38 protein-coding genes are annotated in these 41194 nt (G+C 61.2%); 30 read left to right on the plus strand and 8 right to left on the minus strand.

What is annotated here, in order from left to right:
• Positions 1-132: 132 nt before the first annotated feature.
• Together D109_RS0113830 and D109_RS0113835 are read right to left on the minus strand one after the other, a co-directional pair.
• Positions 133-516, minus strand: a complete 384-nt coding sequence (locus D109_RS0113830) for a YbaN family protein (protein ID WP_017477429.1) — start codon at positions 514-516, stop codon at positions 133-135.
• A gap of 20 nt (positions 517-536) precedes the next feature.
• Positions 537-1124, minus strand: coding sequence for a YecA family protein (locus D109_RS0113835; protein ID WP_017477430.1), 588 nt, complete (start codon positions 1122-1124; stop codon positions 537-539).
• Positions 1125-1454: 330 nt separating this feature from the next.
• Here D109_RS0113835 and recQ point away from each other — a divergent pair, with 330 nt between their 5' ends.
• Complete coding sequence (gene recQ, locus D109_RS0113840) at positions 1455-3581, plus strand: DNA helicase RecQ (protein WP_017477431.1); 2127 nt, start codon at positions 1455-1457, stop codon at positions 3579-3581.
• Between the two features lie 121 nt (positions 3582-3702).
• Complete coding sequence (locus D109_RS0113845) at positions 3703-4137, plus strand: MarR family transcriptional regulator (protein ID WP_017477432.1); 435 nt, start codon at positions 3703-3705, stop codon at positions 4135-4137.
• Positions 4138-4269: 132 nt separating this feature from the next.
• Here the strand turns inward: D109_RS0113845 and D109_RS0113850 are convergent, their stop codons facing one another.
• Positions 4270-6459, minus strand: coding sequence for a patatin-like phospholipase family protein (locus D109_RS0113850; RefSeq protein ID WP_017477433.1), 2190 nt, complete (start codon positions 6457-6459; stop codon positions 4270-4272).
• A gap of 83 nt (positions 6460-6542) precedes the next feature.
• Between D109_RS0113850 and D109_RS0113855 the strand changes: the two genes are divergently transcribed.
• The gene (locus tag D109_RS0113855; protein WP_017477434.1) at positions 6543-6830 is read left to right on the plus strand and encodes a SelT/SelW/SelH family protein; all 288 of its coding nucleotides are present in this window, start codon (positions 6543-6545) and stop codon (positions 6828-6830) included.
• Here the strand turns inward: D109_RS0113855 and D109_RS0113860 are convergent.
• Positions 6824-7714 (minus strand): DMT family transporter, encoded by an 891-nt coding sequence (locus tag D109_RS0113860; RefSeq protein WP_017477435.1) that lies wholly within the window; start codon positions 7712-7714, stop codon positions 6824-6826. The genes D109_RS0113855 and D109_RS0113860 overlap by 7 nt on opposite strands.
• A gap of 95 nt (positions 7715-7809) precedes the next feature.
• Positions 7810-8574, minus strand: a complete 765-nt coding sequence (locus D109_RS0113865; RefSeq protein WP_017477436.1) for an AraC family transcriptional regulator — start codon at positions 8572-8574, stop codon at positions 7810-7812.
• Between the two features lie 133 nt (positions 8575-8707).
• On the opposite strand from D109_RS0113865, the gene D109_RS0113870 reads away from it, so the two are divergent.
• Complete coding sequence (locus D109_RS0113870) at positions 8708-9517, plus strand: UDP-2,3-diacylglucosamine diphosphatase (protein ID WP_003214618.1); 810 nt, start codon at positions 8708-8710, stop codon at positions 9515-9517.
• A 141-nt stretch (positions 9518-9658) separates the two neighbouring features.
• Here the strand turns inward: D109_RS0113870 and D109_RS0113875 are convergent, their stop codons facing one another.
• From D109_RS0113875 to phhA, 3 genes are all read right to left on the minus strand, one after another.
• Entirely contained in the window at positions 9659-10855 is a 1197-nt protein-coding gene (locus D109_RS0113875) for an amino acid aminotransferase (RefSeq protein ID WP_017477437.1), read from the minus strand.
• The gene (locus D109_RS0113880) at positions 10855-11211 is read right to left on the minus strand and encodes a 4a-hydroxytetrahydrobiopterin dehydratase (RefSeq protein WP_003214616.1); all 357 of its coding nucleotides are present in this window, start codon (positions 11209-11211) and stop codon (positions 10855-10857) included. The genes D109_RS0113875 and D109_RS0113880 overlap by 1 nt, the downstream gene beginning before the upstream one ends.
• 105 nt (positions 11212-11316) lie before the next feature.
• Positions 11317-12108: a phenylalanine 4-monooxygenase gene (gene phhA / locus D109_RS0113885; protein WP_017477438.1), complete on the minus strand. Its 792-nt coding sequence runs from the start codon at positions 12106-12108 to the stop codon at positions 11317-11319.
• 266 nt (positions 12109-12374) lie between these two features.
• Here phhA and D109_RS0113890 point away from each other — a divergent pair, with 266 nt between their 5' ends.
• From D109_RS0113890 to D109_RS0114015, 26 genes are all read left to right on the plus strand, one after another.
• Positions 12375-13940, plus strand: coding sequence for a sigma-54-dependent phenylalanine hydroxylase transcriptional regulator PhhR (locus tag D109_RS0113890; RefSeq protein WP_017477439.1), 1566 nt, complete (start codon positions 12375-12377; stop codon positions 13938-13940).
• A gap of 307 nt (positions 13941-14247) precedes the next feature.
• Complete coding sequence (locus D109_RS0113895; RefSeq protein ID WP_026077951.1) at positions 14248-14988, plus strand: flagellar basal body rod protein FlgF; 741 nt, start codon at positions 14248-14250, stop codon at positions 14986-14988.
• Between the two features lie 63 nt (positions 14989-15051).
• Complete coding sequence (gene flgG / locus D109_RS0113900; protein ID WP_017477441.1) at positions 15052-15837, plus strand: flagellar basal-body rod protein FlgG; 786 nt, start codon at positions 15052-15054, stop codon at positions 15835-15837.
• 53 nt (positions 15838-15890) lie between these two features.
• Positions 15891-16586 (plus strand): flagellar basal body L-ring protein FlgH, encoded by a 696-nt coding sequence (flgH, locus tag D109_RS0113905; RefSeq protein WP_017477442.1) that lies wholly within the window; start codon positions 15891-15893, stop codon positions 16584-16586.
• A 27-nt stretch (positions 16587-16613) separates the two neighbouring features.
• Complete coding sequence (locus D109_RS0113910) at positions 16614-17702, plus strand: flagellar basal body P-ring protein FlgI (protein ID WP_032868578.1); 1089 nt, start codon at positions 16614-16616, stop codon at positions 17700-17702.
• Positions 17703-17706: 4 nt separating this feature from the next.
• Positions 17707-18969, plus strand: a complete 1263-nt coding sequence (gene flgJ / locus D109_RS0113915; protein ID WP_017477444.1) for a flagellar assembly peptidoglycan hydrolase FlgJ — start codon at positions 17707-17709, stop codon at positions 18967-18969.
• 10 nt (positions 18970-18979) lie between these two features.
• Positions 18980-21013 carry a flagellar hook-associated protein FlgK gene (gene flgK / locus D109_RS0113920; RefSeq protein ID WP_026077953.1) on the plus strand — a complete coding sequence of 678 codons (2034 nt, stop codon included), beginning with the start codon at positions 18980-18982 and terminating at the stop codon, positions 21011-21013.
• Positions 21014-21027: 14 nt separating this feature from the next.
• A complete protein-coding gene (locus D109_RS0113925; RefSeq protein WP_017477446.1) occupies positions 21028-22611 on the plus strand; it encodes a flagellar hook-associated protein 3 in 1584 nt (527 codons plus the stop codon).
• 303 nt (positions 22612-22914) lie between these two features.
• Positions 22915-23844, plus strand: coding sequence for a ketoacyl-ACP synthase III (locus tag D109_RS0113930; RefSeq protein WP_017477447.1), 930 nt, complete (start codon positions 22915-22917; stop codon positions 23842-23844).
• Positions 23845-24110: 266 nt separating this feature from the next.
• On the plus strand, positions 24111-25556 hold the full coding sequence (locus tag D109_RS0113935) for a flagellin (protein ID WP_026077954.1): 1446 nt from the start codon (positions 24111-24113) through the stop codon (positions 25554-25556).
• 75 nt (positions 25557-25631) lie between these two features.
• Positions 25632-25994 carry a flagellar protein FlaG gene (locus tag D109_RS0113940; protein ID WP_017477449.1) on the plus strand — a complete coding sequence of 121 codons (363 nt, stop codon included), beginning with the start codon at positions 25632-25634 and terminating at the stop codon, positions 25992-25994.
• Between the two features lie 79 nt (positions 25995-26073).
• Positions 26074-27474, plus strand: a complete 1401-nt coding sequence (gene fliD / locus D109_RS0113945) for a flagellar filament capping protein FliD (RefSeq protein WP_017477450.1) — start codon at positions 26074-26076, stop codon at positions 27472-27474.
• A 144-nt stretch (positions 27475-27618) separates the two neighbouring features.
• On the plus strand, positions 27619-28008 hold the full coding sequence (gene fliS / locus D109_RS0113950) for a flagellar export chaperone FliS (RefSeq protein WP_026077955.1): 390 nt from the start codon (positions 27619-27621) through the stop codon (positions 28006-28008).
• Positions 28009-28032: 24 nt separating this feature from the next.
• Entirely contained in the window at positions 28033-28329 is a 297-nt protein-coding gene (locus tag D109_RS0113955; RefSeq protein WP_017477452.1) for a hypothetical protein, read from the plus strand.
• 171 nt (positions 28330-28500) lie between these two features.
• Complete coding sequence (locus D109_RS0113960) at positions 28501-29976, plus strand: sigma-54 dependent transcriptional regulator (RefSeq protein WP_017477453.1); 1476 nt, start codon at positions 28501-28503, stop codon at positions 29974-29976.
• A gap of 110 nt (positions 29977-30086) precedes the next feature.
• On the plus strand, positions 30087-31298 hold the full coding sequence (locus D109_RS0113965; protein ID WP_032868580.1) for a PAS domain-containing sensor histidine kinase: 1212 nt from the start codon (positions 30087-30089) through the stop codon (positions 31296-31298).
• 6 nt (positions 31299-31304) lie between these two features.
• Positions 31305-32687, plus strand: coding sequence for a sigma-54 dependent transcriptional regulator (locus D109_RS0113970; protein ID WP_017477455.1), 1383 nt, complete (start codon positions 31305-31307; stop codon positions 32685-32687).
• Between the two features lie 130 nt (positions 32688-32817).
• Positions 32818-33150, plus strand: coding sequence for a flagellar hook-basal body complex protein FliE (fliE, locus tag D109_RS0113975; protein ID WP_003214581.1), 333 nt, complete (start codon positions 32818-32820; stop codon positions 33148-33150).
• A gap of 14 nt (positions 33151-33164) precedes the next feature.
• Positions 33165-34940: a flagellar basal-body MS-ring/collar protein FliF gene (gene fliF, locus D109_RS0113980; protein WP_017477456.1), complete on the plus strand. Its 1776-nt coding sequence runs from the start codon at positions 33165-33167 to the stop codon at positions 34938-34940.
• Entirely contained in the window at positions 34933-35952 is a 1020-nt protein-coding gene (gene fliG, locus D109_RS0113985; RefSeq protein ID WP_017477457.1) for a flagellar motor switch protein FliG, read from the plus strand. The genes fliF and fliG overlap by 8 nt, the downstream gene beginning before the upstream one ends.
• Positions 35953-35962: 10 nt before the next feature.
• Positions 35963-36727: a flagellar assembly protein FliH gene (gene fliH, locus D109_RS0113990; RefSeq protein WP_017477458.1), complete on the plus strand. Its 765-nt coding sequence runs from the start codon at positions 35963-35965 to the stop codon at positions 36725-36727.
• Entirely contained in the window at positions 36717-38075 is a 1359-nt protein-coding gene (gene fliI / locus D109_RS0113995) for a flagellar protein export ATPase FliI (protein WP_017477459.1), read from the plus strand. Before fliH ends, fliI begins: the two co-directional genes overlap by 11 nt.
• Before the next feature lie 3 nt (positions 38076-38078).
• The gene (fliJ, locus tag D109_RS0114000; protein ID WP_008434833.1) at positions 38079-38528 is read left to right on the plus strand and encodes a flagellar export protein FliJ; all 450 of its coding nucleotides are present in this window, start codon (positions 38079-38081) and stop codon (positions 38526-38528) included.
• Between the two features lie 88 nt (positions 38529-38616).
• Positions 38617-38922, plus strand: coding sequence for an STAS domain-containing protein (locus D109_RS0114005; protein ID WP_017477460.1), 306 nt, complete (start codon positions 38617-38619; stop codon positions 38920-38922).
• Positions 38919-40637 carry a fused response regulator/phosphatase gene (locus D109_RS0114010; RefSeq protein ID WP_017477461.1) on the plus strand — a complete coding sequence of 573 codons (1719 nt, stop codon included), beginning with the start codon at positions 38919-38921 and terminating at the stop codon, positions 40635-40637. Before D109_RS0114005 ends, D109_RS0114010 begins: the two co-directional genes overlap by 4 nt.
• A 30-nt stretch (positions 40638-40667) precedes the next feature.
• Positions 40668-41015, plus strand: coding sequence for an Hpt domain-containing protein (locus D109_RS0114015; RefSeq protein WP_020480190.1), 348 nt, complete (start codon positions 40668-40670; stop codon positions 41013-41015).
• Positions 41016-41194: the final 179 nt, after the last annotated feature.

The raw sequence follows: 41194 nt of genomic DNA on the forward strand, positions 1-41194 counted from the left end.
GAGGGAGCTTGCTCCCGCTGGGCTGCGCAGCGGCCCCAAAAAAAGCGGGAGCGCTGCGCACTCCAGCGGGAGCAAGCTCCCTCGCCACAGCAAGCCCCCTCTCTACAGGTCATTGCTCGTCTTGAGCGTGCTTCAGCGCTTGGCCAACGTCTTCTGCCGCAAAATATAAACCGTCACCAACACCGCACTGGTCAGCATGAACCCTCGCGCCCAGATCAGCGGCACCAGGTAGCAGGAAAACCCGATACTCACCCACATCAACCCAATGGCATACACCTTGCCCTTGAGCGGAATCCCGTTGCCATCCAGATAGTCACGGATCCACGGCCCCAGGCGCGGGTGTTCCACCAGCCATTGGTAGAAGCGCGGGGAGCTACGGGCGAAGCAGGCGGCAGCCAGCAGAAGGAAGGGAGTCGTGGGCAGCACCGGCAGGAAGATGCCGATCACCCCAAGCGCTACGCTCAACCAGCCGATGGCCAGCAGAACGTAACGCGTGATCACAGAGCGATTGCCCATGGGCGCCACGGGCAAGGGTCTTAGTGGTGGCGAGGCTTGAGGATCGCCGGCTTTTCGTCAGGGGCGTTGCACAGCAGGTACAGGGCGGTCAGCGCTTCCGGGATCTGAACGATCATGTCGTCCATCAGGTTGGCGTCGGAGGCGATGTCTGAGAACTCAGGTTGCTCGTCGAACAGGCCGGAACCGACCATGATCGGCAGCAGCATTTCGCTGACTTCTTCTTCAGCCGTTTCGAACCAGGCCTCTTCACGCAGGAACACGCCTTCCATGAAACCGATGCACCAGCCGCGCAGCTCGGAATCGTCCGGGTCTTCGCCGAGGTCCAGGTCGCAAGGCAGTTCGAACTCTTCATCGGAAGCCAGTTGGCGGCCAATGTGAGCCTTGAGGGCCAGCAGGGTGGATTCGATTTCTTCGCGCTGGGCGGCATCACTGTAGTGAGGCTCTTCAGAGAACAGTGCGTCGATCCATTCACGATCAGGCACGACATCGGAGCAGATCGACAGCGCGGTCAGATAGCCGTGGGCGGCCACGTAGTCCAGCGCCTCGTCGTGCAGCTCATCGGCATCGAGGAAGGCTTGCAGGCGGGTTAGTTGCTCAGCGAAGGACATTGACGGACTACCTTGGGAATAAACGATGGGCAATTCTAGGCTTTCTTGAGCGCCCAGGCCAGCTTGTGGGAGCGGGCTTGCTCGCGAAGGGGACAATTGGGTCTACCTGACGGAATGAATTCCCAGCATTTCGGGCCATTTAATGGGCCTGTGCAATTCACCAACGGCACCCTGTGCCGGGTGACCCTCGGGTATACTGCCGCGTTTTGTGATGCCCCTACAGGCTAGGCGCCAGTCGCGGGAAAAGTTCGCTTACGGATTATTTCCCGCTCAAGCGTGCTTTTTCGACCAGCCTGTACAGAGGGATTTCGGCGATATTTGGAGTTTTTCATGCTCGAGCAGGCTCAACGCGTCCTCAAGGACATCTTCGGCTACGACAGTTTTCGTGGCCGCCAGGGTGCGATCATTGAGCGCGTGGCCAACGGCGGTGACGCCCTGGTACTGATGCCTACCGGCGGCGGCAAGTCGCTGTGTTTCCAGGTGCCGGCACTCCTGCGTGAAGGGCTTGCAGTGGTGGTGTCGCCGTTGATCGCCTTGATGGACGATCAGGTAGCCACTCTGGAAGAGCTCGGCGTGGCGGCTGCCGCGTTGAACTCCACCCTCAGCGCCGAACAGCAGCGCGACCTCGCCGCCCGCATCAAGCGCGGCGAAGTGAAGATGCTTTACCTCGCTCCCGAGCGTTTGGTGCAGCCGCGCATGCTGGCGTTCCTGCAGAGCCTGGAAATTTCCCTGTTCGCCATCGATGAAGCCCACTGCGTGTCCCAATGGGGCCACGATTTCCGTCGTGAATACTTGCAACTGGGCCAACTGGCGGAGCTGTTCCCCAACGTCCCGCGCATCGCCCTGACCGCCACCGCCGACAAGCGCACCCGCGAAGAAATCGTCGAGCGTCTGCACCTGCAAAACGCCGAGCGATTCCTCTCGAGCTTCGACCGGCCGAATATTTTTTACCGCATCGTGCCCAAGGAACAGCCGCGCAAGCAGTTGCTGGCGTTCCTTTCCGATCGGCGCAGTGACGCCGGCATCGTCTACTGCCTGTCGCGCAAGAAAGTGGATGAGGTCGCCGCATTCCTCAGTGAGCAGGGCTACCCGGCGCTGCCGTATCACGCCGGCCTGCCCAACGAACTGCGGGCGTACCACCAGAAGCGCTTCCTCAACGAGGAAGGCTTGATCATGGTCGCCACCATCGCGTTCGGCATGGGCATCGACAAATCCAACGTGCGCTTCGTGGCCCACATGGACCTGCCCAAATCCCTTGAGGCGTACTACCAGGAAACCGGACGTGCCGGCCGTGATGGCCTGCCGGCGGATGCCTGGATGGTCTACGGCCTGCAAGACGTGGTGATGCTCAAGCAGATGCTGCAGAACTCCGAAGGCGACGAGCGCCATAAGCGACTGGAACAGCACAAGCTCGACGCCATGCTCTCGCTGTGTGAAGAAACCCGCTGCCGTCGCCAGACCTTGCTCGCCTACTTCGACGAAGACATGCCCCAGCCCTGTGGCCACTGCGATAACTGCGTGGATGGCGTGCAGACCTGGGATGCCACCGAACCGGCGCGTCAGGCGTTGTCGGCGATCTACCGTACCGGCCAGCGTTATGGTGTCGGCCATCTGGTGGACGTGCTGCTGGGCAAGGACAACGAGAAGATTCGCAGCTTCGGCCACGAAAAACTCTCGGTCTACGGCGTCGGCAAAGACCGCGCTGAAGGCGAATGGCGCTCGCTGTTCCGGCAGATGGTCGCCCGTGGCCTGGTGGACATCGACCTGGAAGGCTACGGCGGCCTGCGCCTGAACGACAGTTGCCGGCCGCTGCTCAAGGGCGAAGTCAGCCTGGAGCTGCGCCGCGACCTCAAGCCGCAAACCACCCCCAAAACCAGCACCAGCCAAGCCAGCCAACTGGTGCGCTTCGAAGAGCGCGAACAGTGGGAAGCCTTGCGTGCATTGCGCAAGAAGCTGGCGCAGGAACACAGCGTGCCGCCTTACGTCATCTTCCCCGACTCCACGTTGCTGGAAATGCTCCGCGAGCATCCCACCACCCTGGGCGAAATGGCCAGGGTCAGCGGTGTGGGTGCGCGCAAGCTGGAGCGTTACGGCCAGGCGTTCCTCGAAGTGCTCGGCGGCCAGGTCGAGGCGCCGAAAGAGGTGGCCGATATCCGCCACGAGTTGATCAGCCTGGCCCGCGCCGGCATGACCCCGATCCAGATCGCCGGGCAGTTGCAGTGCTCGGAAAAGAACGTCTACACCTTGCTCGCCGAGTCCATCGGCAAGCAGCAGTTGTCGTTGGAGCAGGCCCTTGATTTGCCGGAAGATTTGCTCGGCGAAATCCAGGATGCATTCCTGGATGGAGAAGGCGAATTGCCACCTGTTTCCGAGATTGCGCCGCTGTTTACCGGGCGTGTGCCTGAAGGCGTTTTGTACTGCGTCAGGGCCGCTTTGCAGTCGGAATTCGAGATTTGATGTGCCAATTACGACAATGTAACGAATCAGTACATACCGGGTCTTGCCTACTGGCATGGGTCATGCTTAGCTGACTAATAATTAGCCACACTTTATTTTCAGTCTAATCCATGAGTTTTTTATGCCGTTAACCGATCAACACCGTTTTGGCATGCAGTTGGCGCAGATGTCCCGAGGTTGGCGTGCCGAGCTGGATCGTCGTTTGGCCGGTCTGGGCTTGTCCCAGGCACGCTGGCTGGTGCTGCTGCACCTGGCTCGTTTTACCGAACCGCCTACCCAGCGTGAGCTGGCGCAAAGTGTTGGGGTAGAAGGGCCCACATTGGCGCGTTTGCTCGACAGCCTGGAAAGCCAGGGCCTGGTGCAACGCCAGGCCGTGGTGGAAGATCGCCGTGCCAAGCGCATCGTGCTGTGCGACACCGCGAAGCCGTTGATCGAACAGATTGAAACCATCGCCACGGCCTTGCGCCATGAGCTGTTTGTGGGCGTCGATGAAGAGGATCTGCGGGTGTGCATGCGGGTGCATGAGCACATCCTCGGAAATCTCGAGAAGTCCTGATCCCAAGGACACAGAAGATCAGAAATGTGGGAGCGGGCTTGCTCGCGAAAGCGGAGTGTCAGTGAATACATGTGCTGACTGACACAGCGCCTTCGCGAGCAAGCCCGCTCCCACATGGGTTTTGCGGCGTAGTCAGAACGTCTGCCCCAGGTTCAGGTACACCGCCTGCTGATTGTCATCGTTAAACCCATAACTGAAATTCAACGGCCCCAGCGGCGTGTCAAACCCCAGGAAAATACTGGCGGCGTTGATGTACCCGCTGTCGTATTCATTGTCGTTGTTCCACGCGCGCCCGCGTTCCAGTGACGCGCCCAGGTACAACGGGAAATCCAGCGGCAAGTAAGACCGCGGCGTCAGCCGGCGATAGTAAACCGCACGCATCAGGCTGATGTTTTGCCCGGCAATCGCATCCTCGCGAAAGCCCGACAACTGCCGCGCGCCCCCCAGCAGGAAGCTGGAAATCACCACATCCGACTTATCCAGAGTGCGCCCATAACGACCGCCGAGGATCAGCGTGTCCGGCCCGCTGCTCATGGCTTTGTCCAGCTTGAACTCCCACTGGCGATAGCGCTGGTCCGAACCCAGCCCCGGTTCGAACTCCCGGAAGGCCAAGCCAATGTCTTCCCCGGTGTGGGGGAAGTACACGTTGTCGAACGAGTCGAAGGAGTACTTCAGCTCATAGAAGCCCTCGCTGAAGTTGATGCTCGGTGAATCCCGGTCACCGATGCGCACATCCGCCTTGCCCCAGGCCTCGCCGACGCCGAAACGAATCTCGCCGCTGTTGCCGATCTGCCGGCCCACGTTCAAGCCGAAGCCGTAGCGTTCCAGGCGGTACTCGGAGATCGGGTTGTTGTCTTCGATCAGTTCAACGTTTTGCGCCTGGGCACTGATATAGGGCGCGACGAAGTACCGCGAGCCGGTGTCCATCGGCTGATAGAACTCGCTGTAAAGCTCCTGCTTGTCACCGATCTGCACCCGCGTCAGCCATTCGGCACCGAGGCGGTTGATGCCATTCATGCGGTAGCTGGCGCCGAGGTTGAAGGCGCTGTCGCCGCGCATGTCATCCGACAGGTTGAGGCCCAGGCGCAGGTAGTCGGTGCCGCTGCGTTTGCCCCGGGCGCTGATGACCAGGGTGTTGTCCTTGCCCTTTTTCACCACGCGGTATTGCACCTGCTCGAAGTAATCCAGGCCATACAGGGTGCCCATGTCGGTTTGCAGGCGGGCCAGGTCCAGGGGTTCGCCGAGGTTCTGGCGGATGTAGTAGCGGATCACCTCGTCACCCACCTTGGAGTCGTTTTCCACTTTGATCGCGGTAATCACGGGATTGCGCTCGCCGGGCGTGCGGGCGGCCACCAGGGACGGGTCTACCGGCTCGGCCGGGCGCAAGTGGGCCAGGCGTACGTCGAGGGCGCGGGTGGCGCGGTAGCCCGCGTCGATCATGTCCTTGGCGCGACCGAAATCCGTCACGCCGTAAGCGGCCAATGGCGGCTGGATCAGTACGTCGCGTGGGGCCAGGGCCTTGAGTTGTTCTTCGGAGTTACGCCGGGTCATCAGCGTAATGGACTGGTTGAGCACGTCCACCACGGTGTTGAGTTGCTTGCGTGAACGCAGCGGGGTGCCGATGTCGACGACGATGGCGATGTCGACCCCCATTTCCCGCGCCACATCCAGCGGGATGTTATCGGTCATGCCGCCGTCCACCAGCAGCCGGCCATCCAGCTCCACCGGGGCAAATACCGCCGGGATCGACATGCTGGCGCGGATCACCTGGGGCAGGTGGCCTTTGCGGAACACCACCTTTTCACCACTGGTGATGTCGGTGGCCACGGCGCGGAAGGGGATGGGCAGCTTGTCGAAATCCCGTACGTTACTGGTGTGGGCAAACATGCTTTCCAGCAGCAAATCCAGGTTCTGGCCCTGGATCACCCCCAGTGGCAGGCCCAGGCTGCCGTCGTCGCGGAAACTGAGTTTTTGTTTGACCAGGAAATCCCGGTCATCCTGCTTGCGCCGGAACGGCACGTCTTCCCGTGGCGGCGCGTCGGACAGGGCGAGCTTCCAGTCGATGTTCAGTGCGAGCTTTTCCAGCTCATCGATCTTGTAACCCGAGGCATACAGCCCGCCGATCACGGCGCCCATGCTGGTGCCGGCAATCGCATCAATGTGAATGCCTTGTTCTTCCAGGGCCTTGAGCACGCCAATGTGCGCCAGGCCACGGGCGGCGCCGCCGGAGAGCACCAGGCCGACCTTTGGGCGCGGGTTTTCGACGGCTTGGACGAGGACAGGGAGCAGGCACAGCAACAGGCAGGACAACAGGCGGCGCATCATCAATCTCAAGGCAGGACGATAAAGGCCGGTATTATAGCCACTCGATCCTTTCAACCCGCCAAGCAGGAGCCAGTCAATTCATGTCAGCGGCCAAACCCGAGATTGTCATCACGTATTGCACCCAATGTCAGTGGTTGCTGCGCGCCGCCTGGCTGGCCCAGGAGCTGTTGAGCACCTTCGCCGATGACCTTGGCAAAGTGGCCCTGGAACCGGCCACTGGCGGTGCGTTTCGGATTACCTGCGACGGCGTGCAAATCTGGGAACGCAAAGCCGACGGTGGCTTCCCGGAAGCCAAGGTGCTCAAGCAACGGGTACGCGACCAGATCGATCCGCAACGGGACCTGGGGCATAACGACCGTATTCAGTGAACCTCGGCTGTGGCGGCCGGCTGCTTGGCCGGTTTGGCGCTGCCCATCAGGCCGGACACCACGATGGCGACGATGATCAGCGCGCCGCCCATCAGCATACGCAGGGTCGGGGTTTCGGCAAACAGCAGCCAGGCCATGGTGATGCCGTACACCGGCTCCATGGCGAACACCACCGCGGCGGTGCGCGCCTTGAGCACTGCGAGGCTGGCGACAAACAGGCTGTGGGCGAGGCCCGTGCAAAACACACCCAGCAGGCCGATCCATAGCCAGTCCAATGCGCGCACCTCCGCGAGCCCAGGCGCAGCCACCGGCAACAGGCACAGCGCGACCACCACGTTCTGGCACAAGGCCGCCTGCACCGGCGGGATGCGCCCACTGGCGCGGTTGTTCAGCGACAGCAGCGAGAACAGCAAGCCGGAACCGACGGCCCACAACAGGCCGCTGGTGGCCTGGCTGGCGAGGTTGAAGTCCGGCGTGACCAGCACCAGGCCGATGCTCACCAGCACCACCAGCAGGATTTCATTGGCGCGAATCCGCTCGCGGAAAATCAGGCCTTCGAGAATCACCGTGAACGCCGGGAAGGTAGCGAAGCCCAAGGTGGCGATGGCCACGCCGGCGACCTTCACCGCAATAAAGAAACTCACCCAATGCCCGGCCAGCAACAGGCCGCTGACCAGCAGGCGGCGCCAGTCGCGGGCTTGCAGCTTCTGCCAGGTGGTGTTGCTGGCGAAACGCGCAAAGATCGCCAGGGCAAGCACCGCGAACGCGGCGCGACCGAACACGATAATCGCCGGCGAAGCGGCCGCCAGCTTGCCGAACACGCCAGTGAGGCCAAACATCAATGCGCCGATATGCAGGGCGCCGAGGGCTGTGCGGGGAGTCATTGGGATCCTTAGACAACGGGTTTACAGGATCGCAGTCTAGAGGGTGGCAGGCGTTTGCGTCTGTCGTTGGGCTCGCGGTTTTTGTCGCAGGGCTCTTACCAGGCACCTCCCACACTGGATGGTGCCCGTCTGAAAGCGCGGGGCGAGAGCCCAAACTCCCGCAACATCGCCGCAGCAAACGCACTTTGCGAAGCATAGCCAACCCGCGCGGCAATCTCGCCGATGGGCAATTGGCTGTTGCGCAACAGGTCGCGCGCCATCTGCAAGCGTCGGGTGCGCAGGTAGTCCATCGGCGTCTGTCCGCATTCCGCGATAAACCGTGCATGCAGGCGGGCGACGGACAGGTCGGCGATCTTCGCCAGGTCTGCCACTTGCAATGGGTGCGCGGCGTGCTTCTGGATATGCGCATCGAACGCGGCATACGGAAGGCGCTTGCCCGTCGGCGGCTGTACGAGATTGAGGCTGGCCAGCAGTAATACGGCGCCTTGCTGGGCGATCAGCGGGTCGTCCACCGGGCTGCTCGCCAGCCACTGCACCAGTTGGCTTTGGCGATTGTCGAGGGTCAGGTGGGCGGACTGGTCGAGCAAGCGCCGGCTGGCGTCGGCATGCTCCCCCAGGGACTGTGCCAACCAGTGCTCATCGGGCACGTCCAGCACCAGGCAGCGGCTGCCATCACGGCTGATACACGCGTGATGAGCGGCGTAGGGCAGCACCATCACGCTGCTGTGTTGCACCTGGCTAGCCCGGCCATCCACCTCGAAGTCCAGATGCCCGGACAGGCCAAACACCAGCTGCGCGTGGTCATGGCTGTGGGCGATAGGCTCTTCGACGTAGTGGCGTAGCGTGAGGTTGGGTCTCATCGCAGTCTCCTGGGCAGGCCCGCAGTTTACATCGCTTCACCGGCCTTGGGCGCTGTCATCAGACTGACGCAACACTGTCATGGGCTATTAACCCCATGGGCGCAAGCTCGCGAAAACACCGTGAGGCATGCCCATGACCAGCGCCGAACTCGCCAAGCCCAGCCGTAAGCAACGCGTGCGTACCCTGTGGATTTCCGACGTGCATTTGGGCACCCGGGATTGCCAGGCCGAACACCTCTCGCATTTTCTCAAGGGCTACCACGCCGACAAGGTCTACCTGGTGGGCGATATCATCGACGGCTGGAAGCTGCGCAGCGGCATGTATTGGCCCCAGGCCCACACCAACGTGATCCGCCGATTGCTGACCATGAGCAAACGCGGCACCGAGGTGATCTACGTCACCGGCAACCACGATGAGTTTCTGCGGCGTTATTCGAAACTGATCCTCGGCAATATCCAGTTGGTGGATGAGGCGGTGCACGTGACTGCCGATGGCCGGCATCTGCTGGTGATCCATGGCGACCAGTTCGATGTGATCACCCGGTATCACCGCTGGCTGGCGTTCCTTGGCGATTCGGCCTACGAATTCACCCTCACGCTCAACCGCTGGCTGAACCACTGGCGGGCGCGTTATGGCTACGGCTACTGGTCGTTGTCGGCGTACCTCAAGCACAAGGTCAAGACGGCGGTCAGCTTTATCAGTGATTTTGAAGAAGCGATTGCCCATGAAGTGACCAAGCGCGAATTGCACGGCGTGGTGTGCGGGCATATCCACCATGCGGAGATTCGCAAGGTGGGCGAGGTGGATTACCTCAATTGCGGGGATTGGGTGGAGTCGTGCACGGCGTTGATCGAGCACTGGGATGGGCATATCGAGTTGTATCGGTTGGCGGATGCCCAGGCGAAAGAGGCGCAGCTCAAGGCCGAAATGGTCGCGGGCTAAGCCTCAAACCCACAGACTCACTCGGTCTAAATGTGGGAGCGGGCTTGCTCGCGAAGGCGGAGTGTCAGTCACCCGATAACTCGACTGACCCACCGCATTCGCGAGCAAGCCCGCTCCCACATTTGGATCCGGTTTGTTCAGTTAGATATGACACACATCCGCGATGGCTTCCGCGAGAAGCGTCAACCGCGTCGCATCAATCCCCGCCACGTTCGCACGCCCGGAACTGACCATATACACGCTGTGCTGCTCACGCAGTTGCTTCACCTGTTCCGCACTCAAGCCGGTATAGGAAAACATCCCGCGTTGCGCCGCGATATGCGCAAACCGCTCCGACAACCCATGGGGCGCCAGCGCCTCCACCAGCCCGGAACGCAACTGTGCAATCCGCGCGCGCATGGCTTCAACTTCCTCGGCCCACTGCTTTTTCAGCCCGGCATCACCGAGAATCGTCGCCACCACTGCAGCCCCGTGATCCGGCGGCGTCGACCACAAATTACGCGCAATAAACGCCAACTGGCTGCGCACATCCGTCAGCTTCTCGGCATTCGTCGCGCACACAAGCAGCGCGCCTACACGGTCGCTGTACAGGCCAAAGTTCTTCGAGCAGGAGCTGGTGATCAGCACTTCAGGCAGCTCAGCCGCAAACAGCCGCACCGCCCATGCATCCTGATCCAGGCCATCGCCAAAACCTTGATACGCAAAGTCGATCAGCGGCAGCAGCTCGCGCTCTTTGACAATCTTCAGCACCTGGCGCCAGTCATCCTGGGACAGGTCGAAGCCGGTGGGGTTGTGACAGCAGGCGTGCAGCAGCACCACATCGCCCTTGGGCACCGTGGACAGAGTGGCCAGCATCGCCGCTACATCCAGGCGATTGTCGCTGCCCACATACGGGTAATGGCTGACCTTGAGTCCGGCCTTGGCGAAGATGGTTTCGTGAATCGGCCAGGTCGGGTTGCTCAGCCATACGCCACGGCCAGGCAGGCTGTGGGCGATAAAGTCGGCGCTCAGGCGCAACGCGCCGGTGCCGCCAGGCGTCTGGGTGGCGCCGGCGCGGCGTTCACTCAGCAGCGGCGAACCAGCGCCCAGCACCAACTCACTGATCAGCGTGCCGAACGCGGCATTGCCATGGCCGCCGATGTAGGTCTTGGTGGTTTGTTGCTCCACCAGGCGCTGCTCGGCCAGTTTCACTGAATACGGGATCGGCGTCAGGCCCTGGTCGTCCTTGTACACGCCCACGCCGAGGTCGAACTTGTTCGGGTTGGGGTCCTGGGCATACAACTCCATCAGCCCGAGGATCGGGTCCCCGGGCACCCGGCCAATCGCGTCAAAATGCATTACTTGCGGCCCTCGGCATCCTTGGCCACTTCGTCGGTGCGCGCAGCCATGATGAAGTCGTTGCGGTGCAGGCCCTTGATGGAGTGGCTCCACCAGGTCACGGTGACCTTGCCCCATTCGGTGAGCAGGCCCGGGTGATGGCCTTCAGCTTCGGAGATCACACCCACGGCGTTGGTGAAGGCCAGGGCAAATTTGAAATTCTTGAACAGGAAGACCTTTTCCAGCTGCATCACGCCGTCGCGTACTTCGATGTTCCAGTCGGGGATCTGCTTGATCAGCACCGGCAATTCTTCGTCGCTGACTTGCGGGGCGTCGGCGCGGCAGGCTTCGCAGTGGGCTTGGTTCAACGTGGTCATGTGGGTATTCCTGAAATCGAGTGTTTGGAAAACGGTCGTCAGTGGCGTCACCCTAAAGCAACGCGGGGCCAGGGAACAGACTCACCTGGCCCTAAAAGCCACAGCTCAAGCCGCTTTGGGCTTGGGCGGAAACTTCGGTGCGTGCAGACCCAGCTGCATCCCGCGTTCAACCATGCCCATGATGTCTTCCTGCGCCACTTCGAACAGGCGCTTGAGGTTGGGCAGGGCGAAGTACACGGGTTGCAGGATGTCGATGCGATACGGCGTGCGCATCGCTTCCAGCGGGTCGAAGGCTTGGTGCTCGGGTTCGTCCGAGAGGCAGTACACGGTCTCCTTGGGCGAAGACAGGATGCCGCCGCCGTAGATGCGCCGGCCTTCAGGCGTGTCCACCAGGCCGAACTCGATGGTCATCCAGTACAGGCGCGCCAGGTACACGCGCTGTTCCTTGGTGGCGGCCAGGCCGAGCTTGCCGTAGGTGTGGGTGAATTCCGCGAACCAGGGGTTGGTCAGCAGTGGGCAGTGGCCGAAGATCTCGTGAAAGATGTCCGGTTCCTGCAGGTAATCCAGCTCTTCACGGGTACGAATAAACGTCGCCACCGGAAACTGCTTGTTGGCGAGCAATTCAAAAAAGGTCTGGAAGGGGATCAGCGCCGGCACCCGGGCGACTTGCCAGCCGGTAGTCTCGGCCAACACTTTGTTGACCTCCGCCAGTTGCGGAATGCGGTCATGGGGCAGGCCGAGCTTGTCGATGCCGTCCAGGTATTCCTGGCAGGCGCGGCCCTCGATCACTTTCAGTTGGCGCGTGATCAGGGTGTTCCACACCGCATGTTCTTCGGGCGGGTAGTCGATAAAACCGTTCGCGTCGGGCTCGCGGGCCACGTACTGCGTCTGCTTCATACTGCTCTCCTGCTAGGCATTCGTTCTTGTTATGTCCTGCGATGAGCCTATTGATACGCCGCCTGGGCCAGGAAGCCATCCTCCCGTGTCATGGGTTTGTAGGAAAAGTTACTGGATTTCGTAAAGTTTTCGTTACGGTTGAGGTGGCTCGTTGTGTATGTGGCGCGTTTTGGGTGTGAATCGCCTCGCGACTGTCACATAATCTTGACGACTATCTGCGCCCAGCGGCAAAAAGACGCAGCGCCTCCACCTCTTCGGGCCTTCTCATGCGTATCAAAGTGCATTGCCAGAACCGCATCGGCATCCTGCGGGACATCCTCAACCTGCTGGTGGAGTACGGCGTGAACGTCGCCAAGGGCGAGGTCGGCGGCGAACACGGCAACGCCATTTACCTGTTCTGCCCGAATCTGGTGAACCTGCAATTCCAGGCATTGCGCCCGCAGTTCGAAGCGATCGCGGGGGTGTTTGGCGTCAAGCGGGTAGGGCTGATGCCCAGCGAACGTCGGCACATGGAACTCAACGCGCTGCTGGGGGCGCTGGAGTTTCCAGTGCTGTCCATCGACATGGGCGGCTCCATCGTTGCTGCCAACCGTGCGGCGGCGCAGTTGCTCGGGGTGCGGGTGGATGAGGTGCCGGGCATTCCGTTGTCGCGCTACGCCGAAGATTTCGATTTGCCGGAACTGGTACGGGCCAGCAAATCGCGGATCAATGGCTTGCGGGTCAAGGTCAAGGGCGATGTGTTCCTGGCCGATATCGCCCCGCTGCAATCCTCTGAACATGACGACAGCGAAGCCATGGCCGGTGCGGTGCTGACCCTGCACCGTGCCGACCGCGTGGGTGAGCGTATCTACAATGTGCGCAAGCAAGAGCTGCGCGGCTTCGACAGCATTTTCCAAAGCTCCAAAGTCATGGCCGCCGTGGTGCGCGAAGCCCGGCGCATGGCACCGTTGGATGCGCCTCTATTAATAGAAGGCGAAACCGGCACCGGCAAAGAGTTGCTGGCCCGCGCCTGCCACCTGGCCAGCCCCCGTGGGCAGTCGCCGTTGATGGCGCTCAACTGCGCCGGTTTGCCGGAGTCCATGGCCGAGACCGAGTTGTTCGGGTATGGCCCCGGTGCTTTTGAAGGGGCGAGGGCGGAGGGCAAGTTGGGGCTGCTGGAGCTGACGGCGGGCGGCACGTTGTTTCTCGACGGAGTCGGGGAAATGAGTGCGCGGCTGCAGGTGAAGTTGCTGCGCTTTCTGCAGGACGGCTGCTTTCGCCGTGTAGGCAGTGATGAAGAGGTGTACCTGGACGTGCGGGTGATCTGCGCGACGCAGGTGGACCTTTCCGAACTGTGCGCTCGGGGCGAATTTCGCCAGGACCTTTACCATCGTCTCAATGTGCTCTCGCTGCATATCCCGCCGCTGCGCGAGTGCCTGGATGGGTTGCCACCGCTGGTGGAGCACTTCCTGGATCAGGCCAGCCGGCAAATCGGCTGCCCGCTGCCCAAGCTGGCGCCGCCGGCGATGGATCGCCTCAGCCATTACCACTGGCCGGGAAATGTGCGGCAGTTGGAGAACGTGCTGTTCCAGGCGGTTTCGCTGTGTGAGGGCGGCACGGTCAAGGCTGAGCACATTCGCCTGCCGGACTATGGCGTGCGCCAGCCGCTGGGGGATTTTTCCCTGGAAGGCGGGTTGGAGGAGATAGTCGGGCGCTTCGAGAAGGCGGTGCTGGAGCAGTTGTATGCCGAGCATCCCAGCAGTCGACTGTTGGGCAAGCGGCTGGGCGTATCTCACACCACCATTGCCAACAAGTTGCGCGACTACGAAGTCGTCAAAGCCGAACGCGGTTAAACCTGTGGGAGAGGGCTTGCTTGCGAATGCGGTAGGTCAGTCGGCACATAGGGTGACTGTCACACCGCATTCGCGAGCAAGCCCGCTCCCACATTTGTTCTCTGTCGGTCTTGATACCTGCACTTGCCGATAGCGGCATAAGTCCGCCGTTTTTTCGACTCTCTCCCTAATGCCTTAAGCTGCTCCCTGCCGGAAAACCCCCGCCCCGCTTGGACTTTTGCGTATTTGCAAAAGTTGGTTCGCAAATTGCTTAAGCCTCATCAGTACAGCGGTGGGCGGCAAGCGTCCGTCAGAAAGAGGAAAGAGCGTGGATAAGTACCTTTACGTGGCAATGACCGGCGCCAGCCAGAATGCACTGGCGCAGAAGGCCCACGCCAACAACTTGGCGAACGTTTCCACCAATGGTTTTCAACGTGACCTGGAACAGGCGCGCTCGATGCCGGTGTTCGGTGACAGCTTTCCGGCGCGGGCCTTTGCCTTGACTGAGCGCCCAGGCACGGACTTTTCCCCTGGCGCGATGATTGAAACCGGCCGTGACCTCGACGTCGCCGTCAGCGGTGACGGCTGGATGGCCGTGCAAAACCCGGATGGCGGCGAGTCCTATGTGCGCAGCGCGAGCATGAACGTCGATGCGCTGGGCGTGCTGCGGGCCGGCAACGGGATGCCGATCATGGGCAACGGTGGCCCGATTGCCGTGCCGCCCCAGCAGCAGATCGAAGTCGGCCAGGACGGCACTATCAGCATCCGCGCCATGGGCGAAGGCCCTCGAGTGATGGCTGAAGTGGACCGGATCAAGCTGGTGCAGCCCGACCTCAAGAACATGACCAAGGGCCTCGACGGCACCATCCACACCAAGGATGGCAAACCGGCCCAGGCCGATGCCACCGTCAAGCTGACGTCGGGCTTCCTGCAGGCGAGCAACGTGAACGCCGTTGAAGAAATGACGGCGGTACTGGCTCTGTCCAAGCAGTTCGAATTGCACATCAAGATGATGAACAGCGCCAAAGAAGACGACCAGGCCATGACCCGCGTCCTGGCGATGAGCTGATAGCAGCCACACACTAATTTTTGTAGCGCGGCGCCATAAAACAGGCGCACGAAGGAGAAGAACATGCTTCCGGCTCTATACGTTGCCAAAACCGGTTTGTCCGCCCAGGACACCAACCTGACCACCATTTCCAACAACTTGGCCAACGTGTCGACCACGGGTTTCAAACGTGATCGCGCCGAGTTCCAGGACTTGCTCTATCAGATCAAGAAGCAGCCTGGCGCCCAGTCGACCCAGGACAGCGAACTGCCGTCGGGCCTGCAACTGGGTACTGGTGTGGCCATCGTTGGCACCCAGAAGAATTTCAGCGCCGGTAACTTGCAGCAAACCGGTCAGCCGCTGGACCTGGCGGTCAACGGCAAGGGGTTCTTCCAGATCCTGCAGCCGGACGGCACCACCACCTACACCCGCGACGGCACGTTCCACCTGGACGCCAATGGCCAGGTCGTGACCGCCAACGGTTTCGCACTGGAGCCGGCGATTGTGGTGCCAAACAACGCCCAGACCTTCACCGTCGGCAACGACGGCACCGTGTCGATCACTGTGGCCGGCAACCCGGCCTCCCAGGTGATCGGTAACCTGCAAACCGCCGACTTCATCAACCCGGCCGGCCTGCAGGCGATTGGTAACAACCTGTTCCTGGAAACCGCGTCCAGCGGCGCGCCGCAAATCGGCACCCCTGGCCTCAACGGTTTTGGTACCACCCTGCAAAGCACTCTGGAAACGTCCAACGTCAGCACCGTTGAAGAGATGGTCAACATGATCACCACTCAGCGCGCCTACGAGATGAACTCCAAGGTGATTTCCACCGCCGACCAGATGCTTTCGTTCGTAACGCAGAATCTGTAATCAAGTCTATGGGGCGCCCTTGAAGGCACCTGCAACACCGTGAGGTATGTGTCATGAATCGCTATGTTTCTGTTCTGGCATTGAGTGGGATTGCTGCGCTGGCGGGCTGTGTCGCGCCGACGCCAAAGCCCAATGATCCGTACTATGCGCCGGTGTTGCCGCGCACGCCGCTGCCGGCGGCCGCCAACAATGGCTCGATCTACCAGGCCGGTTTCGAACAGAACCTGTACAGCGACCGCAAGGCCTTCCGGGTGGGTGACATCATCACCATCACGCTGAACGAGAAGACCCAGGCGAGCAAGAACGCCAACTCGCAGATCGGCAAGACCAGCAAGACCAGCATCGGTCTGACCTCGTTGTTTGGCGGTGTACCGAACACCAACAACCCGCTGGGCAGCGGTGACCTGAGCCTGGACGCCGGCTACAGCGGCGACCGCGCCACCAACGGCAAAAGTGCGGCGGGGCAGGGCAACAGCCTGACCGGTTCGATCACCGTGACCGTGGCCGACGTGCTGCCCAACGGCATCATTGCCGTACGCGGCGAGAAGTGGATGACCCTCAACACCGGTGACGAACTGGTGCGCATTGCGGGCATGGTTCGCGCCGACGATATCTCCACCGACAACACCGTGTCGTCGACACGGATTGCCGATGCACGCATCACCTACTCGGGTACGGGTTCGTTTGCTGACGCCAGTCAGCCGGGCTGGTTTGACCGTTTCTTCCTTAGCCCGCTGTTCCCTTTCTAGGTGATCACTTTGAACTTCAAACAGCTGATGGCTACGATGTTGCTCCTGGCCCTGAGCGCAGGCGCCCAGGCTGAGCGCTTGAAAGACATCGCGAGCATTTCCGGCGTCCGGTCCAACCAGTTGATCGGCTACGGCCTGGTGGTGGGGCTTAACGGCACCGGTGACCAGACCACCCAGACCCCGTTCACCCTGCAGACCTTCAACAACATGCTCTCGCAGTTCGGCATCAAGGTGCCGGCTGGTTCGGGCAATGTGCAGTTGAAGAACGTCGCGGCGGTGTCCATCAGCGCTGACTTGCCGCCGTTTGCCAAGCCGGGGCAGGTGGTCGATATCACCGTTTCGTCCATGGGTAACTCGAAAAGCCTGCGGGGCGGCACCTTGTTGATGACCCCGCTCAAAGGTATCGACGGCAACGTCTACGCCATTGCCCAGGGCAACCTGGTGGTGGGCGGCTTTGATGCCGAAGGCCGTGACGGTTCGAAGATCACCGTCAACGTGCCGTCGGCCGGCCGGATTCCCGGTGGTGCCTCGGTGGAACGCACGGTGCCCAGCGGCTTCAACCAGGGCAACAGCCTGACCCTGAACCTCAACCGCTCCGACTTCACCACCGCCAAGCGCGTGGTCGACAAGATCAATGAGCTGCTCGGCCCGGGCGTGGCCCAGGCCATCGACGGCGGCTCGGTGCGTGTCACCGCACCATTGGACCCAAGCCAGCGCGTGGACTACCTGTCTCTGCTGGAAAACCTTGAGGTTGACCCGGGCCAGGCGGTGGCGAAAGTCATCATCAATTCGCGGACCGGCACCATCGTGATCGGCCAGAACGTCAAGGTTTCGCCGGCGGCCGTAACCCACGGCAGCCTGACCGTGACCATCACCGAAGACCCGATTGTCAGCCAGCCTGGCCCGTTGTCCAACGGCCAGACCGCCGTGGTGCCCCGTTCGCGGGTGAATGCCCAGCAAGAAGCCAAGCCGATGTTCAAATTCGGCCCCGGTACCACCCTGGATGAGATTGTCCGCGCGGTGAATCAGGTGGGCGCAGCGCCCGGCGACTTGATGGCGATCCTCGAAGCATTGAAACAGGCCGGCGCCTTGCAAGCCGACCTGATTGTGATCTGACGCCATGGCCATGGACATGCGCAAAAGCGGCCTGAGCAGCACGGCGGACTCGGGTTCTTATTCCGACCTCAACCGGCTGAACCAGTTGAAGGTCGGCGACAAGAACAGCGACGGCAACATGCGCAAGGTCGCGCAGGAGTTCGAGTCGCTGTTTCTCGGCGAGATGCTCAAGTCCATGCGCTCGGCCACCGAAGCCCTGGGCAAGGACAACCCGCTGAATACACCGGCGGCCAAGCAGTACCAGGAAATGTACGACCAGCAGTTGGCGGTCTCCCTGTCTCGTGAGGGCGGTGGTATTGGCCTGGCAGACGTGCTGATGCGCCAGATGCAGAAGAACAAGCCGGTGGACGCCCAGGCGGCCACCTTGCAAGGCCCGGCCGCACCGGCGAAGAAGGTGGATGTGCCGACCGAAATTGCCGCCGGTACCCAGGCCGATGGCCCGCTGGGTCGCAGCAATGGTCAGCGGCCATTGTGGGCGTACCGCGTAGCGGTGCCTGAAGGCACTAACTCCCACGCCAACGACATGGCGCTGATGAACCAGCGGCGCATCTCGTTGCCGAGCAAGCTGACGGATCGCCTGCTGGCCGGCATCGTGCCGGGCGCCGAGGCTACCACTGCCGCCAAGGCCGCGCCGCTGCGTAACAGCGCCGCCGATGATGGTGTGGTCAACAGTTCTGCCCGCAGCCTGGCTGCACTGCCCCCTCGCGGGCAAATGCAGGTTTACGGTCGCGCCGTGGCCCAGCCGCCGCTGGCACCGGCGAAAAAAGCCTTCAGCTCGCAGGACGAATTTGTCGCCACCATGTTGCCGATGGCCAAGCAGGCCGCCGCACGGATTGGCATCGACCCACGCTACCTGGTGGCACAGGCCGCTTTGGAAACCGGCTGGGGTAAATCGGTGATGCGTGCCGAAGACGGCACCAGCAGCCACAACCTGTTCGGCATCAAGGCCGGCCAGAGTTGGCAGGGCGAACAGGCCCGGGCGATCACCAGCGAGTTTCGCAATGGTGCGATGGTAAAGGAGACGGCGCAGTTCCGTTCCTACGACTCCTACCAGGACAGCTTCCATGACTTGGTGACGTTGCTGCAAAGCAATGATCGCTATAAAGAAGTTGTGAAATCAGCCGACAACCCGGAGCAGTTTGTGCGCGAGTTGCAAAAAGCCGGTTATGCAACCGACCCGGATTACGCCAGCAAGATTTCGCAGATCGCAAAAACGATGAACAGCTACCAGAACTACGCTGCCGCGGGCGCTTCCACTCATTTATAAGGTCTGAATCATGAGTTTGCTCAATATCGGGATGTCGGGGCTCAATGCCGCCCAAGGATCGTTGTCGGTCTTAAGTAACAACATCGCCAACGTCAACACCCCGGGATACTCGCGTCAGCAGACCACCCAGAACGCCAGTGCGTCGAATGCGTTCGGCGGTGTGTTCATCGGCACCGGTACGACCCTGGCGGATGTGCGCCGGGTGTACAACGACTTCCTGAACACCGCTTACCAGAACAGCACCGCCCTCAATAGCGACGCCAATGCCTACCTGGGCCAGGCCAGTGCAATCGACAAGACCCTGTCGGACAAGAGCACCGGCATGTCGGCCGTGCTCAGCGCCTTTTTCGCGGCGGCGCAGGCTTCTGCGGCCACGCCCAGTGATGTGTCCGCCCGGCAATTGCTGGTGACCAGTGCCCAGACCCTGAGCAATCGGTTCAACGCGATTTCCTCGCAGTTGACCCAACAGAAAGAAAGCATCAACGGCCAGTTGAGCACCATGAGTGATCAGGTCAACAAGCTGACCTCCTCCATTGCATCCCTGAACAAGCAGATTTCCCAGGTCCAGGGCTCGACGAGCAACGCGCCCGCCAACCTGCTGGATGCGCGCAACGAAGCGGTGCGCTCCCTCAATGAGCTGATCGGTGTCACGGCCACTGAAAAGGACGGCCAGGTCAACATCACCACCGGCACCGGCCAGTCGCTGGTAGACGGCGATGTTGCCAATACCCTTTCCGCAGTGCCGAGCAAGAACGACAGCAGCCAGTACACCATTCAGATCAACATGGGCAGCACTTCCATGGACATCGGTTCGGTGGTCAGCGGTGGCAGCATTGGCGGCCTGATGCGTTATCGCAGTGATGTGCTGATGCCGGCTATCAATGACTTGGGCCGACTGGGCATCGTCACCGCCGATACCGTCAACAATCAGTTGGGCCAGGGCCTGGACCTGAACGGTGATTTCGGCTCTTCGCTGTTCTCGGATATCAACAGTGCGGCCGCCATCTCCCAGCGTAGCCAAGGGGTCGCGGGTAACAGCGCTGGCTCCGGCAACCTGAATGTGTCGATTGCCGACAGCAGCAAGCTGACCACCTACGACTACAAGGTCACGTTTAGCAGCGGCAACCAGTACAACGTGGTGCGTTCCGATGGCAAGGCCATGGGGTCGTTCGATACCACGACTACGCCGCCGCCGGTGATTGACGGTTTCACCCTGGCGCTGGATGGCAAAGGGCCGATGGCGGCGGGTGACAGCTTCAAGGTCAGCCCCACCAGCAATGGCGCCAGCGGGATCGGGGTCGACCTCACCGACCCGAATAAACTCGCGTTCGCCGGCCCATTGGCGGGTGTTGCCGGCAAGAACAGCGGCACCGGCACGTTCACGCCGCCGCAGTTGACGGTGCCGCTGGATATTCATGGCGGTGCCGATACCGCCCAATTGCGCACCGGGATCGAAAACTCGATGCCGGTGAAAATGGTGTTCGGCGATAAGGCCGCGGACGGCACCCAGCCGTATACGGTCAGCGACGCCCAGGGTAACCCGATCGGCACCGGCAGCATCATTCCGGGCCAGGGCAACAAGATCACCATCAATGTGCCGATGCGCGACGCCACCGGTGCCTTGATCGCCGGCAAGAGTTTCAGTTTTGACACCACCGTTGGCGGCTCGCCGGCCAATAACGACAGCACCACCTTCTCCTTCAACAGTGGCGCCACCTCCGACGGCCGCAACGCCCAGTCGCTGCTGGCGCTGCAAACCACGGCAACTGTCGGTGTGACGGACGGCAACGGGGGCGTGAGCCTGGTCAGTGCCAACAGTCGCCTGGTGTCCCAAGTCGGTTCCAAGGCCGCCCAGGCCAATACCGACAGCACCGCGACCGGTGCGCTGCTGACGGCGAACAAGGCGGCCGCCAACTCGGTGTCCCAGGTCAACCTGGATGAAGAGGCGGGCGACATGATCAAGTTCCAGCAGTACTACACCGCGTCGTCGCAGATCATCAAGGCGGCGCAGGAAACCTTCAGCACACTGATCAACGCACTTTAAGGGAGTCTGGGACGATGCGTATTTCTACACAGCAGTATTTCGACACCAGCTCCGCCAAATACCAGGACAACTATTCCGGTGTGGTGAAGGCCCAGGACCAGGCGAGTTCCGGCGTCCGGGTGCAAACCGCCTCCGATGACCCGGTGGCCGCTGCCCAATTGCTGATGCTGCAGCAGCAGAAAGACATGTTGGGGCAATACAACACCAACATCACCACCCTGCAAAACTCCCTGACCAACGAAGAGAGCGTGCTGCAAAGCATCAATAACGCACTGCAAACCGCCCAGGGCCTGGCGCAGCAGGCCGGTAACATCGCCAAGAGCGATGACGATCGCAAGGCGATTGCCGCCCAGGTAGGAGCGCTTGAGGACCAGGTGCTGGGCTTGCTCAACTCCAAGGACTCCAGCGGCAACTACATGTTCTCCGGTGCCAAGACCGATACACCGCCGTACACCCGCAACAATGACGGTACCTACACCTACCAGGGTGACGAGACGCCCCTGAGCCTTCAGATTTCGAACAACCTTTCGATCTCCATGGGTGATACCGGCAAGGCGCTGCTGGAAAGCTCGTCCAATACCGGTCGCACCCAGGCCACGTTGCTGCCGCCTGCCGTGAACGACGGCACGGTGGGGATCTCGGCGGGCCTGGTCACGTCGAGCACGAAGTTTGCCAACAGCTTTTCCGATGGCCAGCCGTACAAGCTGACCTTCGCCAGCAGCACCCAATACAGCGTGACCGACAAGGACGGCAACGACGTCACCTCGGAGATCACCGGTAACGGTACGTTTGACTCCACCAAGGAAGGCTCCTCCAGCGTCAGCCTGCGGGGTGTCACGTTCGACATCCGGCTGAACCTGGGCAAAGACGTTGCGTCGGGCCCGGCATCCGATGCGCTGGTGGCGGGCAAGGAGTTCTCCCTGGCAACCAAGCCCGACAGCTTCAGTATTTCCCGTACGGCAAGCAATCCGTCCACTGCGCAACTGACGGGTGGCACGGTCACGGATTCGGCGGCTTATACCAGCACCTTTCCCAACTCGGGTGCGGTGATCAAGTTCACCAGTGGCACCGATTACCAGGTGTTCGCCCAGCCGTATTCCGCCAATAGCAAGGCCATTGCCACCGGCACCATGGCTGCCGGCGCCACGTCGATCACCACGGCCGGCCTGACCTTTGGTGTGAGTGGCACGCCAGGCGCCGGCGACCAGTTCTCGGTCGGCGCCACCAGCAACAAGAACATGAATGCCCTGGACACCCTGGGCCAATTGCGCAAGGCCCTGGAAACTCCGGCAGACGGCAATCAGGTTGCCTTGAATAACCTCAAGGACGTGGTCGCCACGAGCATTGGCAACCTGGGCAATGCTTCGGCGCAGATCGATCAGGTACGCGGCTCCATCGGTGCGCGCCAGAATGCGATGGATATCCAGAGCACGGAAAACACCAGCCTGGGCCTGGCCAACACCTCCACCATGTCGTCCCTGGCCAACGTTGATATGGGCCAGGCCGCCATTGACCTGACCTTGCAGCAGACCATGCTGCAGGCCTCGCAACTGGCGTTCGTGAAAATCTCCCAGTTGAGCCTGTTCAGCAAGATGTGATTCGAGCGGCTGCAAACCTGCGGCTCACCCTGGAAACGGGGTGGGCCGTTGTGGTTTTTGGCGCTTGTATGTCCCCGTGTTTCGCACAAAGCGCAGAAAATTGAGTGACCTGTGAGTCATAAAGCGCATCTTCACTGTATCGTGTGAAAAGGATAGGTCGTCGCCAGGTCTCTGCGAGGGCCTGCCGCCAAGGTGTAAAGGCGGTTTTCGGCGAGTTTTTTGCGGGGTTATCCCCATTATTGTCAGCACCCGGCGACGTGTCTCGCGGGGTGTTCTCCAGCTATTTAGTATTGGGAAGCCACAATGATTGGCATAAAAAGCATCGCCAGTTACGTGCCGGTAGACGGGATCGATAACTACGCCCAGGGTGCCAAATTCGCCAAGGATGAAGAATTCATCATTGGCAAGATCGGTTCGGCGTTCCTGCCGCGCAAGGATGCTGCACAGGAAACCTCCGATCTGTGCGTCGAGGCGGTCAACGCCTTGTTTGCCAACAACCCGGATTTGAAGCGCGAATCCATCGATGCGCTGATCGTCGTCACCCAGAACGGCGACGAAGAGGGCTTGCCTCACACCGCCGCCATCGTCCAGGACAAACTGGGCCTGCCGACTCACGTGGCGGCCTTTGATATTTCCCTGGGCTGCTCGGGCTATGTCTACGGCATTTATGCAATGAAGGGCTTCATGGAGGCCACGGGCCTGAAAAATGGCCTGCTGGTGACCGCCGACCCGTACTCGAAGATTGTCGACCCGGAAGACCGCAACACCACCATGCTGTTCGGTGATGCCGCGACGGCCACCTGGATGGGCGAAGACGCGCCCTGGCAGTTGGGCAAGGCCAAGTTCGGCACTGACGGTTCCGGTGCGCCGCACTTGAAGGTCAGCGATGGCGTGTTCTTCATGAACGGCCGCCAGGTGTTCAACTTTGCCTTGCTCAAGGTGCCGGCCCATTTGCACGAGCTGCTCAACGAGTCGGACCTCAAGGCTGACGAGATTGACGCGTTCTGCATTCACCAGGGCAGTGCGGCGATTGTCGACGCCGTGGCCCGGCGTTTCGAAGATGCACCGGTGGACAAGTTCATCAAGGACATGGTCGAGACCGGCAACACCGTGTCCTCGAGCATTCCGCTGCTGCTGGAAAAGCACATGCTCGACTCCACCTGGAAGCGCGTCGCCATCAGTGGTTTTGGCGTGGGCCTGTCCTGGGGCTCGGCGATTTTGCATCGTCCTTGATGCCTTAAAGGCGCTGCACACAAAAACGCCCATGATCGAAAGATCATGGGCGTTTTTTATTTGGCGCCAAAAAGCCAGCAACTGCGGGGGTTTGGGCCGTCGTAAATGCTTGAATTACAAGGGGTGGCACGGCGCCAGTAAAAAAAATCAAAAAAGTCCTCAAGCAACCTGCTTTCACGACGATAACTATTACGAAGGTTCTCTAGGCCACACCCGGCGGTTGCCAGGGCCGGAAGCCGCAGTAAACAACCCACGAGGATTTCGTCATGGCTTTAACAGTAAACACTAACCTTGCTTCGTTGAACGTTCAGAACAACCTGAACAAGGCTTCCGGCGCCCTGCAAACTTCCATGCAGCGTCTGTCCTCCGGCCTGCGTATCAACAGCGCCAAAGACGATGCGGCCGGCCTGCAAATCTCCAACCGTCTGACCAGCCAGATCAACGGCCTGGGCGTTGCAATCAAGAATGCCAACGACGGCAGCTCGATTGCTCAGACCGCTGAAGGCGCCATGCAGCAGTCCACCAACATCCTGCAAAGCATGCGTACCCTGGCTCTGCAATCCGCCAACGGCTCGCCAAGCGCTGACGACCGTAAGTCGAACCAGGCTCAATACGCAGCACTGACTGCTGAATTGACCCGTATCGCTACCACCACTACTTTCGGTGGCAAGAACCTGCTGGACGGTTCTTTCGGTACCACTTCGTTCCAGGTCGGCGCCAACGCCAACCAGACCATCGACATGAGCATCGGTAACGTTGCAGCCAACAACATTGGTTCGCAGCAGCTGAAATCCCAAGGCGTTGCTCCAAGCGCAACAGGCGTTGCCGGCGGCGCACTCACCGTTACCGGTGGCGGCCAGTCCAAGAGCCTGACCATCGCTGCCGGTGCTTCGGCCGGGCAGATCGCTGCGCAAATGAACGGCGCTGTAGGCGGCCTGGCTGCTACTGCCAGCACTGTTGCCCAGTTCACCGTTGACTCCGCTGCCATCGCTGCTGCAACCCCTGCCAGCGCCAACTTCACCTTGCAAGTCGGTAGCGGTGCTGCGGTTCAGTTCACTGGCGTGGTCAAAACTTCTGACCTGGCTGACCAACTGAAGTCCAACGCTGCCAAGCTGGGCATCACCGTTAACTACGATTCGACCACTCAAGCGCTGTCGGTCAAGTCCGATACCGGTGAGAACCTGACCTTCAACGCTGGCGACGCCGGTGCTATCGCAGGCGTCAAGGTCGCCACCCTGGATGGTACCGGTACTGCCGGCACCGCCGTTGCCCTGGCTAACACCGCTATCATCGCAACCGGCGCAGTTTCCCTGAACTCCTCCAGCAGCTACTCCCTGAGCGGCGCCGGTGTGACGGGTCTGTTCGCAGCGACTGGTACTGCTGCCAACTCCATCAAAACCACCGTCAACAACACTGACATCACCACTGCTGCCAACGCACAGAACTCGATCGACGTGATCACCCAGGCGATCTCGGACATCGACTCCCAGCGTGCCGGCCTCGGTGCTGTACAAAACCGTTTCGACAACACCGTTGCCAACCTGCAGAGCATCTCCGACAACTCCAGCGCCGCTCGCGGTCAGATCCAGGACGTTGACTACGCTGCTGAAACTGCTCAGTTGACCAAGCAACAAACCCTGCAACAGGCTTCCACTGCGATCCTGTCTCAGGCCAACCAACTGCCATCCGCTGTACTGAAGCTGCTTCAGTAATAGCCATCGGTAGCTGACTGACGGAAGGGCGCGTTTACGTGCCCTTTTGTCTTTTGCGTGATGAGGAGAGTGGACATGGACATGAGCGTCAAGTTGAACCTGTCTTATCCTGCTGCCCCAGCGCCACAGAGTGCACCCGCCCCTGTGACTGCCGACTCGCAGACCCCCAAGGTTGATGCGACCGTCGCAGCAGTAAAACCCAAGCAGGAAACGAAACCGGACGACCTGGAAAAGGCCGTCAACGATATTCGCAAATTCGTCCAGGCTGCCCAGCGCAACCTGGATTTTTCCATTGATGACTCCACCCATCAGGTGGTGGTCAAGGTCATCGCGACCGACAGTGGCGAGGTCATTCGTCAGATCCCGTCGGAAACCGCATTGAAACTCGCACAAAGCCTTCACGACGCCAGCAACGTGTTGTTTGACGCTAAAGTCTGAGCTGGCATGAATTTTGTTGCTGTAGCTGCTTGAGGCGTCGTCCGTCAAGAAAGCGCCAGCCCCGATCAGGAGAAGAGTCATGGGTGATATCACGGTAAGCGGCCCGGTTACGGGGATTAATACCGAGTCGATCGTTACGGCCTTGGTGAACGCTGAACAAGCGCCCAAGCAGTCTCAGATCAACAAGCAGACGCAAACGTCGACCGCCCAACTGTCCTCGATCGGCAAGATTCAAGCGGCGCTGGATGCCTTCCGCGGCGCCATGGACAACATGACCAAGGACGCCAGTATCGGCGGCCTGACGGCGACCACCTCGGATGCCAACGTTTCTACCGTCACCCTGGGCGCCGGTGCGTCTGCGGGGAGTTATGCGCTGGTTGTCACCCAGTTGGCGACAGCCTCGAAGATTGCCACCCAGACGTATGCAGGGGGGGCGAAGACGGTCGTCAATACCGGTAGCACCGCCACGACCCTGGAAATTTCCCAGTCGGGCCAGAGCTATGGTGTCAGTGTTCCGCCGGGCGCGACGTTGCAGCAAGTGCGTGATTCGATCAACGCGCAATACAGCAGCGCCGGCCTGAGTGCCAACATCCTGACTGACTCCACCGGTTCCCGTCTGGTCTTGACCTCGACCAATACCGGCGCCGGTACGGACATTACGCTGGGTGGCAACTCCGGGCTGGACACCGGATCTTCAGTGGTAGACAAGCCGCCACAGAATGCGAAATACACCATTGACGGTACCGCTCAGGAATCCAAGAGCAATACCCTGTCCGACGCGATCAGTGGCGTGAGTATCAAGTTGACGGCTTTGTCGCCTCTGCCCACCGGGCAATCAGGAGACGCCAACCGGATAGCCTCGACCATTACCGTGACGCGCAGTACCGACACGCTTAAGAGCTCGGTAAAAGGTTTTGTCGACACCTATAACGCCCTGATGACCGCGATCAACACCGAGACCGCCGTCACCACCAACGCGGATGGTTCCACCACGGCTGCGGCCCTGACGGGGGATTCCACCATGCGCGGTCTGCAGACGGCCGTGCGTGCTCAGTTGAACGCACTGGCCGGTACGGGCACGTTGAAGTCCCTGGCCCAGTTTGGTGTTAACACTGACCAGACAACCGGCAAGCTGAGCATCGACGACAAGCTGTTCAGTGCAGCTATCTTGACCAATCCCACCGACATCGGCGGCATTTTCAACGGTGACAATGGCCTGTTGGCGCGTATGAAATCTGCGACCGACAGCTATGCGGTGACCAATACCGGTGTTCTTGCTGCGCGTTCTTCGACACTGTCGGCAAACCTCAAGGACCTGCAAAACCAGCAGGACACCCTGACCGCGCGCATGGCTGCCCTGAAGACAAGCCTGACCGCCAAGTACACGACCATGAACAACCTGGTGGCTCAGCTCACCAGTCAACGCTCCAGTGTCATGACCACGCTCAACGCGCTGAACAAGACCTCCTCGGACAGTTGATCCTCAGTGAAGCCGTCCGGTGAAGTGAATAGCTTCACTGGGCGGGACCTTCAGCAGACCGCCGGTTTAAAGTTTTTTGCGACACCGTCGACATAATAGTCAGAGCCCTTTCTTTTTAGTTGTTGCCTGTCACGAGGTAGAAACATGAATCCCATGCGAGCCCTTCGCCAATACCAGAAGGTCAATTCCCATGCCCAGGTCTCCGAGGCCAGCCCCCATCGCCTGGTTCAGATGTTGATGGAAGGCGCGCTGGACCGCATGGCCCAAGCCAAGGGCGCCATGGCTCGTGGTGACATCGCGCAAAAGGGCCTGTTGCTGGGCAAGGCGATCGATATCCTGATTGGTCTGCGCGACGGCCTCAACCCGGAAAAAACCGATGATCCGGCCGCCTTGCAGCAATTGGATAACCTGTACGCCTACATGACCACGCGCTTGCTCGAAGCCAATACCAAGAGCGATGTGGCCATGATCGACGAAGTAGCCGGCTTGATGATTACCCTCAAGGAAGGCTGGGACGGTATTGCAACACTGTAGGCCTGCTGGCCTGAGGAAGACGTTATGAGCCACGCCCTGCAACGGATTGACGAGACCCGCGAAGCCTTGATGGATGCATTGGCTGCACGTAACTGGGACGCCATCGGCGAACTGGACCTGGGGTGTCGTGCAGTGATTGACGAGGCGCTGAGCAATGCGCCGGTGGACGAAGATGCCCTGCGGGAAAAACTGGAGAGTTTGCTGGAGGTGTATCAGCAGCTGCTTGAGGTGACAACCGGGGAGCGTCAGGCGATTTTCGAGGAGATGTCGCAGATCAACCGAGCGGAAAGTGCGTCAAAGGTTTACCATCTGTTCGGCTGAAGGCTCAGTTAATCCGAACAAGGCGCGTCATTAATTTGACCGTGCACATATTTTTGACTTAACTAGTGCTATTTTCAGACGTCAGAAAGCTGTAGCGCAGAAAATGCCTACAGCTATCTAGATTGCCCCAACTCGAGGGCATTAGAGTTTTACTAGGGAAGTTGCTATTGCATGTGGCGTGAAACCAAAATCCTGCTGATCGATGACGATAGCGTTCGGCGCCGCGATCTGGCGGTGATCCTGAATTTTCTTGGGGAAGAAAATCTACCCTGCGGCAGCCACGACTGGCAGCAGGCGGTCAGCTCTTTGTCGTCGAGCCGTGAAGTCATTTGTGTGCTGATCGGGACGGTAAATGCTCCTGGCGCCGTTGCAGGCTTGTTAAAGACACTGTCAACCTGGGATGAGTTCCTTCCGGTGTTGCTGATGGGCGATATTTCTTCTGTGGACCTTCCGGAAGACCAGCGCCGTCGCGTCCTTTCCACCCTCGAAATGCCACCCAGCTACAGCAAATTGCTCGACTCCCTGCACCGTGCCCAGGTCTACCGCGAGATGTACGACCAGGCCCGCGAGCGCGGCCGTCACCGCGAACCCAACCTGTTCCGCAGCCTCGTCGGCACCAGCCGTGCGATCCAGCACGTGCGCCAGATGATGCAGCAAGTCGCCGACACCGACGCCAGCGTGCTGATCCTCGGCGAGTCCGGCACCGGCAAGGAAGTGGTCGCGCGCAACTTGCATTACCACTCCAAGCGCCGCGACGGGCCGTTCGTGCCGGTCAACTGCGGGGCGATCCCGGCAGAGCTGCTGGAAAGCGAACTGTTCGGCCACGAGAAGGGCGCCTTTACCGGGGCGATCACCAGCCGTGCCGGGCGTTTTGAGCTGGCCAACGGCGGCACCCTGTTCCTCGACGAAATCGGCGACATGCCGCTGCCGATGCAGGTCAAGCTGCTGCGGGTCCTGCAGGAGCGCACCTTCGAGCGCGTGGGCAGCAACAAGACCCAAAGCGTCGACGTGCGCATCATTGCCGCCACCCACAAAAACCTCGAAAGCATGATCGAGGTCGGCAGCTTCCGCGAAGACCTGTACTACCGCCTCAACGTATTCCCGATCGAAATGGCGCCCCTGCGCGAGCGTGTCGAAGACATCCCGCTGCTGATGAACGAACTGATCTCGCGCATGGAACACGAAAAGCGCGGTTCGATCCGTTTCAACTCGGCGGCGATCATGTCCCTGTGCCGTCACGGCTGGCCTGGCAACGTCCGCGAGCTGGCCAACCTGGTGGAGCGCATGGCGATCATGCACCCGTACGGGGTGATCGGCGTGGTCGAGCTGCCGAAGAAATTCCGCTACGTCGACGATGAGGACGAGCAGCTGGTAGACAGCCTGCGCAGCGACCTGGAAGAGCGCGTGGCCATCAACGGCCATACGCCGGACCTCGGTTCCACCGCCATGCTGCCGCCGGAAGGCCTGGACTTGAAGGACTACCTCGGCAGTCTTGAACAAGGCCTGATCCAACAGGCCCTCGACGACGCCAACGGCATCGTCGCCCGTGCCGCCGAACGCCTGCGCATTCGCCGCACCACCCTGGTGGAGAAGATGCGCAAGTACGGCATGAGCCGCAAAGAAGGTGATGAACAGGCGGATGATTGACGCCTGTTTTTCAAGCCGCTGATTAATCAGCGGTTTTTTTTCGGCACGGGTATTGCTACAGCACTCGCAACGTTCCGTTTAACTGACGGTCAGCCAAGCGAGAGAGCATGATGCCCCACGCCGCCCAACTATCTTCGGTCCCTGACACTCAGGGGCCTGCCCCCTCCGTAGAGCAGATCAGCCGTCTCGGGCTTGAACAGGCGTTTTCCCTGTTCAACCAGATGTCGAGCCAATTGACTGACTCCTACAGCCTGTTGGAAGCACGGGTTTCCGAGCTTAAAGGCGAGTTGGCCGTGGTCAGCGCCCAGCGCATGGAAGAGCTGGCCGAGAAAGAGCGCCTGGCCAACCGTCTGCAAAACCTCCTCGACCTGTTGCCCGGTGGCGTGATCGTCATCGACGACCAGGGTCGCGTACGCGAAGCCAACCCGGCCGCCTGCGACATGCTCGGCCTGCCGCTGGAAGGCGAGCTGTGGCGCGAGGTCATCACCCGCTGCTTTGCGCCGCGGGAAGACGACGGCCATGAAATCTCCCTCAAGGACGGACGCCGCCTGTCCATCGCCACCCGTTCCCTGGATGCCGAGCCCGGCCAGTTGGTGTTGCTCAACGACCTGACTGAAACCCGTCACCTGCAAGACCAGTTGGCACGCCACGAGCGCCTGTCATCCCTGGGGCGGATGGTCGCTTCCCTGGCGCATCAGATTCGTACCCCGTTGTCCGCTGCGCTGATTTACGCCAGTCATTTGACTGATGAGCAGTTGCCGGCGGCCACTCACCAGCGTTTTGCCGGGCGGCTCAAGGAGCGCCTGCACGAGCTGGAGCATCAGGTGCGCGACATGCTGGTGTTTGCTCGCGGCGAATTGCCGCTGACCGATCGCGTCACCCCGGCCGCCTTGATGCAGTCCCTGCAAGCCGCCGCCGCCACCCATATCCAGGAAGCGTCAGTCCGTTGGCAGTGCGACAGCCATCACGGCGAGTTGCTGTGCAACCGCGACACCCTGGTGGGCGCGCTGCTCAACCTGATCGAAAACGCGACCCAGGCCAGTGGCCCCGGGGCGCGGCTCAAGGTTCACCTGTATAACCGTGGCGACACCCTGCGCCTGAGCATCAGCGACAGCGGCAGCGGGATTGACCCGGTGGTGCTGCAGCGCCTCGGCGAACCTTTTTTCACCACCAAAACCAACGGTACCGGCCTGGGCCTGACCGTGGTCAAGGCGGTCGCCCGTGCCCATCAGGGAGAATTGCAGCTGCATTCCCGGTTGGGTCGCGGCACGTGCGCGTTGATCACGCTGCCGCTGTTTTCATGCGCCGTCAGCGCGGAGTAAAAGGTCATGGCTATCAAGGTTTTATTGGTTGAAGACGATCGCGCCCTGCGTGAAGCATTGGCTGACACGCTGTTGCTGGCGGGCCATGACTACCGGGCGGTCGGTTCTGCCGAAGAAGCCTTGGAGGCCGTGGAGCAGGAGTCCTTCAGCCTGGTGGTCAGCGACGTGAACATGCCGGGCATGGACGGTCATCAATTGCTCGGCCTGTTGCGTGCGCGCCAGCCGCAATTGCCGGTGCTGTTGATGACCGCCCACGGTGCCGTGGAGCGTGCCGTCGACGCCATGCGCCAGGGCGCCGCAGATTACCTGGTCAAACCTTTCGAACCCAAAGCCTTGATCGAACTGGTCGCCCGCCATGCCCTCGGCACTCTGGGTGCCGCCGACGGCGAAGGCCCGATTGCCTTCGAACCGGCCAGTGCGCAACTGCTGGAACTGGCGGCCCGGGTCGCCCGCAGCGACTCCACCGTATTGATCTCCGGCGAATCCGGCACCGGCAAGGAGGTGTTGGCGCGCTACATCCACCAGCAATCCCATCGCTCCAGCCAGCCGTTCATTGCAATCAACTGCGCGGCCATCCCCGACAACATGCTCGAAGCCACCCTGTTCGGCCATGAGAAAGGCTCGTTTACCGGCGCCATCGCCGCCCAGGCCGGCAAGTTCGAACAGGCCGACGGCGGTACCATCCTGCTGGACGAGATCTCCGAAATGCCCCTGGGCCTGCAAGCCAAATTGCTGCGGGTATTGCAGGAGCGCGAAGTGGAGCGGGTAGGGGCACGCAAGCCGATCCAGCTGGACATCCGTGTGGTTGCCACCACCAACCGCGACCTGGCGGGCGAAGTGGCGGCGGGGCGCTTCCGTGAGGACCTGTTCTACCGTCTTTCGGTGTTCCCGTTGGCCTGGCGCCCGTTGCGCGAGCGCCCGGCAGACATCATCCCGCTGGCCGAACGCCTGCTGAGCAAGCACGTCAATAAAATGAAGCATGCCCAGGCGCGCCTGTCGCCCGACGCTCAGGCCTGCCTGATCAGCTACCCCTGGCCCGGCAACGTGCGGGAACTGGACAATGCGATCCAGCGCGCTTTGATTCTGCAGCAGGGCGGCTTGATCCAGCCTCAAGACTTCTGCCTGGCCATAGGCACGGGCGCAGCGCCGTTGCCAAGCCTGGCGGCCGCGCCACAGATTGAAGCCGCGCCTGCCGAGTCGGCCGGTGCCTTGGGCGACGACCTGCGCCGCCGCGAATTCCAGATGATCATCGACACCTTGCGCTCCGAGCGCGGCCGCCGCAAAGAGGCCGCCGAGCGCCTGGGTATCAGCCCGCGCACCTTGCGCTACAAGCTGGCACAGATGCGCGATGCCGGGATGGACGTGGAAGCCTACCTCTACGCCACCTGAAAATTCTCAAAGCCGACAGGGCCAGTCGCCTTTTCTTACAGAATGCCACGGAGCTGGCACCCTTGTTGCTACCACCCCTGTAATCGCTGTGTAGTGTCAAAAAATTGCGGGTCGTCGGAGAGAGAAGGTCATGAGCCAAGGTGTTGAGTTCAATCGGTTGATGTTGGATATGCGGTCCATGCAAATGGATGCCATGGCCCAACCGAAATCCGCTGCGCAAGCCGTGCCGGAATTGGGCCAGAGCAGCTTTGCCGACATGCTCGGCCAGGCCATCAACAAAGTCAGCGATACCCAGCAGGCCTCCAATCAGTTGGCCACCGCCTTCGAGATCGGCAAAAGCGGCGTGGACCTCACCGACGTGATGGTCGCCTCGCAAAAAGCCAGCGTTTCATTCCAGGCCTTGACCCAGGTGCGCAACAAGCTGGTTCAAGCCTATCAAGACATCATGCAGATGCCGGTTTAAGGACGATTTGAGTCATGGCAGAAGCAGTCGTGGATAACGCACCCGCCAAGGCAGACGGCAAGCCGCCGCTGTTTGGCCTGTCGTTCCTGGAAAACCTCTCCGAGATGACCATGCTGCGTCAGGTGGGCCTGATGGTCGGCCTGGCTGCCAGTGTGGCGATTGGTTTTGCCGTGGTGCTGTGGTCCCAGCAACCGGATTACCGCCCGCTGTATGGCAGCCTCGCGGGCATGGATTCCAAGCAGATCATGGAAACCCTGGCGGCAGCCGACATCGGCTACACCGTCGAACCGAATTCCGGCGCCCTGTTGGTCAAGGCCGATGATGTGGCGCGTGCGCGGATGAAGCTGGCGGCAGCCGGCGTCACTCCTTCCGACGCCAATATCGGCTTTGAAATCCTCGACAAGGACCAAGGCCTGGGCACCAGCCAGTTCATGGAAGCCACCCGCTACCGTCGTGGCCTGGAAGGCGAGCTGGCGCGGACTATTTCTGCATTGAACAACGTCAAGGGTGCCCGCGTGCACCTGGCGATTCCGAAAAGCTCGGTGTTTGTACGCGACGAGCGCAAGCCCAGCGCCTCGGTACTGGTCGAGCTGTTTGCCGGCCGCTCCCTGGAGCCAGGCCAGGTGTTGGCGATCATCAACCTGGTGGCCACCAGCGTTCCCGAGTTGAGCAAGTCGCAAATCACCGTGGTCGACCAGAAGGGCAACCTGCTGTCCGACATGGCGGAAAACTCCTCGCTGACCATGGCCGGCAAGCAGTTCGACTACAGCCGCCGCATGGAAAGCATGCTGACCCAGCGCGTGCACAACATCCTGCAACCGGTGTTGGGCAACGATCGCTACAAGGCTGAAGTGTCGGCTGACGTGGATTTCAGCGCGGTTGAATCGACCTCCGAGCAGTTCAATCCGGACCAGCCTGCCTTGCGCAGCGAGCAATCGACCACCGAACAACGCACCGCCAGCAATGGCCCACAAGGCGTGCCCGGTGCCTTGAGCAACCAGCCGCCAACCCCGGCCACGGCGCCGCAAACCACCGGTGGCGCTGCCGCTACCGCAGGTGCGGTGCAGCCAGGCCAGCCGCTGCTGGACGCCAACGGTCAGCAAATCATGGACCCGGCCACCGGCCAGCCGATGCTCGCGCCGTACCCGGCCGACAAGCGTCAACAATCCACCAAGAACTTCGAGCTTGACCGTTCCATCAGCCATACCAAACAGCAGCAGGGCCGGATCAATCGCCTGTCGGTGTCGGTGGTGGTGGATGACCAGGTCAAGGTCAACGCCGCGGACGGCGCCGTTACCCGTGCACCGTGGAGCGCTGACGAATTGGCGCGCTTCACTCGCCTGGTGCAGGACGCAGTGGGCTTTGATGCCAGCCGGGGCGACAGCGTCAGCGTGATCAACATGCCGTTTTCCGCCGAGCGGGGCGAGGTGATTGCCGAGGCCGCGTTCTATACTCAGCCGTGGTTCTGGGACATCGTCAAGCAAGTGCTGGGTGTGCTGTTCATCCTGGTGCTGGTGTTCGGCGTGCTGCGTCCGGTGCTTAACAACATCACCGGTCACGGCAAAAAACAACTGGCCCTGGCCGGTGGCGACGTCGAGTTGGGTGGCATGGGCGGCCTCGATGGCGAACTGGCCAACGACCGCGTGAGCCTCGGTGGCCCGCAAAGCATTCTGTTGCCGAGCCCGAGCGAGGGTTATGACGCTCAGTTGAACGCAATCAAGAGCCTGGTGGCCGAAGACCCGGGTCGTGTGGCCCAGGTCGTGAAAGAGTGGATTAACGCAGATGAGTGATAGCCGAGCTGCAGTAGCCAAACTCTCCCGGGTCGACAAAGCCGCCGTGCTGTTGCTGTCCCTTGGAGAAACCGACGCCGCCCAAGTGCTGCGCCACATGGGCCCCAAAGAGGTTCAGCGTGTCGGCGTGGCCATGGCGCAAATGCGCAATGTGCACCGCGAGCAAGTCGAGCAGGTGATGAGCGAGTTCGTCGAGATCGTCGGCGACCAGACCAGCCTGGGCGTCGGCTCCGACAGCTACATTCGCAAGATGCTCACCTCGGCCCTGGGCGAAGACAAGGCCAACGGCCTGATCGACCGCATCCTGCTGGGTGGCAATACCAGTGGCCTCGACAGCCTGAAGTGGATGGAACCGCGGGCCGTGGCCGACGTGATCCGCTACGAACACCCGCAGATCCAGGCGATCGTGGTGGCGTATCTCGACCCCGACCAGGCCGGCGAAGTGCTTGGCCATTTCGACCACAAGGTGCGCCTGGACATCATCCTGCGCGTCTCGTCGTTGAACACCGTGCAGCCAGCGGCCCTGAAAGAATTGAACACCATTCTCGAGAAGCAGTTCTCGGGCAATTCCAACGCTTCGCGTACCACGTTGGGCGGCATCAAGCGTGCGGCCGACATCATGAACTTCCTCGACAGCTCGGTGGAAGGCCAGTTGATGGACTCGATCCGCGAGATCGACGATACCCTGTCGGTGCAGATCGAAGACCTCATGTTCGTATTCAACAACCTCTCCGATGTCGACGACCGTGGCATTCAGGCGTTGCTGCGTGAAGTCTCCTCCGACGTGCTGGTACTGGCCCTCAAGGGCTCGGACGAAGGCGTCAAGGAAAAGATCTTCAAGAACATGTCCAAGCGGGCTTCCGAACTGTTGCGCGACGACCTCGAGGCCAAGGGCCCGGTGCGCGTCAGCGACGTGGAAACTGCGCAGAAGGAAATCCTCACCATTGCCCGCCGTATGGCCGAAGCCGGAGAAATCGTTCTCGGTGGGAAGGGCGGCGAAGAAATGATTTAAGGCGCCGCGCATGTCGAACAAAGATGAGACGCCCAGCGATCTGATTCGCGCACGGGACGTCGGAGGGTTCGACGTCTGGTCGTTGCCCAGTTTCGACCCGCATCGCCCGGAGCCTGAACCCGAGCCGGTAGAAGAAACCCCGGCCGAGATGGAAGAAGTGCCGCTGGAAGAAGTCCAGCCGCTGACCCTGGAAGAGCTCGAAAGCATTCGTCAGGAAGCCTACAACGAAGGGTTTTCCACCGGCGAGAAAGACGGTTTTCGCAGCACCACCCTCAAGGTTCGCCAGGAAGCCGAGGCGGCGCTGAGCGTCAAGCTCTCCAGCCTGGAAACCCTGATGGGCAGCCTGTTCGAGCCTATCGCCGAGCAGGATTCGCAGATCGAAAAAGCCATGGTCGGGCTGGTGGAGCACATCACCCGCCAGGTGATTCAGCGCGAATTGGCCCTGGATTCCACGCAAATCGAAAGCGTGATGCGCGAAGCCCTCAAGCTGCTGCCCCTGGGCGTCGGCAATGTGCGGCTGTACATCAATCCCCAGGATTTCGAACAGGTCAAAGCCCTGCGCGAGCGCCATGAAGAAACCTGGCGCATCGTCGAAGACGCCGCGCTGCTGCCCGGTGGTTGCCGGGTCGAGACCGAACACAGCCGTATCGACGCCACGGTGGAGACACGCATCAGCCAGATCATGGCCAAGCTGTTTGACCAGTTGCACGAGCAGGCGCTGCACCCGGCAGAGCCGGACTTGAGCGTCGAGCTGGACACCCCTGATGCGCCTTGACCGCACCAGCTTCGCCAAGCGCCTGGGTGGCTATGCCGAAGTCACTGAGTTGCCGGGCCAGCCAATCCTGGAGGGCCGCCTGTTGCGCATGGTCGGCCTGACCCTGGAAGCGGAAGGCCTGCGCGCCGCCATGGGCAGCCGCTGCATGGTGATCAACGACGACAGCTACCACCCGGTGCAGGTCGAAGCCGAAGTGATGGGCTTTTCCGGCAGCAAAGTATTCCTGATGCCCGTGGGCAGTGTTGCAGGTATCGCCCCCGGCGCCCGCGTGGTGCCGCTGGCGGATACCGGTCGCCTGCCCATGGGCATGAGCATGCTCGGCCGGGTGCTGGACGGCGCCGGCCGTGCCCTCGACGGCAAGGGCGGGATGAAGGCGGAGGACTGGGTGCCGATGGACGGCCCGACCATCAACCCCCTCAAGCGCAACCCCATCAGCGTGCCGCTGGACGTGGGCATTCGCAGCATCAACGGTTTATTGACAGTGGGCCGCGGCCAGCGCCTGGGCCTGTTCGCCGGTACCGGCGTGGGTAAGTCGGTGCTCCTGGGCATGATGACCCGCTTCACCGAGGCCGACATCATTGTGGTGGGGCTGATCGGCGAGCGGGGCCGCGAGGTGAAGGAATTCATCGAGCACAGCCTCGGCGAAGAAGGCCTCAAGCGTTCAGTGGTGGTCGCCTCACCGGCGGATGACGCGCCGCTGATGCGCCTGCGTGCCGCGATGTACTGCACACGCATCGCCGAGTATTTTCGCGACAAGGGCAAGAACGTCCTGTTGCTGATGGACTCCCTGACCCGTTTCGCCCAGGCCCAGCGGGAAATTGCCCTGGCCATCGGCGAGCCGCCGGCCACCAAGGGCTATCCGCCGTCGGTGTTCGCCAAGCTGCCCAAGCTGGTGGAGCGCGCGGGTAACGCTGAAGCCGGTGGGGGGTCGATCACCGCGTTCTACACCGTGCTGTCCGAGGGCGATGACCAACAGGACCCGATTGCCGACTCGGCACGGGGCGTGCTCGACGGGCACATCGTGCTGTCCCGGCGCCTGGCCGAGGAAGGGCACTACCCGGCCATCGACATCGAAGCCTCCATCAGCCGGGTGATGCCGTCGGTGGTCACGCCTGAGCACATGATGCGCGCGCAGCAGTTCAAGCAACTGTGGTCGCGCTATCAACAGAGCCGCGACCTGATCAGCGTGGGCGCCTATGTGGCCGGCGGTGATCGCGAGACCGACCTGGCGATTGCCCTGCAACCGCAACTGGTGACCTACCTGCGCCAAGGCCTCAACGACAAGATCAGCATGGGTGAAAGCGAGGCGCACCTGGGCAGTATCTTCGCTCCGGCACCCGGCGGATAAACCATGGCCAATACCCGCGCCGCACGCCTTGCCCCGGTGGTGGACATGGCCGAAAAAGCTGAAAAGACCGCCGTCCAGCGCCTGGGTTACTTCCAGGGCCAGGTTCGCCTGGCGGAAAGCAAGCTGGGGGACCTGGAACGCTTTCGCGGTGAGTACCAGCAGCAGTGGATCGAGCGCGGCAGCAAAGGCGTCTCCGGCCAATGGCTGATGGGCTACCAGGGCTTTCTCAACCAGTTGGAAACCGCCGTCGGCCAGCAGCGCCAGAGCCTGGCCTGGCACCAGGCCAATGTCGACAAGGCCCGCGACAGCTGGCAACAGGCATACGCCCGGGTCGAAGGCCTGCGCAAGCTGGTGCAACGCTACATCGACGAAGCCCGCGCACTGGAAGACAAGCGCGAACAGAAGTTGCTCGATGAACTGTCCCAGCGTCTGCCCCGCCAAAACCCCTATTGAGCACGCCACCCGTCCTACATGGATTTGCCCACTTGCCCATCACCTGCTAAACCTTGTTGCACATTGCCAATGACAAGGAAGCAGTCGAATGTCAGTCGAATCAGAAGTGTCCCTGGATGGGAAGAAAGCGACGATCACCGTCAAGGGTCGATTCGATTTCGGTAGTCACCAGGCTTTTCGTGATGCCTACGAGAAGTTCTACAAGGTGCCCGAGATCTACGTGGTGGACTTGAAGGAAACCACCTACATGGACAGCTCGGCCCTGGGCATGCTCCTGCTGCTGCGGGACCATGCCGGCGGCGACGATGCCGAAGTGCAGGTGGTCAACAGCAACTCCGACGTGCGCAAGATCCTCGCCATCTCCAACTTCGACAAACTGTTCGACCTCAGTTGAGCGTCCTGGCCCCGGTCCTCGAGGCGCTGACGGTGTTGATCGCCGAAGACAGCGCCGCCGACCTTTTGTTGCTGTCGAGCATCGTGCGCCGTCAGGGCCACCAGGTACTGACCGCCAGCAACGGCCAGGAAGCCGTCGACGTGTTTACCCGCGAGCGGCCGCAGTTGGTGCTGATGGACGCACTGATGCCGGTCATGGACGGCTTCGAGGCGGCGCGGCAGATCAAGCAACGGGCGGGGGAGGCGCTGGTGCCGATCATCTTCCTCACCTCCCTGCGCGAGAGCGAAGCCCTGGCCCAATGCCTGGATGCCGGCGGCGACGACTTCCTGGCCAAGCCCTATAACCAAGTGATCCTGGCGGCGAAGATTAACGCCATGGATCGCTTGCGCCGGCTGCAGGCCACGGTGTTGCAGCAGCGCGACCTGATCGCCCGGCACCACGACTACCTGCTGCAGGAGCAGCGGGTGGCCAAGGCGGTGTTCGACAAGGTCGCGCATTCCGGCTGCATCAACGCCGCGCCGAATATTCGCTACGTGCAATCGCCTTATGCGCTGTTCAACGGTGACCTGCTGCTGGCGGCCTACACGCCGTCGGGCGATATGCATGTGCTGCTGGGGGACTTTACCGGTCATGGTTTGCCGGCGGCGGTCGGCGCGATGCCGCTGGCGGAAGTGTTCTACGGCATGACGGCCAAGGGCTACGGCCTGGCGCAGACCTTGCGGGAGATGAACGCCAAGCTCAAGCGCATCCTGCCGGTGGACATGTTCTGCTGCGCCACCTTGCTGTGCCTCAGCGCCCAGCGCCGGGTGGTGGAAGTGTGGAACGGCGGCATGCCCGAGGGCTATGTGCATGACCTCGCCACTGGCAAGCGCACGCCGCTGGTGTCGCGGCATTTGCCATTGGGCGTGCTGACGGCCGAGGCGTTTGATGACCGCACTGAAGTCTGGCCGATGGCGCTGGGCGACCGGGTGTTTTTGCTGTCGGATGGTGTGCTGGATACTGCGGATGCCCAGGAGCAGTTGTTTGGCGCCGAGCGTTTGCAGCAGGTGTTTGCGGCCAACCGCGAGCCGGACCGGTTATTCGAGGAGATCGAGCAGGCCCTGGCGGCTTTTCGCGGCGAAGTGCGTGATGACGTCAGCATGGTGGAGATCAGCCTGCAGGCGGGGGAGGCGTTGCGTTCGCCGTCGATGGTGTATTCCGACAGCGGCCAGTCGTCGCCGCTGGATTGGTCGGTGAGTTTTGAGTTTCGTGCCGAGACGCTCAAGTCCTACAACCCGTTGCCGTATTTGTTGCAGTTGCTGTTGGAGGTTCATGGCCTGCGTGAGCAAAGCGGGGCGTTGTATAGCGTGATGGCGGAGTTGTATTCCAATGCCCTGGAGCATGGGGTGCTGGGCCTGGATTCGCGGCTCAAGCGTGATGCCCAGGGGTTTGCGGCGTATTACCGTGAGCGTAATGAGCGGCTGGCGCAGTTGAACAGTGGTTATGTGCGGGTGCATCTGGAGGTGGTGCCGACCGGGGAGGGTGGGTGCCTGACTTTGCGGATCGAGGACAGTGGATCGGGCTTTGATGTGGAGAAGGTGCTGGCCAGGCCGCTGGATGTTGACCGTCTGTCTGGCCGGGGGTTGAGCCTGGTGCGGCAGTTGAGCAGCGATGTAGGCTGGTCTGACGGAGGGCGGTGTGTGTGCGTGGAGTTTTCATGGAAGGCTCTGGCATAATCCGCCGATTCTTGATCAAGGAGCGAACAAGTGGCAGAGATTCATCTGGACCCTGATGTGCTGACTGGCTTGCAGGAGGTCATGGAGGGCGAGTATCCGAAGCTGCTCGACACGTTTCTCGATGATTCGCAGAAGCGGGTAGAGGCGCTGCGCCGGGCCCGGGATGACGCGAAGGCCCTTGGGCGGATTGCCCATAGCTTTAAGGGGAGCAGCGGTAACCTTGGGGCGGTGCGGTTGGCTGAGCTTTGTCAGTTGCTTGAGGATACGTCCGCGAAGCACGCTTTTACGGATTTGGGGCGACTGGTGGATGAGATTGACCATGAATTCGCGCTGGTGCGGCCGTTGTATGAGCATGAGCGGGAGCGGTTTCAGCTCTGACGCTTTTGGCTCTGAGGTGGTGTGTATATCCGTTATTTAGGTAACGGCGGCTTAGGGTTCCGCTCTTACAGCGGGTCACTTTTGAAAAGCGCAAAAGTAACCAAAACGCTCTGCCCCGCCTGTCGGCGCCTCGCTGTGGCTCGGCGTTCCCTCACTCCGGCACCGCGAAGCGGGCCGCC

Origin of the sequence: Pseudomonas sp. PAMC 26793 (assembly GCF_000313235.1) — a bacterium.
Classification (GTDB): Bacteria; Pseudomonadota; Gammaproteobacteria; order Pseudomonadales; family Pseudomonadaceae; genus Aquipseudomonas; species Aquipseudomonas yamanorum.

Coding starts and splice junctions, on each gene's coding strand:
- D109_RS0113830 (WP_017477429.1), bottom strand. CDS start 516: ATGGGCAATCGCTCTGTGATCACGCGTTACGTTCTGCTGGCCATCGGC.
- D109_RS0113850 (WP_017477433.1), bottom strand. CDS start 6,459: ATGCGCCGCCTGTTGTCCTGCCTGTTGCTGTGCCTGCTCCCTGTCCTC.
- fliF (WP_017477456.1), top strand. CDS start 33,165: ATGGCAGAAGCAGTCGTGGATAACGCACCCGCCAAGGCAGACGGCAAG.
- D109_RS0113925 (WP_017477446.1), top strand. CDS start 21,028: ATGCGTATTTCTACACAGCAGTATTTCGACACCAGCTCCGCCAAATAC.
- fliE (WP_003214581.1), top strand. CDS start 32,818: ATGAGCCAAGGTGTTGAGTTCAATCGGTTGATGTTGGATATGCGGTCC.
- flgK (WP_026077953.1), top strand. CDS start 18,980: ATGAGTTTGCTCAATATCGGGATGTCGGGGCTCAATGCCGCCCAAGGA.
- fliD (WP_017477450.1), top strand. CDS start 26,074: ATGGGTGATATCACGGTAAGCGGCCCGGTTACGGGGATTAATACCGAG.
- D109_RS0113835 (WP_017477430.1), bottom strand. CDS start 1,124: ATGTCCTTCGCTGAGCAACTAACCCGCCTGCAAGCCTTCCTCGATGCC.
- D109_RS0113865 (WP_017477436.1), bottom strand. CDS start 8,574: ATGAGACCCAACCTCACGCTACGCCACTACGTCGAAGAGCCTATCGCC.
- D109_RS0113855 (WP_017477434.1), top strand. CDS start 6,543: ATGTCAGCGGCCAAACCCGAGATTGTCATCACGTATTGCACCCAATGT.
- D109_RS0113845 (WP_017477432.1), top strand. CDS start 3,703: ATGCCGTTAACCGATCAACACCGTTTTGGCATGCAGTTGGCGCAGATG.
- D109_RS0113860 (WP_017477435.1), bottom strand. CDS start 7,714: ATGACTCCCCGCACAGCCCTCGGCGCCCTGCATATCGGCGCATTGATG.
- D109_RS0113965 (WP_032868580.1), top strand. CDS start 30,087: ATGCCCCACGCCGCCCAACTATCTTCGGTCCCTGACACTCAGGGGCCT.
- D109_RS0113955 (WP_017477452.1), top strand. CDS start 28,033: ATGAGCCACGCCCTGCAACGGATTGACGAGACCCGCGAAGCCTTGATG.
- flgJ (WP_017477444.1), top strand. CDS start 17,707: ATGGCCATGGACATGCGCAAAAGCGGCCTGAGCAGCACGGCGGACTCG.
- fliI (WP_017477459.1), top strand. CDS start 36,717: ATGCGCCTTGACCGCACCAGCTTCGCCAAGCGCCTGGGTGGCTATGCC.
- fliJ (WP_008434833.1), top strand. CDS start 38,079: ATGGCCAATACCCGCGCCGCACGCCTTGCCCCGGTGGTGGACATGGCC.
- flgG (WP_017477441.1), top strand. CDS start 15,052: ATGCTTCCGGCTCTATACGTTGCCAAAACCGGTTTGTCCGCCCAGGAC.
- D109_RS0113960 (WP_017477453.1), top strand. CDS start 28,501: ATGTGGCGTGAAACCAAAATCCTGCTGATCGATGACGATAGCGTTCGG.
- D109_RS0113940 (WP_017477449.1), top strand. CDS start 25,632: ATGGACATGAGCGTCAAGTTGAACCTGTCTTATCCTGCTGCCCCAGCG.
- phhA (WP_017477438.1), bottom strand. CDS start 12,108: ATGAAGCAGACGCAGTACGTGGCCCGCGAGCCCGACGCGAACGGTTTT.
- D109_RS0113930 (WP_017477447.1), top strand. CDS start 22,915: ATGATTGGCATAAAAAGCATCGCCAGTTACGTGCCGGTAGACGGGATC.
- D109_RS0113880 (WP_003214616.1), bottom strand. CDS start 11,211: ATGACCACGTTGAACCAAGCCCACTGCGAAGCCTGCCGCGCCGACGCC.
- D109_RS0113970 (WP_017477455.1), top strand. CDS start 31,305: ATGGCTATCAAGGTTTTATTGGTTGAAGACGATCGCGCCCTGCGTGAA.
- D109_RS0113890 (WP_017477439.1), top strand. CDS start 12,375: ATGCGTATCAAAGTGCATTGCCAGAACCGCATCGGCATCCTGCGGGAC.
- D109_RS0113935 (WP_026077954.1), top strand. CDS start 24,111: ATGGCTTTAACAGTAAACACTAACCTTGCTTCGTTGAACGTTCAGAAC.
- D109_RS0113910 (WP_032868578.1), top strand. CDS start 16,614: ATGGCTACGATGTTGCTCCTGGCCCTGAGCGCAGGCGCCCAGGCTGAG.
- D109_RS0114005 (WP_017477460.1), top strand. CDS start 38,617: ATGTCAGTCGAATCAGAAGTGTCCCTGGATGGGAAGAAAGCGACGATC.
- recQ (WP_017477431.1), top strand. CDS start 1,455: ATGCTCGAGCAGGCTCAACGCGTCCTCAAGGACATCTTCGGCTACGAC.
- fliG (WP_017477457.1), top strand. CDS start 34,933: ATGAGTGATAGCCGAGCTGCAGTAGCCAAACTCTCCCGGGTCGACAAA.
- fliH (WP_017477458.1), top strand. CDS start 35,963: ATGTCGAACAAAGATGAGACGCCCAGCGATCTGATTCGCGCACGGGAC.
- flgH (WP_017477442.1), top strand. CDS start 15,891: ATGAATCGCTATGTTTCTGTTCTGGCATTGAGTGGGATTGCTGCGCTG.
- D109_RS0113875 (WP_017477437.1), bottom strand. CDS start 10,855: ATGCATTTTGACGCGATTGGCCGGGTGCCCGGGGACCCGATCCTCGGG.
- fliS (WP_026077955.1), top strand. CDS start 27,619: ATGAATCCCATGCGAGCCCTTCGCCAATACCAGAAGGTCAATTCCCAT.
- D109_RS0113870 (WP_003214618.1), top strand. CDS start 8,708: ATGACCAGCGCCGAACTCGCCAAGCCCAGCCGTAAGCAACGCGTGCGT.